The sequence below is a fragment of the Pseudomonas savastanoi genome, from assembly GCF_020917325.1.
GTDB lineage: Bacteria > Pseudomonadota > Gammaproteobacteria > Pseudomonadales > Pseudomonadaceae > Aquipseudomonas > Aquipseudomonas amygdali.
Genome location: NZ_CP076652.1, coordinates 863,837 through 921,200, shown reverse-complemented (window position 1 = coordinate 921,200; position 57,364 = coordinate 863,837). Strand labels below are relative to the sequence as shown.

Sequence of the window (57,364 nt, the reverse complement as noted above, 5' to 3'; positions counted from 1 at the left end):
GCGGCATCAGCGCCTTGATGCTGCAGGCTTTGCACCCGCTGGCACTGGCGGGTATCTGGGACCACTCCAACTTTCGTCAGGACATGCTCGGCCGCCTGCGGCGTACCGGGCAGTTTCTGTCCGGCACCACCTACGGCTCCACGCGAGATGCCAACTGGCTGATCGACAAGGTGCGCAACATCCACCTCAATATCGTCGGCACCGCGCCCGATGGCCGGCCGTATGCCGCCAGCGATCCGGACTTGCTGACCTGGGTGCATGTGGCCGAAGTCAGCAGCTTTCTCGCAGCCCATCTGCGCTACCTCAACCCGGATATGTCGCTCGCCGATCAGGACGCCTACTACGCTGAAACAGCGCTGGTTGCCGAACGGCTCGGGGCAGGTAATGTTCCGCGCTCACGTCAGGCCATCGCTGATTATCTGGCAGACATTCGCGGGCAACTGGTTTGTGACGAGCGTAGTCACGAAGTGCTGCGCCTGCTGCTTGATGCCCCTGCGCCCAACTGGCTGGCCAAGCCTTTCGGTGTATTGATGATGCGTGCCGGTATCGACTTGCTGCCGGACTGGGCGAGCGAAATGCTCGACATTACCCAAGGCCCCGTGCAGCGCCGGATAATCCGCCTGGGCGTCAACAACACCGCGCCCATTTTGCGCTGGGCCGTGCAGGACGGATCAGCGCAACGTGCCAGACGCCGCATGGACGTTACCTAAAGGTTTTCGGCAAAACGTGACCGAGCGGTTCACGGTTGGAACCTGCCTGCCTATCTGTGCCACCATGAACCCTCAATAACAATGAGGATCAGCACCATGCAGGACGTCGTTATCGTCGCCGCCACCCGTACCGCCGTCGGCAGTTTCCAGGGTTCTCTAGCTGCCGTTGCTGCTGTAGATCTTGGCGCTGCAGTCATTCGCCAACTGCTGGCGCAAACCGGCGTGGACGGCGCGCAAGTCGATGAAGTCATCATGGGCCAGGTGCTGACCGCCGGCGCAGGCCAGAACCCGGCGCGACAGGCCGCCATCAAGGCGGGCCTGCCCTTCTCCGTGCCGGCCATGACCCTGAACAAGGTCTGCGGCTCGGGCCTCAAGGCACTGCACCTGGCGACCCAGGCGATTCGCTGCGGTGATGCCGAGGTCATCATTGCTGGCGGCCAGGAAAACATGAGCCTGTCCAACTACGTACTGCCGGGCGCACGCACCGGTTTGCGCATGGGCCACACCAGCATGATCGACACCATGATCACTGATGGTCTGTGGGATGCATTCAATGACTACCACATGGGCATCACCGCCGAGAACCTCGCGCAGCAGTACGACATCAGCCGTGAAGCCCAGGATCAGTTCGCTGCCCTGTCTCAGCAAAAAGCGATTGCGGCCATTGAAGGCGGACGCTTTGTCGATGAGATCACTCCGATCCTGATCCCTCAGCGCAAGGGCGAGCCGTTGTCCTTCGCCACTGACGAACAGCCCCGCGCTGGCACCACGGCTGAAACACTCGGCAAACTCAAACCTGCGTTCAAGAAGGACGGCACCGTCACCGCCGGTAATGCGTCTTCGCTCAACGATGGTGCCGCCGCCGTGATGCTGATGAGCGCGGCCAAAGCCGAGCAGTTGGGCCTGCCAGTGCTGGCGCGCGTCGCCGCGTACGCCAACGCAGGTGTCGACCCGGCCATCATGGGCATCGGCCCGGTCAGTGCAACCCGGCGCTGCCTGGACAAGGCTGGCTGGTCGCTGGACGAACTGGATCTGATCGAAGCCAACGAAGCCTTTGCCGCACAGTCGTTGTCGGTCGGCAAGGAACTGGGGCTGGACCCGCAAAAGCTCAACGTCAATGGTGGCGCCATCGCCCTTGGCCACCCGATTGGCGCGTCAGGCTGCCGCGTGCTGGTGACGCTGCTGCACGAGATGATCAGGCGCGATGCGAAGAAGGGCCTGGCCACGCTGTGCATCGGCGGTGGCCAGGGGGTTGCCCTCGCGCTGGCACGCTGAGGGCGCTTACGATCGTAATCAGGCGCCTGCGGGCGCCACTTCCATGTCCACCGGCTCCGGACGCTTGATCAGCGCGTAGATCACGCCGGTCAGCACGCTACCGGCGATAATCGCCAGCAGATACAACAGCGCATGGTTGATGGCGTTGGGGATCAGCATCACAAACAGGCCGCCGTGTGGCGCCATCAGTTTGCAGCCGAAGTACATCGACAATGCACCGGTCAGCGCGCCACCCACGACACTGGCCGGAATCACCCGCAACGGGTCCTTGGCGGCAAACGGAATGGCACCTTCGGAAATAAAGCACAGCCCCAGCACGAACGCCGCCTTGCCTGCCTCTCGCTCGCTCTGGGCGAACTTGCGGTGGGCCAGGATCGTGGCGATGCCCATACCGATGGGCGGCACCATACCGGCTGCCATGGCAGTGGCCATCGGCGCGTAGCTCTGGGACGCCAGCAGACCGACGGAGAACGCATAGGACGCCTTGTTGATAGGCCCACCAAGGTCGACGCACATCATTGCACCGAGCACCACGCCCAGCAGGATGGCGTTGGTGGTGCCCATGCTGTCGAGGAAGTGAGTCAAGGCTTCCAGCATGCCCGCAACCGGCTTGCCGACCACGTAGATCATCACCAGACCGGTGAACAGGCTCGACAGCAACGGGATGATCAGAATCGGCTTGAGCGCTTCGACGCTGGCTGGCAGGCGTGCATAGCGGTTGATCGCCGCAGCACTGTAACCGGCCAGAAAACCGGCAATGATACCGCCAATGAAGCCGGCACCCAGCGTACTCGCCAGCAGGCCGCCGATCATGCCAGGCGCAAGGCCCGGGCGATCAGCAATCGAATACGCGATGTAACCGGCCAGCAATGGAACCATGAGTTTGAACGCAGCTTCCCCGCCGATCTGCATCAAGGCCGCCGCCAGCGTGCCTTGCTCTTTGAACGCGGTAATGCCGAACACAAACGACAGGGCGATCAACAGACCACCTGCCACCACCATCGGCAGCATGAACGAAACACCGGTCAGCAGGTGCTTGTACACACCTGCCTTTTCTTGCCTGGCAGGTGATTTGGCAGCAGCCTCGTCGGACTCGACCTGGCCTTCTGCCAAGGCTTTTTTCAACGTTGCTTCGGACTGCTTGAGCGCGATCCCGGTGCCACAACGGTAGATTTTCTTGCCGGCAAAACGATCAGTATTGACCTCGATATCCGCGGCCAGCAACACCACGTCGGCCTCGGCAATAGCCTTGGCGCTGAGCGGATTGCGCGCGCCGACCGAGCCCTGGGTTTCGACTTGCAGGTCGTAATTCAGACGCTTGGCCGCTTGCTGGATCGCTTCGGCAGCCATGAACGTGTGCGCAACCCCGGTCGGGCAGGCTGTGATCGCAACAATGCGCGGCTGCGCACCGGCACCCTCGGTTGCTTGAGGCGTGACCGCCTCAGACGCCGCATGCACCTGCGCTTCTCGCTCGGCGCGTTGCAGAAAACCGTCGACGTCCTGCAACGCATGCGCAGGCGAATCCTGAAACAGACGTTTGCCGACAAAGCGGCTCAAATCCACCGGACCGGTATTGACCACCAGAACAAGGTCGGCGGCTTCGATGTCCTGGGCGGACAACTGCTGGTCCGACTTGTTGGGATCGATGATTTCGACGCTGGTTTCCCAGCCCTGGCGCAATGCCGCCGCTTCGAGCAATCGTGCGCTGAGTACGCTGCTGACCTTGCCGTTCGGGCAGGCCGTAACTATGGCTAACTTCATGACGATCCTCTCTTATTGTTCTGAAAGGCTGCGTACAGTGACGCCGCCTTCAAGCCGTTTGAGTTGCGCGGCATCGGTGATACCGAAACCGATCTGGGTCACTGCCATGGCGGCAATCGCCGTAGCGGTGCGCAAGGTCTTCTGTGGCTCGTGAGCGCTGATCAGCCCGTGCACCATGCCGGCCAGAAGCGAATCACCAGCACCTACCGTGCTGGCCACCGTGACCTTGGGCGGCAGCGAGTGCAGCGCCACACTCGGACTGAACCAGTGCACGCCTTCAGAGCCTTGAGAGATCACCACATGCTCGATGCCCTGCGTGTGCAGGCGAGCAGCCACTTCGGCTTGCGCGGCGATGGAAATGATCGGTGCGTCGAGCGCATCGGCCAGTTCTTCGGTGTTGGGCTTGATCAGCCACGGCCCGGCGGTAAGACCGGCGCGCAGGGCCAGGCCGCTGCTGTCCAGCGCTACTTTCAGACCGAGGTCCTTGAGCATCACCAATAGTTTGTGCAGCCACTCCGGCGTGACACCACGCGGCAGGCTGCCAGCAACGACCACAACGTCGAAACCTGATGCAATCTGTTGCACACGGGCGAACAGCGCTTGCTGTGCCTCTTCACTGACCTGCGGGCCAGGGCCGTTCAGGTCGGTGATGCGGCCACTGCCTTCGGCCAGCTTGATATTGCTGCGGGTTTCTCCCGGCACGCGGACGAACTCGTCAACAAAGTTGCGACGTTCGAACAACGCCTCGAACGCTTGCTGGTTGTCGACACCGAGAAAACCGGCAACGGTCAGGTCGTGGCCCAGGTCTGCCAGCACCTGCGCCACATTCAGGCCTTTGCCCGCTGCGTGAGTGAGCATTGCATTGCTGCGGTTGACCTGGCCCAGCTCCAACTGGCCCAACTGCACAGTCAGGTCCAGCGCCGGGTTCATGGTCAGGGTAAGAATCTTAGCCATTACACAGCCTCCACAAGCGCGCGGACTTCGGCAGCGCTGCCCGCCGTCAGCGCATTTTGCGCCAGTTGGCGCGCGCTGCTCAGGGTCAGTTCACGGACGCAGGCCTTGACCTCGCCAATGCTGCGCGCCGATACACTCAATTCATCCACGCCCAGCCCGACCAGAATCGGCACCGCCAGCGGATCGGCGGCCAGTTCGCCGCACACGCCCACCCATTTGCCGTTGGCATGCGCAGCACGCACGGTCATGTCGATCAGTTGCAGCACCGACGGGTGCAGGCCGTCAGCCTGGGCCGACAGCGTCGGGTGACCACGGTCGATGGCCATGGTGTATTGCGTCAGGTCATTGGTGCCGATGCTGAAGAAGTCCACTTCCTTGGCCAGCACCGGGGCAATCAGCGCCGCCGATGGCACTTCGATCATGATCCCCAGTTGCAGGTCGCTGACCGGAATTTCCTCGCGCAACCGCTCGGTCATTTCCCGCGCCTGACGCCACTCTTCAAGCGTGCCGATCATCGGGAACATGATGCGCAACGGGCCGCTGTCTGCCGCGCGTAACAGGGCGCGCAGCTGGCTTTCCATCACATCCGGGCGTTGCAGGGTCAGGCGGATACCGCGTACGCCAAGGAACGGGTTTTCCTCTTTGGCGATCGGCCAGTAAGGCAAAGGTTTGTCGCCACCCACGTCCAGCGTACGCACCACCAGCGGACGGCCGCCCAGATCAGTCAGCACGCGACGGTATTCAGCTTCCTGCGTCGCTTCATCGGGGGCCTGAGAATGCGCCATGAACAGCAACTCGGTGCGCAGCAGGCCAACGCCTTCCGCGCCCTGCTCCACAGCCGCTGGCGTCCCGGTGCTATCGCCGATATTGGCGAACACTTCGACGGCATGCCCGTCACGCGTCACAGCAGGCTCCATACGCGCTGCCGCTGCGGCCTTGAGACGCTCTTCGCGAGCATCGCGGTCCTGAGCGGCGCGCTGCAGGGTTGCTTCATCAGGTGCGACGGTCAGCCGCCCGCGCTGGCTGTCGAGCAGTAGCACGGTGCCGGGCTTGAGCAGCAGCACTTCGTCACCGGCACCGACCAGTGCGGGAATGCCCAGCGCACGCGCCACGATGGCACTGTGCGCAGTCGCGCCGCCACGGGCGGTGAGGATACCAGCGACCTGCGCCGGGTCCAGACGGGCTACGTCGGATGGGCCGACTTCGTCCATCACCAGAATGTAAGGTTCGTCCGGGGCTGCAACGGTTTCGACGCCACAGATCTGCGCCAGCACGCGACGCCCCACATCACGCAGGTCGGCGGCACGCTCGGCCAGCAGCGCGTCCTGCAGTTGTTCCTGCTGAACGGCAGCGGTCTCGATGACCGTGGCCCAGGCCGCAGCCGCGCTTTCGTCGTTGTTGAGGCGCGCCTCGACCTCGTTGGTCAGTTCCGGGTCTTCGAGCATTTCCTGGTGGGTGATGAAGATTTCCCGGATGGCCTTGGACTTGCTGCGCTGAATGAGGTTTTCGATGTCGCTGCGGACTTCACCGATCGCCTTGTGCAGACGCTCGCGTTCGGCAGCCACAGACTCACCCTGCTGCGGATAATCAAAGCTTTGCAGCACCTGAACGTGGGCCGGGCCGATAGCAATGCCCGGCGAAGCAGGCACGGCCTGCAACACGCTACCGGCAGCCGGGGCGTTGAGCGGCTTGGCTACAGCAGCAGGCGCTGGTGCAGCCTGAGCCTCTGAAGCAACGGGCAAAGGTTCGACTTCTTCACCCAGGCCCTGCTCCACTGCGGCGATCAGGGCAGGCAACGCGTCGTTGGCAATCGTCGGTTCGGCAATGAACTCCAGCGTCTGACCACGGCGGGCGCCGAGGCTGAGCAGCTTGCTCAGGCTCTTGGCCGACACCGCAGATTCGCCGCTTTCCAGCACGCGCATGCGGATCTCGCCGTCAAACTCCTTGGCCAGTTGCGCCAGTATCTTCGCCGGACGGGCATGCAAGCCGTGGGCGTTGGCCAGCTGAACGCGCTGGGTCGGCCACTCGGCAGGCACTTCGCCGCCCAGAGCTTCCAGCACAACGCGACTGTTGGTGGCGTGGCCCAACTCATGGCCACGGCCTTCGATCAGCAACAGGCACAGACGCTCCAGCAGCGCCTGATGCGCCTCACCCAGACTGGCGAGACAGAACAAACCGGTCAGCGGCTGGCCCAGATAACGGATAGGTTTGTCCGGCGTGACGAACGCGAGACCCGGGCGTTTGACCGTTTGCTCGCTGTGCAGCCACCACAGGCCATCACCCAGCGACAACGCTTCAACCTGCTGCAGCACGGCAGCGAAACCGTTGCTCACACAGTCGGCTTTGCGCAGCAGGCGTGCGCCGCGCCAGACCAGTTCTTCAAAATCGTCGGCCGATACGCCGAGGCTGATCATCTGTGCGTCGAGCGCCAGTTCCTGAGGTGCGCCCTGTAGCAGTTTGAGCAGGTCTTCCGGCGTCTTGGCTTCACGCAGCGCCTGGCCCAGATCCTCTTCACCCAACGCGCGGGTCAGCAGTTGTAGCAGGCGCAAGTGCTCATCGGACTTGGCCGCAATACCAATCGCCAGATAGACCATTTGCCCGTCGCCCCAGTCCACCCCTTCGGGGAACTGCATCAGACGCACACCGGTGGTAACCACCAGATCGCGGGTTTCGGGGGTACCGTGCGGGATGGCGATGCCCTGACCGAGAAAGGTCGAGCCCTGCTGCTCACGGCTCATCAGCCCGGTGAGGTAGCCCTCGGCAACCAGGCCATCAGCGACCAGGTGGTCGGCAATCAGCTTAAGTGCGGCAGTTTTATCCACAGCCGACCGGGCCATGGATATTTGCTCCAGAGTGAGTTCGAGCATTGCCTTGACTCCTGTGCAGCGCCAAGGCGCCACCTGATTCTTGTTTTAATGACGATCACGTGATCGACAGCTTGGGGGGATGCAAGTGATGCTTGTCCGGACATCGTATCGGACATCACTTTCATCTAGATTGCAGCAGACAACAGGCGTGCTGAATCGTTTAATCTACAATTGCCCGGCACGTTACTCGATTCTGAGGATTCATTGAAGCCCAGTCGGTCTGATCACTGTGGGACACTTCCCAAAATACTTGAAGCACATGGGAATTTCCTACGGTCTGGTGTAAAGATCATCGTCATAGCAAAAATAATTCGACTGTCCAGAGCCACTTACCTGACTAAAGGAAATTTCGGGGTGAAACTGAGCGATATTGCACGTCTGGCAGGTGTTTCTGTCACTACGGCCAGTTACGTGATCAATGGCAAGGCCGAACAACAACGCATCAGCCCGGCAACGGTCGAGCGCGTCAAGGCAGTGGTCGAGCAACATGACTTCCGACCCAACCCGCAAGCGGCGGGCCTGCGCAGCCGTCACAGCAAAACGCTGGGCTTCATCCTGCCGGACCTGGAAAACCCCAGTTATGCGCGCATCGCCAAATTGCTTGAACAGGGCGCACGCAGTCTCGGCTATCAACTGCTGATTGCCAGCTCCGATGACGACCCTGTCAGCGAACTGCAGCTCTTGCAGCTTTTCCGTGCACGCCGTTGCGATGCGCTACTGGTCGCCAGTTGCTTGCCACCTGATGACGACAGCTACCGCGACTTGCAGCTCAAGGGCATGCCGATCATCGCCATCGACCGGGAAATGAATCCCGAATTTTTCTGCTCGGTGGTCAGCGACGACCATGACGCGAGCCTGCAACTGACCCGCAGCCTGCTGCAAACCCGACCGCGACACATCGCCCTGATCGGAGCACGCCCAGAGCTGAGCATCAGTCGCGCGCGTGCCGCAGGCTTCGAACACGCACTCGACGGTTTTACCGGAGCCACCATCATCGAGCACGGCGAAGCGTTCAGCCGTCAGTGTGGCCAGCGTTTGATGACGGAGATGCTACAGCGTCAGGGGCATTTTCCCGATGCGCTGATCACCACCTCCTATGTGCTGCTGCAAGGCGTCTTCGATGTGCTGCAAAGTCAGGCACTGCAATCGACTCAATTGCACCTGGGCACCTTCGGCGATACACAACTGCTGGACTTCCTGCCGTTGCCCGTCAATGCCATGGCCCAGCAGCACCAGTTGATCGCCGACACGGCGCTGCGACTAGCCCTGGCCGCTATCGAGAAGGATACTTATCAGCCTGGTGTGCATGCCATTGCACGCGCCTTCAAGCAACGTATTCACGAGGTGTGAATGTGACGCTGATCGATACCCACACCCACCTGGACTTTGCGGATTTCGATGCCGACCGCGCCCAGGTCCTGGATAGCTGCCTGTCACTCGGCGTGCAGCGCATCGTGGTGCTTGGGGTGTATCAGCGCAACTGGCAGCGGCTGTGGGAGCTGACCGAAGCAAACCCTGCCCTGCATGCAGCTTTCGGGCTGCATCCGGTGTACATCGATGAGCACCGGGCCGAACACCTGAACGAGCTGGCGGGCTGGCTGACGCGTCTGCAAGGCCATCCGCAGTTGTGTGCAGTGGGCGAGATCGGTCTGGATTATTACGTCGAGCATCCGGACAAGCCACGTCAGCAGGAGCTCTTTGAAGCACAACTGCAATTGGCATCAGACTTCAACCTGCCCGCCCTGCTGCATGTGCGCCGCAGTCACGCTGACGTAATTGCCGCCCTCAAACGCCACAAACTCAAACGCAGCGGCATCGTTCACGCCTTTGCAGGCAGTCGTGAAGAGGCGCGTGAATACATAAAGCTGGGCTTCAAACTGGGCCTTGGCGGCGCAGCGACATGGCCGCAGGCGCTGCGCATGCATCGTGTCATCGCCGAGCTGCCGCTGGACAGCGTCGTGCTGGAAACCGACTCACCGGACATGGCACCTGCCATGCACCCCTACATACGCAACAGCCCGCAGCACTTGCCTGAGATTTGCCGAGCGCTCGCCGACCTGATGAAGATCCCCTCGGAGCGCCTGGCCCAGGCGAGCACCGAGAATGCCTGCGAGCTGTTCGGCTGGCCTCGTACAGCCAGCGCCTAAGTCAAAATCGTTGGGTCAACACTGCTGAGCCGAATCAGCGCAACAGGGTCCACAACGCAAATCCTGCGTACCAGACAATCGCTGCACGAACCAGCAACTCCCAGAGCATGTCGAGACCGGTAACGCCTTGCGGACCGATCACCGGCGGCGGCACCTCGCTGGCGGCGCAACCCACGCGCGTAATCAGCTGTGCGGCGCTGATGTTCCAGTTGAGCAGTTCGTGCAACATCACGCGACTCACGGCTACAAAGTTGCCGACCAGCGCAAAGCTTGCGGCGAGCAGCCTGACCGGCACCCACTCAAAGGCGTGGCGCAGTTGCCCTGCCCGCTCTACCAGTGCAGGTGTCGTACCCTGTTCAGCGGCAAGCGCCAACAGCCTGTAGGCCAATGCCGCTACCGGGCCGAGCACGAAATACCAGAAAATAACGGCGAAGAAACTCTGAAACGCCTGCCAGAGCATGTAGCCCTGCACGCCGTGCAGCAATTGCTCGCCGTTGTCTGCCTGCACACCCATGTCGCGCCCGGCCACGTGCACCGCAGCCTGCGTATCCCCACGTCTGCAGGCATCACGAAACGGCCCGAGTACCGCGATCAGATCAACCCGGCCCAGGCTGTAGATCAGCACCAGCAAGTGGATAGGCAGGACCAGCCAGCCATAAGCCACCGAGCCAATGATGGTCAGCGCCAGTTGCAGCAGCAGGACAGGCACTAGAACCAGCAGCGCCAGCATGACCCAGGGACGTGTCGCCGTCCGCGGGCTGGCTTCGAGCCTGGCCAGTTCCTTCAGCCAGGGCCCGTCACGCTGAACGCGCTGACGCAGCGCCGAAAACTTCTCGACAAGAACGGCCAGCAGTAGCACCAGAAAACTCATTGTTCGTCCCTCACATCAATCCAGCAAAGCCGCTTGAAACCTGGCCCAGTCAAAAAATGGGCCAGGGTCAGTCTTGCGTCCCGGCGCTATGTCACTGTGACCGCAGATGCGCTCGGGGGTGATTGCCACGAAAGCCCGACGCAATTGACGCGTCAGCTCGATCAGAGCGTCGTACTGCGCCTCGGTGAACGGCTGCTCGTCAGTTCCTTCCAGCTCAATGCCGACAGAGAAGTCATTACAGCCCTCACGCCCTTGAAAACTGGAAACCCCTGCGTGCCACGCGCGATCAAGACAGGAGACGAACTGAATGACCTCGCCATCACGTTCAATCAGAAAATGCGCTGAAACGCGCAGATCGGCAATCCCCACAAAGTAGGGATGCTCGGTGCTGTCAAGCTGGTTCTGAAAGAAAGCCTGCACTTTGCCGGTCTTGAATTGCGCAGGCGGCAGACTGATGTTGTGGATGACCAGCAGCGAGATTTCGCCTTCGGGCCGCGCATTGAAGTTGGGTGAAGGGCAATGCTGTACGCCATCGCACCAGCCGCTTGCGGAGTCCAGTTGCATGAGCGCTCCTTGAACGGGCGGATAAGTGGCGCTGATTATGCCCGCGACAGGAATGGATGTGGAGGTTTAGCCGTAGACCCGCGGTGTAGGAAACACACGCTACACAGCTGAGATAGGTGGCGCGGGCTTCACGAACTGCATGCCGACGCAGAACGTCGGCAATACAATCAATCAGATAAGATCAGGCACCCTTGAGCTTGCGCAGGTTGCTGATGACCGATTCCAGTGCCCGGTCAAACAGCAGCGCATCATCGAGAATCCGCACGGCACCGCGACGAAACTCGATGGCAAGACCGGTACGGGTCTTTTCCAGGACCTTCATGCCGGTTCGGTTGACGAACACATAGCGCCCGGTCGGCTCGACAATCGCGGTCAGTTTGCAGCGCAGCTTGTGCTCTTCATCTTCCTGAATCTCGACCCAGCAACCGACGCGCAATTTGTCGACCATCTGCAGACCGGCATCGTCGGCAGGCAGCTGCACAGTCGGCTCATTGAGCATCCGCTCTTCGGGTGTGACCAGAACGATTTCTTCAACAACGGCCATCATCGGCGGGCTTTCAACGAGCTGTGCGCCTGTCAACGACGTATCACCACCTTGGGCATCACCGCCTTCCTGCAAGCGCGAGAAGTGCTGGAACGCCTGAACATGCAGCGATTCCAGTTGGCTGAAGAATTCGCTGGTGGCAAACGGGTCGAACGCAGCGCTGGTCAGGCCATCGCGCAGGGACTTGAGCAGCCCGGGCACCAGATCGAGCAAGCGCTGCAGCGCCTGGGGGTCGTCATGCTGTTCGACGCTCCAGATCAGCTCATCCATGGTCGCCAGCCCGGCCTGCCACTCGCTGGACTCTTCGCCATGCTTGAGGCAGGTCAGCAGAAGCACCTTGCTCCAGGCCTCCTGCAGCAGACGCACAACCACTTCCGGCAAGGTGCGGCCCAGCAGGCGCTGATTCAACTCATGCTGTACCTGCTGGCGTGCCAGTTCGGCACGAGCGCGGCCCTCTTCGGCATCGCGGGTGCGCTGTTCAAGCAGCTCGCTGCGACGACGTTCATCACTGGTGAACGCCAGAAAATCCGCCAGCAATTCAGAGAAGATTGCCGGATCATCGACAAAGTCATTGAGCAGGCGCTGCACGATCTGCTCGACGCGCTGATAAAGCGAGTCGCGCTGATAGTCATCACGACTGCCCCAACCCAGCGCGGCAGTGGCAATTTCGTTGAGCAGGCGGCGGGCCGGATGGCTGCCGCGACTGAAAAAGCTTTTATCGAGCACCGCCACTTTGAGCATCGGGATCTGCAAGCGCCCGATCAGCGCACGCAATGAAGGCGTCAGGTTGCGATCATCGAGGATGAACTCGAAGAGCATGGCAATCAGGTTGATCACATCCTCATCGCCGCCGCCGACAATCCTGGATTTGCCGGTTTTGACGTTGACTCGGGTCAGCAACTGTTCCAGCTGATTGCGCAGGTCAAAATCGTCTGCGGTGTCTTGAGACGGGACGTACTGCTGCAGGTGAGAAAGCAGGCGCAGCAGGTCACGGCTGGAAATCGGCCGAACCTCGGCATTGGGCTCATGACGCGGAGCGAGGTTGCCGCGAACCTGCAGCAACAATTCCTGCAGGGCAGAGAAAACTTCCTGCACCCCCTTGTCGAGCTTGTCGGCGGCCTCATTCAGCGCAGGATCGGACATTTCGGAGACACGATTCCTGGGAGCCGCCCGATCAGACGATCGACGGGCCGGCAGTGCTTTCATGTCCGGCAACACACCCGTGGCAATCAACAGTTGATTGGCTTCACTGTAAAGGTGGTCAGTATTGGCCAGGACGTATTTCTCGAACAGCTTGAGAATGATCAGCTTGACCTTGATCTCGACGCCAAGGCTACGTCCTGCATCCAGGAAAAACCGGCACAGCATTGCCGGACCCAACGGGTTGGAATCCTCGGCGATAGCTTGCGGAATCAGAACATTCAGGCGTGCAGTGAGCTGGCCCAGCGCGAGGCTGTCACGGCTCATGACCTTACTGACCATCGCATCCACAGCCACGGTCTTCTCGAGGTCATCGTTATTCACCAGCGCCAGTTTGTCGAACGACACGGCAGTGGGCAGCACGGGCTCATGAATCTGGTACTGGCCCAAAGCCAGAAAAGACTCATAAAACTTGTCGAGGAAGCCACGCTCGATACTTTTGCGCTTCAGGCGCAGGTCGCGCATGGCTTCAAAGAAGATGTTCTGATCAGTGTTGCTGCGGGCGCGGTCAGCCATTTCGAACAGCGTATCGTCGGCGTTGTCGAACAGCGCCTGCAACGCATCCTTGAGCTGCTGGGCCGCCTTGTCGCGGACCTGCAACAACACAACAGGTAATCGGGCCAAAGGAGTACCGGCCCCCTGCGCTGGGAGCAGTTTGCTCAACGGCACTACTTTTTCGTCGTTCGGCATTACACCCCCTGACAGGAAACAACCTGAACCCCATCACAAACGTGGCTTGCTACCCCCGCACTGTGAAGCGACCCGCTTGGCCTTGCAAAACGTCAAAGTCATGACGTCAATTACAAGTCGGATTATCTTTCAAAACTTGTCATCTACGCCAGTGACACTTCTATGGTTGTCGTTGGAACTGTGACAAGGCACTCATATGCTGCGATAGACCGCGATATTCGCTTTCCATCGCAAACGAATTTGCCAAACCGACCAACTGCATGTTCTCAAGGCTGCACCGGGGCATCGCCGCAGGTGGGTTAGCGGTGTGCGGTGCCTTATACTCGGACGACTTTGCTACTGGAGCCCGCTATGCCGAATTTACGAATTGCCGACCTGAGCGCCGAGATCGAAGCCAATGTGCGCCGCGCATTGCTTGAGGATGTCGGCAGCGGCGATATCACCGCCCAATTGATTCCGGCGGAACGGCTGGCCAAGGCCACCATCATTTCCCGCGATGCAGCGGTAATCGCCGGCACCGCATGGGTCGATACGGTCTTCCGGCAACTGGACCCTCGCGTGGCGGTGCACTGGCAGGTGACCGATGGCGACCGGGTCAGCCCTAATCAGGCGCTGTTTCACCTGGAAGGTCCGGCTCGCTCGCTGCTAACCGGCGAACGCAGCGCGCTCAACTTTCTCCAGATGCTCTCGGGTGTGGCCACGCGTGCGCAGTACTTCGCCGACATGGTCTCGGGCACCCAGGTCAAATTGCTGGACACCCGCAAGACGCTGCCGGGCCTGCGCCTGGCGCAAAAATACGCCGTCACCTGCGGTGGCTGTCATAACCATCGCATCGGTCTGTACGACGCTTTTCTGATCAAGGAAAACCATATCGCAGCCTGTGGCGGCATTGCCCAGGCGGTAGAGGCAGCCCACCGGATTGCACCGGGCAAGCCTGTGGAAGTCGAGGTGGAAAGCCTGAGTGAACTCAAGCAGGCGCTGGACGCAGGTGCCGATATCATCATGCTCGATGAGCTCAGCCTCGATGACATGCGCGAAGCCGTGCGGCTGACCGCTGGCCGCGCCCGCCTGGAAGCCAGCGGCGGCATCAATGACGACACCCTGCGGGTAATTGCCGAGACCGGTGTGGATTACATTTCCATTGGTGCGATGACCAAGGATGTGAAGGCCGTGGACCTGTCCATGCGCCTGAGCCTCTGATATCGCGCACAAACGCGCGCACAAACGACTGTCACGATTCGCTCGGGAGTAGACGCTTTGGAACTATGGTTTGTGATGAATGCGGGCCGACAGCTTGGCCCGATGGATGCGGACGCTGCACGGCTGATTGCCCGCGAGTCGCCCGGCGCATGGTGCTGGAAACAGGGCATGCCGGACTGGCAGCCGATCTATCAGGTGGCACAGGTGCGCGCCATGAAGAAGGACGGCGTGACGCCCTTCCCGGACCCGACGCCGGACATGATCCAGCCGAAACCGTCCGGGCTGCCCGCACAGGCTGCACCTGCACCTGCTGCACCTGCACCTCCTGCCAAGCGTCCTTCATTCACGCCAGACCCGAACGCCTCGGGCGGCTATGGCCTGGCGCAAACCACTGATGGCGTGGACTTCAAGCTGTACGGTGCGGAAACGCAATTCGTCGAGCTGGAGCTTGATCCCGGCGAAAGCGCCGTCGCCGAAGCCGGGGCGATGATGTACAAGACCTGCGACGTGCAGATGGAAACCATCTTCGGCGACGGCAGCAACCAGTCTTCAGGGCTGCTGGGCTCGCTGTTCGGTGCAGGCAAACGCATGCTGACCGGCGAAAGCCTGTTCACCACGGTGTTTTCGCAACAGGGTTCGGGCAAGGGGCGCGTAGCGTTTGCAGCGCCCTACCCCGGCACCATCCTGCCACTGAACCTGCGGGATTTCGGCGGCAAACTGATCTGCCAGAAGGACAGCTTTCTGGCCGGTGCCAAAGGTGTATCCATTGGTATCCAGTTTCAGAAAAAAATCCTCACTGGCCTGTTTGGTGGCGAAGGTTTCATTCTGCAAAAGCTGGAAGGCGACGGCTGGGTATTCGTGCACATGGGCGGCACAGTGCGCAAGATCGAGCTGGCGGCAGGCGAATCGCTGGATGTCGATACCGGATGTCTGGCGGCCATGACGCAGACAGTCGATTACGATATCCGCATGGTTGGTGGCGGCATCAAGTCGATGCTGTTCGGCGGCGAAGGCGTATTTTTCGCCAGACTGACCGGGCCTGGCACTGTGTGGCTGCAAAGCCTGCCTTTCTCACGACTGGCCGGCCGCATGCTGGCAGCAGGGCCTGCCGGAGTGGGCAGAAGCGAACGTTAACGTCAGCACTTCGTCATTCGACCGAGGGCCATGCTGCGCCCTCACTGCCAAGGAAGAGACATGCAGATTACTCAAGGTCAACGCGTTCCCCTGTCCGGCCTGATTCAGGGCTCTGATCTCACCCTGTCGATTGCCATCAAGTCCGCACAGGTCATTGATTACGTCTGCTTCGGCGTCGATGCCAACGGCAAGCTGTCGGACGACCGCTACATGGTTTTCTTCAATCAGCCGAGCAGCCCCTGCAACAGCGTCAAACAGGTCAATGGCGGGAATTTTCAGCTATCGCTCGCGGGCTTGCCTGCCTCGATAGAGCGATTGGTATTTACTGCGTCCATCGATGGCGCGGGCACCATGAGCGAGATTCAGGCGAGCCATTTCAGCATCCAGAGTCAGGGCCGCGAAGTGGCTCGCGGCGAGTTCTCCGGTGCAACCTTCACCGCCGAAAAAGCCATCATGGTCGCCGATATCTATCGCAAGAACGGCGAGTGGCGCATCGCCTCCAATCTGCAGGGCTATAACGCTGGGCTGGACGCGCTGGTGGTGCATTTCGGCGGCGAAGTGGCTGATGTGCCGGCACCCGCGCCAGCAGCACCCGCGCGTATTTCGCTGGAAAAGAAAATCGCTGACGCCGCACCGCAATTGATAAGCCTGGCCAAAAAGGCTCAGGTCAGCCTGGAAAAAGCCAGACTGACCGATACCAAGGCCAGGGTTGGTCTGGTACTGGATGCGTCCGGTTCGATGAACCCGCAGTACACCCGCGGTCATGTTCAGGAAGTGGTAGATCGCCTGATTCCGCTTGCCGTGCATTTCGACGACGACGGCGCACTGGACTGCTGGGCCTTCGGGGCAAAGCCCCAGCAGTTAAATGCGGTGACGCTGAGCAACTTCCAGAACTTCATCAAAACTGATCATGGCGGCTGGAAAGACTGGGAACTGGGCGCACGCATCAACGATGAGCCCAAGGCGATGCGCATGGTCATCGACTACTACAAGAAGTCCGGTGACAAGACTCCGGTCTACATCCTGTTCATCAGCGACGGCGGCGTGCATCAGGACCGCGAAATTACCAGGTTGATGACCGAAGCGGCGAAACTGCCGATCTTCTGGCAGTTCGTCGGCCTCGGCGGACGCGGTTACGGCATTCTGGAAAAACTTGATGACATGGGCGGTCGCGTTGTCGACAACTGCAACTTCTTCGCCCTCGACCGACTGGACGAGATCCCGGAAGAAAAGCTCTATGACCTGCTGATGGAAGAGTTTCCCGACTGGCTGAAAGCGGCAAAGGGTGCAGGGATTTTGTAACGCATCGAGCTCTCAACTATCGTACAACGCAGAGCGTCGAGCACTGCGTTCCCAGCCGGAGCCTGCGGAACGACAATCTCAACTATCTCAACTATCTCAACTATCGTGCGACGCTCCGCGTCGCATGCCGTTCCGGACGCTCTGCGTCCTCTTTGCGACGCAGAGCGTCGAGAACTGCATTCCCACGCTGGAGCGTGCGGAACGATCATCAACTATCGCCCTTCTGCGTCCTCTTTGCGATGCAGAGCGTCGCAAGATGCGTCCTACGCTGGAGCGTGCGCAACGATAGCCTCGTAATCAGCCCCAATAAAAAACCCCCGCCATTGCTGGCAGGGGTTTTTATCGTGCGCTGCTCGGGGTTTAGCCGATTGCCACGCCGTGCGCTTCTGCCAACGGCTTCAGACCGCCTGCAAAGCCTTGGCCAATGGCCTTGAACTTGAACTCGTCGCCATTGCGGTACAGCTCGCCGAAAATCATCGCGGTTTCAGTCGACGCGTCTTCCGACAGGTCGTAACGAGCGATTTCCTTGCCGTCAGCCTTGTTCACAACGCGAATGTAAGCGTTGGACACCTGACCAAAGCTCTGCTTGCGCTCTTCAGCCGAATGGATAGTGACCGCAAAAACCAGCTTCTTGACCGCAGCAGCCAGACCGGTGAGTTTGACGTTTACCGACTCGTCATCACCATCGCCAGCGCCGGAACGATTATCGCCCAAGTGCTCGACCGAGCCATCAGCCGATTTCTTGTTGTTGTAGAAAATGAAGCTGTTGTCATCCAACACCTTGCCACTTTCACCAACGATGAAGACCGACGCGTCCAGATCGAACTCGGTGCCATCGGTAACGCGTGGATCCCAGCCCAGGCCCACGGTGATTTCTGTCAGGCCCGGAGCCTCTTTCGACAGAGAAACGTTGCCGCCTTTACTCAGACTTACTGCCATGTTCGTAATCCTTTCTGGAAAAATGGTTAGGCGCGAATCAGAAATTCATGCCGAAAGAGTTGGCCACAGCTTTCAGGCCACCGGCGAAGCCGCTACCCACTGCGCGGAACTTCCACTCGCCATTGTTGCGGTACAGCTCGGCGAAGATCATCGCGGTTTCAGTCGAAGCGTCTTCCGCCAGGTCGTAGCGAACGATTTCCGAGCTGGATTTTTCATTCAGCACACGGATGAACGAGCCGCCCACCTGACCGAAGTTCTGCTTGCGGCTGTCAGCGTCGTGAATGGTCACAACGAAAACAACTTTCTCCACGTCGGCAGGGACACGGGCCAGATCGACCTTGAGCACTTCGTCATCGCCATCACCAGCACCGGTACGGTTGTCACCGGTGTGTTCGACGGAACCATCGGCGCTCTTGAGCTGGTTGTAGAAAATGAAGTCAGCTTCACTGCGGACCTTGCCATTGGCACCCAGCAGAAATGCGCTGGCGTCCAGGTCAAATTCCTGGCCGTCAGTGGCACGCGGATCCCAGCCCAGACCAATCAGTACATTGGTCAGGGTAGGGTCGGTTTTCGACAGCGAAAGGTTGCCACCTTTTTGCAGAGTCAAAGCCATGATTCGGTTATCTCCTTTATCCAGTGTTTACGCTTTTTCTTCGGCGGGTTCTTCTTTACCCGGGAAGAGCAGGCTTGCAACGATACCGATGATCAACACGACGACCACAACCAGCAGGCTGGTATTGGCGCTGATCTCGTAACCGTGGTGGAACAGGTGGTTGGTTGCGTTCAGTCCCAGTTTGATGGCGATGAAGAACAGCAAGGCAATAACCGCTTTCTCCAGATGCACCAGATAGCGCTTGAGGGCTTCAAGAACGAAGTACAGGGTACGCAGACCAAGAATCGCGAACAGCATGGCCGAGAACACGATCAGCGGCTCGCGGCTCACGGCGATGATTGCCGGCACGGAGTCGAACGCGAACAGCACGTCGGAGATTTCAGCCACAACCAGACACAGGAACAACGGGGTCGCGAACAGAGCGCCCTTGGCGGCCAGGGTGATACCGGCGTTTTCCGGTTTTTTGACTTCTTCTTCCAGAACCGAGCGACGGACGAAGAAGTTGCTGCCGTGCAGCTTCGGCCATACCGGGAACAGCTTCTTGGCGAAGCGATACGCCATGTGCTGCGAGTAGTCGACTTCTTCGTCGTCGTCATCACCCGCTCTGAGCATCATGATGGCTGTCCAAGCAACGATGACCGCAAACACCACTTCGACCCACGGCCCCAAAGCCAGCAGGCCTGTACCAATGGCGACGAAGATGCCGCGGAAGACGATGGCGCCGATGATGCCCCAATACAGAACGCGGTGGCGCAGGCCATCCGGGATCTTGAACCAGGAGAACAACGCCATGAACACGAACAGGTTGTCGACGCTCAGCACTTTTTCCAGCGCGTAACCGGTAACGAACAGCGTGGCGACTTCGGAGCCGTGCTGCACATACAGGAAACCGGCAAAAGCCAGCGAAATGGCGACCCAGAAAATCGACCACGCCGAGGCTTGCGCGAGGGTGATCGGCTTGTTTCCCCGGTGGGAGAACATGTCGATAGCCATGGCCGTAATGGCCAGGCCGACGAAAACCGCCATCGTGAGTGGAGGGAAGCCTAGAGAGGTGCTTTCCATTTAACTGCGTTCCTTAGGGTAAAAAATTACAGGTCGAAATCGGACGGGTTCAGGCCAAGCTCTCGGCAGATCGTGCGGCAGACTTCCCGCTCTTTCTCGTCGAAGCTGCCATCAGCGCCACCGATAGCACAGCAGACGCGCACCAGCAAACGGGCGGCATCTTCTTTCTTTTTGATCTTGCCGATGGTTTTCAACGCTTCGGCACGGCCAATTTCAAAATCGAACTCGAACTTTGAGCACGCTTCCTGAAAACCCTGGATGACTTCCTTCATGTCAAAAACTTTCAGTTCCTGAGAGTTCTGGATGAAGCCAGCCATTTTCTGCTTTTCACTGGAGCTGATATCGCCGTCAGCCGCCGATACCAGCGCACAGCCGGAAACCACAGCTTCCATGAATTCGCGGTTCTTGAACTTCGAAACTTCCGAAGCCAGCTTGTCGCGAGCAGCCGTTGCGTTTGTTTTCAACCAGTCCAGCATGTCTATCTCCCATGAGGCGGCACAGCCAGCCCAGAAATACCACGGTATTGTTTACTTGGAACCGGCAGCCCAGCGCATGCCCCAGCCATAGGCCTTGTCCATGTTGCTGTGGCCATTATGGAAATCCACCCGGCGGGTCACCTTGACTGCGCCGTTGTCATTTTCCAGCAAGGCAATTGCACACATGCCCTGACGACCACCCTCTTCGTTGAGGCGAACCTCGATGGGTGGCTGGCCCGGCGCATGAATGGTGACAACCCCGTCGGTTTCTTTCCAGTTCGGCGCGCCTTCATAGATGAACGCATAAACCAGAATGCGACGGATCTTGCTCCAGTGCGCGCCATTGATATGCAGCCACTCACCATCGCTTACCGAGCCGGTACGGTCATCACCCATCAACTTGATGAAAGGCTCGGTGTTGAGCGAACCGAACGAATTGCCCAGCGCCTGGACCGCGCCTTTCAGGCCATCCTGCAGTTCGAAGAGGCAGCCTACATCAAGGTCGATGGCATTGCTCTTCTTCATCGAGAAGAAGCCGCCGCCCTTGCTGTCGCTGCGACGGTTCCAGTTCAGGTTGACCCGAATCTCACCGAAACCGGCGCTGGATTTCTCCAGGCTGATCGAAGCACGGGTCTTGTCGAGCGTGATCTTGCTCAGACTGACGGTCGACTTGGGCGCAGGAGCGGGAACAGGTGCAGATGCAGATGCAGATGCAGATGCAGATGCAGATGCAGATGCAGATGCAGATGCAGGTTGATCCTGGGGCGCTGCGACCTCTACGCCAAAGTTTTTTGCCAGCGGTTCAAGCCCGCCGGCAAAACCCTGGGCGACGCAGCGGAATTTCCATGCGCCCTGACGCAGATAGAACTCGCCCAGAATCAATGCGGTTTCTTTCATGCCGCTGGTAGGAATATCGGCTTCGATACCGCCAGTGATGCTCAGCGCCAACCGTGACACGCTGCCAAAACTGGCCTTGTTCTCGTAGATGGTTGCCGTCAGGGCAACCTTCTCGATGACAGAATCCAGGCGGCTCGGGTCAAGGCTGAACACAGCGCGCCCGGCCGACGCTTCCGTCTGCTGGACCGCACCGCCGTTGACGCTTTTCTGGCCGTAGAAACACATGTCCTGATCGCCACGCACCTTGCCGGAGCCGGTCAGCAGGAATGCAGACACGTCGATATCCGCATCCGCCAGCGGGGAGTAGCTGACCTCGACCGTCAACGGACCGGCAGCGACTGGCGCGTTGGCGCCTGGGACAAGTTGGGTCATGCGCGTACAGCTCCGATGGCCAGTTCGACCAGATCATCTGCAGTACGGCCGTTGGTAACCTGACCAACTGCGGTGAAATCCCAGCCTGCGGGGGTGCGCGCCAGATAGGACATCACAACGCCGGTGTGCTGGCCTTTCTCGGACAGATCAAAGCGGCCCAGTTCGTTGCGGCTGCCCAGATCGACAATACGGCAGTAGGCGTTGGCGACTTTTTCGAAATTCTGACCGGTGAACGAGTTGACGGTGAACACCAGGTATTTGACCGTGGCTGGCAGTTTTTCCAGATCGACGCTGATGGTTTCATCGTCGCCCGCGCCTTCGCCGGTGCGGTTGTCACCCGAGTGCTGAATGGCACCATCGCGCGACTGCAACTGGCGGAACCAGACCAGGTCGAGGGGCTTCTTGTCGGCGTCGAGCATGATGCAGGAGGCATCCAGGTCGATATCGCCGCCGCCACCGCCGAGCAACTTGCCGAAGAAACCGCTGGCTTTTTCAGGGTCCCATCCAAGGCCCATACTGACTTTCTTGAGGCCGGTACCAGCGGTTTTCTCCAGTGAGATCGTCTGGTTCTTTGCCAAAGTGAGTGCCATTTTTCGCTCCATGTGAACGTCGGAATTCGGATAAAAGTGTTACAGCCTTACCGTGTTGGCCCATCTTTGCCATCAGGATTGTGTAACTTGGCGTTAACGGGGCCTTTATAACGGCCTCGACGCCACGTCGGATGGAACAAACGCCAGTGCGCATCCTGAGCAGCGGCGAGTAATTCGTGGTCACCCCGCGTGTCGCCCCAGGCTCGAACCCGGAACTGCGTGAGCGGCCCATAAACACTTTCAAGGCGTGCGACTTTCGAATCGCAACGGCAGTTGCTGCCTTCGATCAATCCAGTCAGTTTGCCGTCGATGACTTCCAGATTGGTGCCGATCAGCTCTACTTTCAAGCGATTAGCGAAGGGTTGCAGAACCATAGCAGGCGATGCTGAACATAGCGTGACAATGGCGCCCTTCTCGATTTCGGCGGCGATGGACTCCAGCGCAGCCGGGCGCATCAGGCGGTTCCAGTGCGACTGGCAGAACGCCTCGGCCTTTTGCTGCAGCCATTGCACTTCAACGCCGCTGAGAAACGCCTTGATCAAGCGCCCCTTCAGTTCGTCGCGGGTCACACGCTTGGCGAGATAGCCGATGCTCGGCAGCACCAGGCGGGCCATGCGCACGGAAAAGGCACGTTGCCCAAAGGCGAACTTGAGAAAAGGCACAAAGCTGTCGTGCCGGGTGATGGTTCCGTCGAAATCGAAAACCGCCAGCAGGCGTTGTTCCACTTCGATTTCAAGATCAGGTCCTACAGGTTCAATATCAGGTTCTACGGTTTCAAGGTCAGGTTCTATCATCTAGCTAACTGCCTCAGCGAGTCGAATGCTGGCATCCATGATCGAAGCGGGTGCGGATAACACTCCATGCCATTTGGCGCGCTCCATGATGTGGGTTGCCCATTTGTAATGGGTAGCCGGTTCACACATCGCATCGTTGTACTTGAACACTGCGGGGGCCACAGAGTTCAAAATCATCCGGGCGGAGTTCATGTCCTCCAGACTGACGCGTAGTGCATTCTGAATGATATTGACCTGCGAGGGGTGAATTGCCGTTTTACCGACCAACCCATTGGTAATATCCAGTGCCAGTTCATGCTCCAGAATGTCAGGTGTGGCCAGTTGCTCGAACACTGGTGCGGTGAGTGCAAACCCCTGCGAACCCATCACTCCCGCCAGCATCGGGATCACATAGCCCATGGGCGTCGAATACAGGGTCATGGCCGGATTGCGGCGCAGCCCCAGACAGCCCATCAGGTCATTGCCACCGATACGTAACGCAATGATCCGCTCGTACAGACTGGCTTTCAGCGCTTGCCCAAGTTCGACCATTGCCGTCGGATCGAACACTTCCGGCGTTTCCAGTGTAGGCATCAACGCCAGCGCCGGGTTGGTAACAGACTGCTCCCAACTCGTCATACTTTTCAGCGAAAGCTTGGGGACAACGAACCCGTCAACGTGCGCCATCAGCGGCCAGTCATTGAGAATCCGCGCCATTGCGGCATCTCTCGGACGAACGAACAACAGCGGACCGTTGGCCGGGCGGCCGCCACGGTCCTGAATGCGGGTCAGCACCTGGCGAAGGTTGACCAGCGCTGTATCGACATCAATCAGCGCTACCGCATCTTCCAGGCACACGACCAGCGAACGCAGTTCGGGAATCTTTTCACCGAACACCACATCGACGATGTCATCGCGGGTGGCGGGCATGTATAGCGTTGCCCCCAGCGCGTAAGGCGAAAATAAGGCCATTAGCTCAGACTCCGAATGATGGTCACTGCCCGATAAGGCCCCAGCACATCGCCGACTTCTTCAACGGGAATCCCCGCTTTTTCGGTCAGGTGCAGCAGCAGTTGCACATCGCTGTCCGCCCGATTGCGTACCAGCACATGGTCTGGAACACGACGCATGACCGCCCGAGTGGCTTCGGCAATGCCCGGCTTGATGCGATTGAAGTTAGTGATATCAAAGCGCTCGGCAAGGCGGTCGACCACATGCGTTGCAGCGTCTTTGAGCCCGGCTCGCTGCGTCAGCGTCCAGGGAGTCAGCGTGAGCGTAGAACTGTTTTGACGACGCAGGCTGTCGATCTGTTCAATAAAAGACTGCGTGACGTCGTGGTCCTGCAACTGCTCGTAAACCACACAACCATGCAGCCCGCCGTCCGTCGGCCAGATAGAACGAGACACCAGCCCGGACACGGTCGCGCCAAGAATACCGGACGGAATTACCCAGTCTTCTGCCGACGCCGCCAGCCAGGCACAGCCGCAGGGATCGGCGAGCACCACCAGCCGTGGCTCTTCCGGGAAGCGCGTGTCGCCTGCCAGACTGCGACGTATTTCACCTGAAATTGCGCCCTTGCCGGTCCAGCCGTCGACAAACACGATGTTCTGCGCGCCGTGAGCCTGAATAATGGCCTCCAGAGCGACTTTATCGATGCCGCGATCACGCACGATGCTGATGCCGTAGTGATGCGCTTCGCGGTGCAGATCGATCAAGGTCCGACGCAACAACACGCCCAGCGGCAAACCGGCACGCACGAAAGACACCAGAACGATTTCAGCGCCGGTGCATTCGCGGTCAAGCGCCTGCGCCAGGGCTTGCACGTCGTCGGCCATACGCGCACCGTTCTGGCTGAGTGCACGCTCATACAACGCCTTGTGAGCGGCGCTGGGGGCGGACTCCTCGCTGATCATTTCCGAATAGTGCTTCTGGCGTGTCTGGATCAGGCGCTCCTTCTCCGCCACGCTGGTGGTCTGCATCGCAACGCTGCGCAGCAGAAAATGCACGTCGTCGTGCAGATAACTGCCACTGCCGACCGTATCGAGCCCGTGAACGGGATCACTCATGCGCTGCTCCGACAAACATTTTCGCCAACTGACTGCGGGCAGGCGTCGCCCACCAGTGGCACTCATCCATGAAACCCAGGTCGGTAATACTGTCGCCAAAACCGAGTACCGGGCGTTCGCCATTGATGGCTTTGTCGCGCCGCAGCCACTCCTGAACCGCGTAACGCTTGGCCAGTCCCTCGGGCAGAAAGGCCAGGTTGTTGCCATTGCCGTGGATGTGCATGCCGTCAAGCAGGCCGCGGGCCTGCACTTCGGCCAACACTTTGCTGAGGACGCTGTCATCGCTCTCGTTGTGCTTGGTCACCACGTAATGAAACAGTTGCGCCTCTTCCACCACCCAGCCGCGAAGTGAAAAGCCCAGCTCCTGACCAATCGCCAGTGTGGTGGCAGACAATTCATGCAACCGCGACTGATAGCTGGCCAGGGTCTGTTTCATCTGCTCGTTCCAGTCCTGGTCCAGTCGCCCCATGACATCGAGCATCACACCGCCGTGCGAACAGATTGCGCCTGCAGTGAACGGCAGTTTGACCCGGCTGTAGGCCTCGACACTGCGCGCCGTCACCGGCACCACATCGGAATGCGCCAGCAGCCAGTGCGCGAAGGACTTCTGCACGTTGGTCATGTAGCCATTGGCGTTACCGCTGATATCCAGCGTTGCGACATGTTTTTCAATGTTCGCGGGCGTTTTGCGGGCGGTCTGGAAGAGTGTGTCGTCCAGATCGACGAAGATCAGCGGGCGGTCGTTACTCATCGCAGATAACCTCGGCGTTCAGCGCTTCGATAAGCTCGGCGGGTACGGCCTGCCTTGGGGTTTCGGTGCAGATCAGCACCCGGTCAAACTGACCCGGCCGCACGTTGTAAAGGAAGTTGGGGATGCCCAGACCATAGTTGTCGGAGAACGACAGTGCGTGGTCGATGGCATGCCCCAGTGCAATCGGTGAACGGCTGGTAGAGCTGAAATGCACATCGGCACCGGCTTTTTCCAGACGCTCGGCCAGCAGAAACGGCCGCCAGACGAACTCGCTGGTGCCTACCACCAGAACGCGTTCACCCTTTTGTACGGTAAGCCCTGGCGCCAGGGTATCGGCAACCGACAACACCCCCATCCGGCCCCAGTCATTGGCGGTCACCAGCGGCCAGTCGCCCATTGCCACGGTGCCAACCTCAGGCATGTCCGGCAATGGTGCGCTCACGTCTTCATCGAAAGAGTACGAGCCCTGCAACAGCGAGACCTGCTCGGCCACTGCGCCCATCGACGTGCTGACTGCACCTGCCGACCAGTCGGTAAGCACGCAGGTCACCACCCGCTCGATGTTGCTCAGCCCGGCCTCGACCAGCGCCTGATGGAGGTTGATGAAGGTCTTGCCCGTCGAAGCCTCGTCATCGACCAGCACCAGGGAGCGTGCGCCAAGCATCATCTCGCGTAACGCCGGATCGACAGGCAGATGGATAAGGTGAGCGCTGGCGTGGCTGTGCTCTTCTTCAAAGCGGGCGAATAGCTCGCTGCCGGTAGGATGACGCGTGCTGACCAGGTACATGGCATCAGGGCGCGTTTCGCTGTAGGCACGGTGCACGCCGGCCCCGAGGCCGACTGCGGTTTCGGCCATGCCGATGACCAGCACCGGGCCGGGCAGGTCTGCCGGAATCTTGTGCGCCAGGTCCTGAAAGCTTTTCAGCATCAGGCCCGGACGCGCGGGAATATGACGCCCAAGCACCCGGGACACGAACAGAAATGCGCGCTTGGGGTTGCGTCGTTCAGCGAAGCCGAACAGAGAATCCGGGGCAATAGTGGACGAATCGACGCTGACGTCGAGACGACCACGAAGCAGGTCAGCACGAAGCTTTGTAGGGTTGGAAAAAGCTGCGCTGCTGTCCATCGATAAATTCCTGAGTAACGGGGCCGCAGCCCCTGACGCCTGCCACTTGAGCAGGCAACACCGACTTCATTGGCGAGAAGCTTCAACGAGCCATAACGATGACTGTGCGGCGCGTGAGATTTCTGTGGTGGTGTACGACCTTTCCGGGCGGGCATGCGGCGCATCGATGCGGCATGCCTGCAGAAAGGACAGCAGCAGTGCGGACTTCACTGCGAAGTTCATGTTTTGCCCGTCCGGCACGGTGGACGTCACCATGCCGATCACCGCGCCACCGTTGTCGAACAGCGGGCTGCCACTGGACCCTGGCTGAATCGGTGCCGTGAACTGGAACAGGCTGGCGTCATTGTGCAGACCGAACAGACCGGAGATCCCGCCCTGCGTCACCTGCAGCCCGCCACCGGAAATGGACGCCAACGGGTAACCCAGGACCGCTACGGTATCACCCGGCTCACAGCCCTGCCCGTCCCGGAATGTAACCGGAGACAACGGCGGCGCGCCCTGCACCCGCAGCAGCGCGATGTCGTTGCGACGGTCGATCACCACTGGCTCGGCCTTGTAACGGCCCTCTAGTGAAGTGATGTAGAACACGCCCATGTCTTCGATGACATGGGCACAGGTCATGACGTGCGCCGGGCCGACCACAAATGCCGTGCCGGTCGCCGACTCATGCCGAGGCCCGCGACCGGAGCCACCAGACGGGTGGCGCGGGTGACGGTCATCAACGTCCAGGCCGATCTTGCGCCCGAACGCCGACAGCCCATACGCCGAGCCTTCGCTCAGCGCGCGGAATTTCCACTGTTCATTGCGCTTGTAGAACTCGCCGATGATGATCGCCGCTTCGCCGTTATCGCGCAGATCCAGCCGATGCTCGATGTCGGCATCCACTTTGAGATGCAGGCTAGCAATATCACGGACCGGCCCCATGGCGGCGTAGACGTAGACCATCAGCAGCACGCGATCACTGCCAGCCGGGAGCCTGTCCAGCCGGAGCGTACAGCCGACATCCTGAGGCCCGCCGCTCCACTCCATCCAGCTCTGTTCATGATACAGCAGCGCCGGGTCGCCCATGGGCTGGCGCTTTTCGTTGACCGCCAGCAAGGCGACGGCAGCATACTCACCAAAAACCGAAGACTTACCGCTCTCCAGGTTCCAGGTGCAGTGGGCGTTAGCTAAAGCAGTGTTTGCACCTGGCGCAAGAAGCTTCATGCCCGATCCTCCCTGATAAGAGCGATTAGTGATAGCAAAAATCTATTATCCCGATCAAACCGTGGCCCGTACAGCGACCGTGATGGCCTTCACGCGGATATCCTCAAGCCAATGTGTTTCCGGTTCTTTCAAGCCGAGACGGCGTGTCGCAAAAATACCCGGCAGGTTGACGCCGGTTTCACGCGTATAACCGATCCCGCCGGAGTAACGCGGGTTGATTTCCAGCAAACGCGGCTTGCCGTCAGCGTCGTCACGGGTCTGCACATTGATCAGCCCGTCGCAGGCAAAATGCTCCGCTGCGCGCACCGCCAGTTGCACCGCTTCGCTGTCGCGCTCGAAGGTCTGATTCAACCCCACCTTGCGCCGCCCGACAAAAGCAACCGCCTTGCCGTGTTCACAGACCATGTCCACCGAGCATTCACTGCCGGGCATATACGGCATCAGCAGCATCGCCGGTACGTCTTCGGCCTGACGATAAGCATTAAGGTACGCCTGAAAAGTCGTTTCACGCGCATCCGGATTGGCGAAACAGCGAAAATCATCGACATCGGCCTTGAAGCGCCAGAAGCCCCGCCCGTAAATCCCGACCACCGGTTTGATACAGACCTCGCCAGACACCGACAACGAATCGTAAGCCGCCTGCAACTCCTCGGCGCTGCTCGCGGCGATTCCCGGAATGCACGCCAGACCCGCCGCCTCGGCCGCCGCCGTAAAGCGACTCTTGTCATCGACATCCATGAAGGTCTGCTGGGACGTTCCGCCCGTGACGAGGTCCAAACCTTCGGCAACAAAACGTGCACGCTGCGCTTCGTAAAAGCTGCCTATACGCCCGGCGACAATAGTCCGGACGCCCAGCGAACGAGCGGTCTCCAGCACCCAGTCGATACGCTCTTCATTATCGACAGGCTCTTGCAGTGCCAGATGGGCCTGCCCGGTAATTTCGGAGCGCTGCTGGCGATGCGAGGCAATAATCTGCACCGACGCAGGCAGCGCATCGCGCGCGCCCATAATCACTTCACGCTGGCTGGACTGCCCTTCAAGGAACCAAATCATGTAAATCTCCGGAAGACAACGCCATCTGCAACGGCCTTGTCGAATTTTGTAATAACTGTTTTGCTTCGAAATGTTCGGATTAGGGCAAAGTCACGCAATTTTAAACAGAGGACGCTGGTATGAAGTGGCTGAGAAGGTCGATTTGGCTTGTGGTATTCGTGGCACTCGGGATCGGCGCATTAAGCCTTTATTACGTCCTGCCGCGCCATGATGTCGTGATGATCACCGGCGTGGAAGTCAAAAGAATGGACGCCGACGGCGTCATCAACGCCGAAAACCCGGCAGACGGCCCGACCCGCGACGTGTACTTCATCAACACCGAAGACCCGGACACCAAGAAAGTCGTGGTCTACCGCAACGAAGACACCGGCTGGAGCTTCCCGTGGTACTTCAAATTCGACTCCGCCGACATCCAGGCCAAAGCCCAGGGCTACTCGCGTGATTCCCAGCAACTTGCGCTGATTCGTTATTACGGCTGGAGGATAACGATCCTGTCGATGTTTCCCAACGTGACCGAGGTTGAGGCGGTGACGAGCCGTGATCAGCCGTTTCCGGTGTTTAACACGATCTTTTTTGTGGTGGTGGGATTGTTGGTGGTGATGGTTGTGGTTGGGGTTAGGAAGAGGTTTAAGGGGCGGGCTCGGGTTGATGGGGTTGTGCGTTAGAGGCTAATCCCTAACCTGAGCAGTCAGTTACTGCCTGGCCACGTATCTTAAGCTGCGTGGCTACGCTCATAGGTAATGGCTGCTTTCACTGCGACAGGCGCAATCTCATATAGTAAAGCCACACGCTTCGCGTTCTGGCCTTCAGCTAGATAAGAATGATAGATCGTTGCTGTGTCGATTCCCGTTGTTGCCAACACCGGTTTGCCAAAATTCCTTGCCGGGTCCAAAACAACTGCCTTGCTTCGCTTTACCGGATACCAGCGCTTTGCCGACTCTTCACCTGCGTAATCAAAGCCCTCGTACAGAGAGGGCGTAATGACCTGCTTGAACGCGTATTGCCGCTTCACCAGATCCAGCAGAGCCTCATCACCCGTTTCATCCAGGACGGTCGCGAAAATGTCTCGTCCGTCAGTTTGAAAACGTCTGCACGTAAATGGGTAGAGCTGACCGAACATTTCTCTGGCTTGTAACGAGGCGCTGCGGATCGCTTGCAAGCTGACGCCGTGCTGGCGAAATGCATGAACAAAACGAATTTCCAGCAGGTCGTGGAAGCCAAGCAGCTTGTCGTTCAGAAATGCGACCTCTGGCGTCCAGAGGCCGGGGTGATCGACGCCTGCCGCTCTATAGCCAAACATCCATCTGCGAATGTCTTTGGAGGGAATGCCGGTGTATGAGGACGCTTCTGCTGGGGTGTATAGGTCCACACCGAGGAGGCGACTGGGTAATGTGGTGGTGTTAATAGCCCCTTTCTTCTCATGTGTGGAGTAATCAGGTGGGTAATTCTGGGCTTGATTCGGATATCTATCAACGGACGTTTTAGTAACCGAAGTGAATCAGGAAGTGACCTAATACAAAAGCTGAAATGTCCTACGATGCCATCGCGATAACACCCAGCAATCGAGTCAAAGCGCCCGCAACGAAGCGCATCCGCCGGGGGCGCTATCGTTTCAATAGGTGGGTCTAACCTGAGTCTTTAGCAGGCTCAAGCCTTCCGCTTTCAGTACAGCCTTGACGGATGGACGTGCTTCGACTCGGGCCATGAACGCTTGCAAAGCAGGTAGCGCTTCCAGCGAAATGCCAAAATTGACAGACCAGCGTGTTACCGCGAACAGGTAGGTATCGGCAACGCTAAAATCGTTACCCAGCAGGTAATCACGACCATCCGCCAGCAGGTCATTCAAGTAGGTTTGTCTGGCGATGACCGGACGCTGGGCGTCGGTGGCATCAGCTTAAGGAGATGGAAGAGAAAGGTGTGGTGATTAGGACGGTGCTGGCGACTTCGCCACCTTCTGCGGAGTACAGCCTTTCGGAGTTGGGGCTGGAGTTGCTGCCTGCGATTGCGGAGATTGCGGAGATTGCGGAGATTGGATATAGGCTTAGGCTGGAGCGGAGAGGTGAAATGGTTGAATTGGCAGGTGGTAAAACACAGCTGAAAAAGTGACTGGCGTTAGTGCGATATCAGCATCAAGACTAGTTGAAAACGCCAACAGCAAAACTGAGGCACTACAAAGAGCTATTTACAATATTTAATACCTCCTCAGAAAATCGTCATAACCAACCGAAATACAATAGCTATCACGGATAACCTTAGCAGGACGGAACGCTTAAAGCTCACTGCATACGGAACATAAAGAATAGCCCAGTCGACGACCGGGCTAACTCTATCACCCTTAGAAAAAGGATTTAACCATTAGGTTTTAGGAAGATAAGCGGTTGTAACCGTCCCACCAACACTCCATGTGCACTGAGCACTTGCAACACACACCATTGAATATACGACGGTTTTTGCGTCTACGTCAGCGCTACCGGTAGCTTGCATCAAAACTGTAACAGTCCCCTGCGTTGCTGATGTACCAACAGCAGTAACAGAAGCAACATACTTACTATTTATGTTAGCAGCAGCCGGCAAACCTAAAGATGCATTTGTTGTTGCAGCCGATAGACTACCGTCATTGAAAGCCAGCGCAAGTGCTTGCTGCGCCGGCGCAGAAATTGCGGAGGCCTCAGAAACCTTGGCCTTTAGTGTGTAAGTGTTATATGAAGGGATTGCGACGGCAGCTAGAATGCCGATGATCGCAACTACGATCATGAGTTCGATTAACGTAAAACCTTTTTGTGCTTTCATTGCTACTTCTCCGAGGCGTCAATTATGTGGTGCCTTGCGATCGAGAAAGCATAGGTCGTGCCAACAATACCGCAGCTCTGACTGCTGCAAGAATATGCGAAATACACGACTCTGAAAGGCTCAGAAATCAGCAGAAACTGACAATTTTCGTCACATGTCTCTCTGCCATTTGGCAGCACCGCCCGACTGCGCTATAACCCACCCATTGTCTGTGTCTGGTGGTTTTATGACTGATGCTGTTCTCACTGGCTTGGCCAAACAATTGGTCCTCGCCGAGCTACTTACTGAATCTGTTGCGCAACAAGCGTATCAACAGGCGCGCCGCGACAAGATTTCGTTGGTGAGCTATCTGGTTCAGAACAAACTGGTCAAAAGTCTGACACTGGCAGAGATGGCTTCCGACCAGTTTGGCGTGCCATTCATGGACCTCGCCAGTCTGGACAAAGAAAGCCAGCCTAAAGGCCTAGTGAGTGAAAAGCTGGTTCGACAGCATCATGCCTTGCCGCTGTGGCGACGTGGGAACAAGCTGTTCATTGGCATATCGGACCCGACCAATCATCAGGCAGTCACCGATATTCAGTTCAGCACTGGCCTGAATACCGAAGCGATTCTGGTAGAAGATGACAAGCTGACCACTGCAATAGATCGCTTTTTTGACAGTGATACCGGTCTAGGTAATCTGGAAGATGTCGATCTGGGCTTGGATATCGAACCGGCCGATGGCAAGGAAACCTCTCTAGCTACACAGAATGATGCTGACGATGCTCCAGTAGTGCGATTTGTCAACAAAATGCTTATGGATGCCATCCGATTAGGATCATCCGACTTGCACTTCGAGCCCTACGAAAAGATCTTCCGTGTACGTTTGCGTACCGATGGCATCCTGCACGAGGTCGCCAGACCGCCGATCCATCTGGCAAACCGTATTGCTGCGCGCCTGAAGGTCATGGCCAGCCTCGATATTTCGGAACGACGCAAACCTCAGGACGGAAGGGTCAAGTTGCGGGTGTCCAAAACAAAGGCTATCGATTTTCGTATGAATACCTTGCCCACACTGTGGGGCGAAAAGATTGTGATGCGGATCCTAGACCCGACCAGCGCGCAGATGGGTATTGATGCTCTGGGCTACGAGCCAGAACAAAAGGCACTATATCTGGAAGCGCTGAAACAGCCGCAGGGCATGATTCTCGTAACTGGTCCCACTGGGTCCGGCAAGACTGTTTCGCTGTATACAGGCCTGAATATCCTCAATACCGTAGACATCAACATTTCTACAGCCGAAGACCCGGTGGAGATCAACCTGGAAGGTATCAACCAAGTCAACGTCAATCCGCGTCAGGGGCTGGACTTTTCTCAGGCATTGCGCGCGTTCCTGCGTCAAGATCCCGACGTAATTATGGTCGGCGAGATTCGCGACTTGGAAACTGCCGAAATCGCCATCAAGGCGTCACAGACCGGCCACATGGTGCTATCAACCCTGCACACCAACAGTGCGGCAGAAACCCTGACTCGCCTGCATCATATGGGTGTCGCAGCATTCAACATTGCTACAGCAATCAACCTGATTATTGCGCAGCGCCTTGCGCGCAAGTTGTGCAGCCACTGCAAGAAAGAACTCGATATTCCTCGCGAGACACTGATTCGAGAAGGTTTTCCTGAAGATAAGATTGGCACTTTCAAGATTTATGGCCCAGTGGGCTGTGAGCATTGCAATAGTGGCTATAGAGGCAGGGTCGGTATTTACGAAGTCGTCAAGAAAACAGCGGAACTGGAGCGCATAATCATGGAAGAAGGCAACTCATTAGAGATTTCCAGGCAGATGCGTAAGGACGGCTTCAACGACTTGCGAACCTCGGGCCTTTCGAAAGCTATGCAGGGCATCACCAGCCTTGAAGAAGTCAATCGCGTGACCAAGGATTAAACATGGCCAGCAAGGCAGTCAAAGTCATCGTTTACACGTGGGAAGGTGTGGACAAGAAAGGCACTAAAACCAGTGGAGAACTGAGCGGCCATAACCTGGCACTCGTAAAAGCACAACTGCGCAAGCAAGGCATCAATCCGACCAAAGTGCGCAAGAAGTCCGCTTCGATCTTCGGTAAGGGCAAGAAAATAAAGCCACTGGATATAGCTTTTTTTTCTCGGCAGATGGCCACAATGATGAAAGCCGGCGTTCCATTGCTGCAGTCGTTTGACATCATCAGCGAGGGTGCTGAAAACCCGAACATGCGTACGCTCGTGGGTTCACTCAAGCAGGAGGTGTCGGCCGGCAACAGCTTTGCGACGGCATTGCGACAGAAACCGGAATATTTCGATGACTTGTTTTGCAACTTGGTAGATGCCGGTGAGCAAGCAGGGGCACTTGAGAGTCTGCTGGACCGAGTGGCAAGCTATAAGGAAAAGACGGAAAAGCTCAAGGCTAAAATAAAAAAAGCAATGACGTACCCAATCGCCGTGTTGATCGTAGCGATTATTGTATCAGGTATTTTGTTGATCAAAGTGGTACCGCAGTTTCAATCCGTGTTTGCTGGTTTTGGTGCGGACTTACCTGCGTTCACTCTAATGGTTATTGGTCTTTCAAAAATTGTTCAGGAGTGGTGGTTGTTAATCGTTGGCCTATTGTTTTCAGGATTTTTTTTATTTAAACGGGCTTACAAAAAATCTCAAAAATTTCGCGACGGACTTGATCGTCTTTTGCTAAAGGCACCACTCATTGGGCCTCTTATTTTCAAATCTTCGGTAGCTCGCTATGCGCGCACACTTGCTACGACTTTTGCCGCTGGTGTACCGCTTGTAGAGGCGTTGGACTCGGTTGCTGGAGCCACAGGCAATGTAGTGTTCAAAAATGCAGTCAATAAGGTCAAGCAAGACGTTTCCACAGGTATGCAATTGAATTTCTCGATGCGATCTACGGGAGTATTCCCAAGCCTTGCGATCCAGATGACAGCCATTGGCGAAGAGTCCGGCGCCCTGGACACCATGCTCGACAAGGTAGCTACTTATTACGAGGATGAAGTCGATAACATGGTCGACAACCTGACCAGCCTGATGGAACCTATGATCATGGCCTTTTTGGGAGTGATCGTCGGCGGCCTTGTTATTGCCATGTATCTCCCCATCTTCAAACTCGGAAGCGTCGTCTGACATGCCCCTCCTCGACCTCCTGGCCAGCTCCGCGCTGGCCTTCGTCATTACCTGCTGCCTACTCGGCCTCATCGTCGGAAGCTTCCTCAACGTAGTCGTCTACCGCCTCCCCAAAATGATGGAGCGAGACTGGAAAGCCCAATCCCGTGAAATGCTCGGCCTGCCTGCCGAACCCGATCAGCCTGCCTTCAACCTGAACCGCCCCCGCTCGAGTTGCCCGTACTGCGCGCACAAAATCCGCCCGTGGGAAAACCTGCCGGTCATCAGCTATCTGCTGCTGCGCGGTAAATGCTCACAATGCAAAGCCCCCATCAGCAAACGCTACCCATTGGTCGAGCTGACCTGCGCAGTGTTGTCGGCCTACATCGCCTGGCATTTCGGCTTCGGCTGGCAGGCGGCGGCGATGCTGGTGTTGAGCTGGGGCCTGCTGGCGATGAGTCTGATCGATGCCGATCACCAGTTACTCCCTGACTCTCTGGTGCTGCCACTGCTGTGGCTAGGCCTCATCGTCAACGCTTTCGGGCTGTTCACGTCGCTGAACGATGCGCTTTGGGGCGCGGTGGCCGGTTATCTGGCGCTGTGGTCGGTGTTCTGGCTGTTCAAGCTGGTGACCGGCAAGGAAGGCATGGGTTATGGCGACTTCAAGTTGCTGGCCATGCTTGGCGCATGGGGCGGCTGGCAGATTCTGCCGTTGACCATCCTGCTGTCATCACTGGTGGGCGCGGTGCTCGGGGTGATCATGATGCGTGTGCGCAGGGTTGAAAGCGGTACGCCGATCCCCTTTGGTCCTTATCTGGCCATTGCGGGCTGGATCGCTTTGCTCTGGGGTGGTCAAATAACCGACTCTTACATGCAGTTTGCCGGTTTCAGATGACTCACCCTGATCAAAAACCCTGGATTCTTGGCCTGACTGGCGGCATTGGTAGCGGTAAAAGTGCAGCGGCACAGTGCTTTACCAACCTTGGCATCGACACCGTGGATGCCGACCATGCCGCCCGCTGGGTGGTCGAGCCAGGGCGTCCAGCGCTGGAGCAGATAGCCGCGCACTTCGGTAAAGGCGTGTTGCAGGCCAGCGGCGAGCTGGATCGTGGCGCGCTGCGCAAGGTGATCTTTGAAAACCCGGAGCAGCGACGCTGGCTGGAAGCACTGCTGCATCCGATGATCAATCAGGAAATCGTCAGCCATCTGGCCAGGGCCAAATCGCCGTATGCCATTCTGGTTTCGCCGCTGCTGATCGAATCCGGACAATACCGCATGGTGCAGCGCCTGCTGGTCATCGATGTGCCACAGCAGGTGCAAATAGAACGCACCATGCTGCGCGACAGTTCCAGCCAGGAGCAGGTCGAAGCCATTCTAAAGGTGCAGATCCAGCGCGAAGACCGTTTGCGTCATGCCGACGATGTGCTGGTCAATGACCGCGATCACGCCTGGCTGAACAGCGAAGTCGAGCGGCTGCACCATTTTTACCTTACTTTGCGTGGAGGCCAATCATGAGCCAACCAATGACCGTCCAATGCCCAACCTGCGATGCCCCGGTGGAATGGAGCGCCGCCAGCCCGAGCCGCCCGTTTTGCTCAGAGCGCTGCAAACTGATCGACCTGGGAGCCTGGGCTTCTGAAGAGCATGCGATTCCGGTGAGCCCGGATGCCGAGGATGAGTTGTTCTCGGGTGATCTGGAGGTTCCGCACCGGGGGCATTGATAGTCCTCAATGCGCAGGCAACTCTGCTTCTGTCCAACGGGTGTCGAAGTCACCGGGGCGGCGATCCGCATTACTCACGAAGGCTGCCTCACAGTCGCCTGACTCCAAGCGGCTGTGGTCAACCTCTCAAGGGTATATTCACCTGACGCTCATTTTCCTGAGCCCATAAACCGCAATCAGAAAATCTCGTGCAGACCAAACCCAGCCTCCCAGCAAAAGACAGGGAACCAGTATGGAAAAGAATTGATGAAAGTCAGAAAATGGCCTCTTGGCAACCCCCACTCCAACAATCGCCAGAATAAAAAGACAGAAAAACAAATAACCGAGCGTTCTAAAAAACAAATAAACGACGTTTGAAAATCTCATACTGCCTACCCACACCACACCCTTTGGCGAGAAAAGTGCCATCCAACAAGCGTGGCATACTGTCGACCAACCAAAGCAAGTAAACTGATAGGTCGATATTCGAACTCCCGCGTCAAGATAAATCCAGGCATACGTGGCATCCATCACCTCAACGGCAGCTGTTAAATGACCGGTAAAATAATAGAGACCTATACCGCCCAACACATAAACCGCCAAACCCAAAATAAACACTGCCAGGTTCCTGCTTTAGGATAATTTCACCTTCACCACCCCCGCCCTTTTTCAGACCAGGATGACGCGCTTTCCAAATCGTCAATAAGCTGTGCAAAATTCTTATTTCAGATAGTTATCAACAGCAACGCTCTTGTTTCTACAAGTCTCGTGCGACAGTTTGTCTCCATCCACAGCCTTTCCGGAATCCATCTCCTGCGCAACCTTATCTATCGCATCTTTATAGACTTCGCTGTCAGGGTTTATGCTAGACGCGCACTTCATCAAGGCATAGCTAATCACTGGATTTCTCAAAACACCCAGACCTTTCTCATAAAGCAGGCTAAGGTTCGCGAAAGCGACGTCGTCATCCTGTCCTGCCGCTTTCCAGTACCAGTCCATAGCTTTCGAGTAATCCTGGGGAACACCATAGCCATATTTGTACATGTTGCCTAACTCGTTTTCCGCAAAGGCAATGCGCTCCGCAGAGAGCGCACGAAAATACAGCAGCGCTTCTGCATAGTTACGCTCAACACCACGCCCCTCTTTTAACATGAGCGCAAGTTGATACTGCGCACGAGGCATACTTTGAGCCGCAGCCAATCGATACCACTTTGCAGCTGTGGCGTTATCAACAGCACCGCCACGGCCTGATTCAAAAAGACTTGCCAGATCAGCCTGCGCAACGGCAAGCCCTTGAGTAGCTGAGAGCCTAAGCCAATAACGAGCCTCTTTGTAGTCCGTCGCTGTCCCTTTGCCAACGCTATAAAAATATCCAATCTTGTACTGCGCAGGGGCATAGCCAGTTGAAGCGCTGCGCCGGTACCAAGCAAGGGCGCTCTCATAGTTCTGATCTACACCTTTGCCATACTCATAGGCTTGGCCCAGCGCCAGTTGACCGATAGGGTCGTTTCCCTCAGCAGATTTCTCATACCATTTAAATGCCTCATGCTCATCTTTCTCGACACCCGTTCCTTCCGCGAGGCTTTTAGCAAGGTTTCGTTGCGCCAGGAGATCGCCTTTCTCGGCTGCCAATTTAAGAAAGCGAAAACCTCTGACCGCATCACGGCCGACACCACGACCTTCGATATACCCCACGCCCAGAATATTCAACGCCTCGGCATCACCACTGTCAGCGGCACGCTGTATGAAGCCAACCGCTGACGCTTCATCTTTTTCTACGCCTCTTCCTTCGCCAAGCATAAGTGCGTATCGGGACTGTGCAGCAGGTAAACCTTGCTCCGCAGCGACCTTATAAAGGTCAGCAGCCTTTGATAGATTTACAGCTGTGCCAATACCGTTTTCATAAAAAAAACCTAACCTGTACTGAGCCAGCACCAGCCGCTGTTGTGCGGCGGCAGAGATATTCTCAAAGGCCTTTAGCGTATCTTTGGATACACCTTTCCCCTCCTCATACTGCAACCCGATGTAGTACTCGGCCTCAGCATTGCCCTTGGCAGCCTCCTTCTGGAAGAGAGAAAATGCTTGCTCATACAGTCCTTGACTGTACGCATCCTGGCCTTTTTGCATTGATGCCAATGCGCCCTCTGAAAGACAAAAAAATAAAAGCCCGGCGAAGAGTGCATTAGCTTTCAATATCCAATTCCTGAATGCATATTCTGAGTACCATTTGACTGGCTTTTCATGCCTTCGGCGCCGTACAGAAAAGCTTTAGGCGGCTGACTGATCAGCTGCCCGTCGCGCAACTGTAACCACAGCCCTTTATCGTCATCGCCTGCGTACTGCGGCACAACGCGCACCTCTCGATGAAGGATGAGGCGATAGCGGTAATCGCGCATTTAGGGAATGGCGAACACCGTGTGGCGTGATCCCAGAAAGCCCTTTGGCTTATCCTGAAGAGCCTCGATAAAAGCAGCGCCTGCGGGCATTTTTTCGCAAGCGATCAAAAAATGAATTGCCAGTCTACACCCCTGCATTCACTCTTCCAGTCATGGCAACTTGAACGCTAAGCTTGGCCCTATGGATGACTCAGACTACCTACGCCTGTTGACGATCCAGGCCGAACAAGCCAACGCCTTTCTTTCCAATGCGCGGAAGTGGGAGCGTGAGCGTTGGGTTTGTCAGCGCCTGTTGCAGGGGCTGAACATTGCGCATCGCAATGAGGACTTCACGCCGGCCACTCAGGAGCCGCCGGATGTGCTGTTTCGTGACGGGCGTTTCGAGGTGTTTTTTGTGCTCGATGAGGGCCGTCGTCTCAATGACGAGTGGCGTGAGGAGCTGGCGCGACGACGTAGCGCTTTCTCGTTGAGCCAGCTGGTACGTCGGGAAGCGAAGCCCAAACGGATTCCCGCCTCTGAACTGCTGCACCGACTCGCCCCTACCCTGCGCAAGAAATCCACCAATTATCGCGAACGCGGCATTGACCTGGGCGGACTGGATATCATCGCCTTCGCCAGCCTCAAGCGCGAGGTGCTGGACCTCAACAGTCATTTTCCGCCACCGACCGAGTACCTGCGTCAGGGCTGGCGTTCGTTGTCGCTGGTGGGGCCGACCTTTGCTCGGGTATTGTTCGCGCATCCGGGCGCTCCGGACTTTTTGCGTACCAACCTGGGGCGCAGTGTCGTTTTCGATGTTGGAATCAGTTTATGAGCCCCTTGCAGGAACTGCTGGCCGATGTGCCTCAACAAGGCCGTGTGCGCTGGATTGGTGTGCGTCCGGAGTCGCGGGTCGAGATGATCGAACTGGACGCGGTGGAAGCGCGGCGCGAAGCGGGGCTGACCGGCGATCATTCGCGACCTGGCCCGCGCAATGCACGGCAGGTGACGTTGATCCAGTGGGAGCATCTGGCGGTGGTCGGTTCGTTGCTAAACCGCTTTGCGGATAACCCCATCGTGCCGCAGGATTTGCGGCGCAATCTGGTGATCAGCGGCATTAATCTGTTCAGCCTGAAAAACCGACGCTTTCGCATCGGCCAGGCGATTTTTGAAACCACTGGCTGGTGCCAGCCTTGTGCGCGTCTGGAGCAGCGCCTTGGTCGCGGAACCTTTCAGGCGGTGCGTGGGCATGGCGGAATCACTGCGCGAGTGTTACAAAGCGGCATCATCCGCCTGGACGATGTGTTGCAGGTAGAGCCGCTGGAAATCACTGATCCCTGGCCCCCTGCCCGTCAGCACGCTTGAGACAACGCATAAATTGAGCCGCCACCTGAACCCGGAACCGCAAAGGTGTGTCGAAGAGTACCTTCAGGCAAACCGGCATCCAGTCGAGCGCAGGCCGCTCCTGATCCCGGTGTTGCCGTGATAAACCCGTTTATTGAGCCTTCTGACGCTATGAGCTGCCTTGCGCTCGCGAAGATCAGGCTCCCCGCGAATTCCTTAAACCTTCCGAGTAATCCTTATGACGCATCGTATTGTTATCGTTGGCGGCGGCGCTGGCGGTCTGGAGCTGGCGACCAGCCTGGGTAAAACCCTGGGCAAGAAAGGCACGGCCAGTGTCACGCTGGTCGACGCCAACCTGACGCATATCTGGAAACCGCTGTTGCACGAGGTAGCGGCCGGTTCGCTCAACTCGTATGAGGACGAGCTGAACTACGTGGCCCAGGCCAAGTGGAACCACTTTCAGTTCCAGCTCGGGCGTATGACCGGGCTGGACCGCGCCAGTCGCCAGATTCACCTGGCCGAAACGCTGGATGAAAACGGTGCCGAACTGGTTCCGGCACGCAGTCTGGGCTATGACTCGCTGGTCATCGCCGTGGGCAGCACCACCAATGATTTCGGCACCACGGGCGCTGCGGAACATTGCCTGTTTCTCGACAGCCGCAAGCAGGCCGAGCGTTTCCATCAGCAACTGCTCAACCACTATCTGCGTGCTCACGCAGGTCAGGCTGACAGCGCGCAGGAAATTACTGTTGCCATCGTTGGCGCAGGTGCTACTGGTGTTGAACTGGCGGCAGAACTGCACAACGCGGCGCACGAGTTGGCCGCTTACGGACTGGGCCAGATCAAGCCGGAAAACCTGCGCATTACCGTGATCGAAGCCGGGCCTCGGGTGCTGCCTGCATTACCAGAGCGTATCGGCGCGCCGGTACACAAGACACTGGAAAAACTTGGCGTGACGGTGCTGACCAATGCCGCTGTGAGTGAAGTGACCGCCAATGGCTTGATCACGGCCAGCGGGCAGGTCATTCCGGCCAGCTTGAAAGTCTGGGCGGCGGGTATTCGGGCTCCGGCGTTTCTGCATGAACTGGATGGGCTGGAGAGCAACCGGATCAATCAGTTGCAAGTGCTACCGACGCTGCAAACCACCCGCGACGAAAATATTTTCGCCTTCGGTGACTGCGCCGCCTGCCCGCAAAAAGGCACCGACCGCAACGTCCCGCCACGCGCTCAGGCTGCTCATCAGCAGGCGTCGTTGCTGGCCAAATCGCTGCGCCTGCGGATCGAAGGCAAGACCTTGCCGGAGTACACCTACAAGGACTACGGCTCACTGATCTCGCTGTCGAGCTTTTCGGCAGTCGGCAATCTGATGGGTAACCTGATGGGCAGCGTGATGCTTGAAGGCTGGCTGGCGCGGATGTTCTATGTGTCGCTGTATCGCATGCACCAGATGGCGCTGTACGGCACCTTCCGCACCCTGATGCTGATGCTGGGCAGCAAGATCGGCAAAGGCACCGAACCACGGATGAAGCTGCACTAAGGCCCGCCAGTCGAGAGACATGCGGGAGAACACCATCGTGCCCATGCTCCGCGTGGGCATGCCCTTCTGGACACTCTGCGTCCTCCTTGAATTGACCTGTGCAGCGCAGACCGCAAGAACACTATCGTGCCCATGCTCCGCGTGGGCATGCCCTTCTGGACGCTCTGCGTCCTCCTTGAATTGACCTGTGCAGCGCAGGCCGCAAGAACACCATCGTACCCATGCTCCGCGTGGGCATGCCGCTCTAGACGATCTGCGTCCTCTCTTGAGTGAATCTCACTCTGCACTGACTTGCAGTGCCCTGAATACCCGCTATTTTTAATCTGACCGGGCTCTGCGCGATGCGATCGGACGGAAGGCGCTCGTACAGGTATCAAGTTCGTCTGCACCGCGCAGATAACCATTGAGTCGTGTACAACGCTGCACTGTTCAGGGATCGAACCTATGATGTCGAATCATTCCAGCAGTACTCCTGCGCAAAGTCGTCCGCATTTCATCTGGTTTTCTCTGATTCCCGTCATACCTGCCGTTGCCTGGATCCTCACGCAATCCGGTACGAGTACGACCAATCTGCTTGCTTGTGCGGCCCTGCTCGCTATCGGTCTCGGTGCCTGTGCATTGGCTGCCCGCACCCAGCAGAACGACGTGCGTCGCGCTGTTGCCCAAGCGCTGGACCATCACCAGGCACATAACGCTCAAACCAGCGCCATGGCCTCCCATGCACAGCTCAATGAAGTCTTTCTCGGTGCCATGCCGATCTGGGCCAAACAGGTCGAAAGTTCGCGCCAGCAGACCGAAACCGCCATTGTCGAGCTGAGCAGCCGCTTTATGGGAATTTCCGAACGCTTGCAGGAAACCGTGCAGGCCTCGCAGCACGCTGCCGGTGAGCTGGACGGTCAGAATGCCGATGGCGCTCTGAAAGTCCTGTCCCAGAGCGACAGCGAGCTGAGCCAGGTGATTGACTCCCTTAAAGCCACTCAGGCCAGCCGCGACCAAACGCTCTCCCAGGTTCGCAGCCTGACCGCCTACACAGGCGAGTTGCGCACCATGGCCGCGGACGTCGCAGCCATTGCCGCACAGACCAACCTGCTGGCCCTTAACGCCGCGATTGAAGCGGCCCGCGCAGGCGAAGCTGGCCGTGGTTTTGCCGTGGTAGCTGACGCGGTGCGCAGCCTGTCGAGCAAGTCCAGCGAAACCGGTCAGCAGATGTCGGCCAAGGTCGACATCATCAATAACGCCATCACGCAACTGGTGCAGGCCGCCTCCAGCGGTGCTGATCAGGACAGCCATTCGGTGGCCGCTTCCGAGCAAAGCATCCAGAACGTCCTGGAGCGTTTCCAGAGCATTACCGGTCGCCTGGCCGAATCCGCCGACCTACTCAAGCAGGAGAGCTTCGGTATTCGCGACGAAATGACCGAAGTCCTTGTAAACCTGCAGTTTCAGGACCGGGTCAGCCAGATTCTCGCTCACGTACGCGACAACATCGACTCTTTGCACGCGCATCTGTTGCAGGCCAGCCAGTCTCCCGATGAGGCCGTTGCCATCGACGCCCGGCAATGGCTGGCGCGCATGGAGTCCACCTACGCGACCGACGAACAACGCCACACTCACCGCGGCGAATCGGCAGCACAGCAGGATTCGCAGGAAATCACGTTTTTCTAGGAGTAGATCATGGCTAAGAGTGTATTGGTGGTCGACGATTCAAGCAGTGTCCGGCAGGTTGTCGGCATCGCGCTGAAAAGTGCCGGATACGACGTTATCGAGGCCTGCGATGGCAAAGATGCACTGGGCAAGCTGACCGGGCAGAAAGTGCACCTGATCATCAGCGACGTGAACATGCCGAACATGGATGGCATCACGTTCGTCAAGGAAGTGAAGAAGCTGGCCAGTTACAAGTTCACGCCGATCATCATGCTGACCACCGAGTCTCAGGAATCGAAAAAGGCAGAAGGTCAGGCGGCAGGTGCCAAGGCGTGGGTCGTCAAACCGTTCCAGCCAGCGCAAATGCTCGCAGCGGTTTCCAAGCTGATCCTGCCCTGAGATCAAGGGCCATGGAGGCCAGCATGCCAACCCCAGACGACAATCAGGCTGACGCCACCCGCGTGCAGATCGACGGCGAGCTGACGATCTACACCGTGACCGAACTCGCCGCCCGTTTGCTGCCACAGATCACTGGTGCGGCGCGAGTGGAAGTCGACTTGTCGCAAGTTACCGAGATGGACGGTGCCGGCCTGCAATTGCTGGCAGTCATCCAGCGCGAAGCCGGCAAGACTGGGACCTCGCTGCGCATGACTGGGCAAAGCAAGGCAGTCACCGAAACCTTCGAGTTATGTAATCCCGGTGTCGTGCTGTAGCGCGTCCATTTGCATTATTGCCGAGTGATCGATCAAGGAAGTCATCGTGAGTATTAATCTCGATCAGGCACAGCAGACGTTCATCGTTGAAGCGCGTGAGCTTTTGCAGGCCATGGAGGAATCCCTCCTGCAACTCGAAAGCGAACCGGGCGATCAGGACGCGATTGGCGCAGTGTTCCGCGCAGCGCACACCATCAAGGGTTCGGCCGGGCTATTCGGGCTGACGCCTATCGTCAGCTTCACCCACATCGTTGAAGACGTGCTCGACCGCCTGCGTGAAGGCAGCGTGTCGGTGGACGCCGGGCTGATCGCAGTGCTGCTCAAGTCCGGCGATCACATGCTTGAGTTGATCGACGTAGTGGCCAGCCGTGGCGAGCCATTGCAGCCGCCCGCTCTGGAACGCGAAGCGGCGCTGCGTCAGGCGTTACAGGTCTATCAGGCACCGGGCAATGCCCAGCCTGCTGACGAGGCGCGAGCGCCGAGTGTGATCGATGAACAGCCTGCCGAAGTGCTATGGCATATCTCGCTGCGTTTTGGCGTGGATGTGTTTCGCAACGGCATGGACCCGCTGTCGTTCCTGCGTTACCTCAATACTCTGGGGCAAATGGTTCAGGTCACCACCGTCACCGACAGCATCCCGGCGCTGGAAGCGTGGGACCCGGAATCCTGCCACCTGGGCTTCGAGATCGATTTTCGCTCGTCTGCCGGGCATGCCGCGATCAACGAAGTGTTCGACTTCGTGCGGGAAGACTGCGCTGTTGAAATCACCCCGGTGAACGAGACGCCAGACCACGTCGAGCCTACCGGCACCGAACTGGTCTCGCAAACCGAACACAGCCCAGCGGTTGCCAGCGGCGAACTGCTGGGCGACCAGCGTGCCGTGCCGCGTGCTCCTGCTGCGGCAACAGCTGTAGAACGCCCTTCTTCGTCCAGCGAGCAGAAAAACAAGGACGGCCGTTATGTGCGCGTCAATGCCGACAAGCTTGATGAGCTGATCAACCTGGTCGGCGAACTGGTCATTGCCAGCGCCGGAGCCAGCCTGCTGGCACGTTCGTGCGACAACGACCCGCTTCAGGAAGCCAGCTCGACCGTGTCAGGGCTGGTCGAGCAAATTCTGGATGGCGCGCTGCACCTGCGCATGATTCCCATCGGCGACACTTTCAATCGTTTCCGCCGCGTAGTACGCGATGTCAGCCAAGAGCTGGGCAAGGACATCGACCTGATTATCAACGGTGCGGAAACCGAACTGGACAAGACCGTTGTCGAGAAGATCGGCGACCCGCTTATGCACCTGCTGCGCAATTCCATGGACCACGGCATCGAAAGCGCCGAAGCACGGCGCGCGGCAGGCAAACCGGCAAAAGGTCATTTGAGCCTTAATGCGTACCACGACTCCGGCAGCATCGTCATTGAAATTGCCGACGACGGTGCGGGGCTCAACCGCGAGCGGATCCTCGACAAGGCTCAGCAGCGCGGGCTGGTGGCAGCGGGTGCGAGCCTCACCGATCAGGAGATCTACAACCTGATCTTCGAGCCCGGCTTTTCTACCGCCGAGGCCGTCACCAACCTGTCAGGGCGTGGCGTCGGCATGGATGTGGTGAAACGCAATATCACCTTGCTGCGCGGCACTGTGGACCTGGACAGCCACCCCGGTCAGGGCACCATCGTGCGCATTCGCCTTCCGCTGACGCTGGCGATCATCAATGGTTTTCTGGTCGGTATCGATCAGTCGACTTACGTCATCCCGCTGGACATGGTTCAGGAATGCATCGAGCTGGACGAACAGAATCGTCACCTGACCCGCGACAGCGGCTACCTCGACCTGCGTGGCGAAGTGTTGCCGCTGGTCTACCTGCGTGATCACTTCAATCATGAAGGCCCGGCTGCTCGACGCCAGAACGTGGTGGTGGTGCGCTACGCCGAACACAAGGCCGGGTTGGTGGTAGATGACCTGCTCGGCGAGTTCCAGACCGTTATCAAACCGCTGGGCAAGCTGTTCGGCGCACTGCGCGGCATCAGCGGCTCGACGATTCTGGGCAGCGGTGCGGTGGCGTTGATTCTCGACATACCGGCCTTGCTCAACCAGATCGTCCAAATGGAAGCCCGCTCGACCCAGGCGCCTCAAGCTCTATTGCCCACTTCTCGCTGATGGATTTGCAATTCCCAAGGAGTTACTTCAATGAAATGGTTTTACGATCTGAAGATTTCCACCAAGCTGATTACCTCGTTCCTGGTGGTTCTGGCGTTGACCGCGGCCATGGGAGTCTTTGCCATTATCCAGCTGGGCCAGGTCAACCAGGCCGCCCAGGACATCAAGGAAAACTGGATGCCGTCCGTGCGCGCGGCGTCGGGCATGCGCTTTTATGCCGCCAACTTCCGGCTGAAGGAAAACCGCCACATTGCCGCCGACTCTGCCCAGGAAAAGGCGCAGATGGAGCTTGAGGCAGCAGAATCGCGCAAACAGTTTGAAACGCGGCTGGCCACTTACGACAAGCTGATCGTCAGCGATCAGGACCGTCAGATGTTCAGTGCCGTGAGTGCCTCCTGGTCCAACTACCTGAAAGTCAGCGACAATCTGTTCGCTCTCTCCCGGCAGGGCCAGGAGACCGAAGCGCGTGCCTTGCTGCGCGGTGAGTCCAAACTGCACTTCGACGAAGTGACCAACCAGTTGCAAAAGATGGTCGAGCTCAACGACGCCGGCGCGACTGCCGCTGGCGACAAAGGCACGAGCCTGTACGAAAGCGCGCGCATCTCGATCATTGCCGTTCTGGTTGCAGCCTTGCTAGTCGGCCTGGGTCTGGCGCTGTTCATTGCACGGATCATTTCCCGGCCACTGAAAGAGGCAGCGACTGCCGCCGAGCAACTGGCCGAGGGCAACCTGAACGCCCATATCGGGCACGGTTCCAAGGATGAAACCGGCATGGTGCTGAACGCCATGCGCAACATGGTCGGCAAGCTGTCACACATTATCGGCGAAGTGCGTAACGCCGCCGACAACCTGGCCAGCGCTTCGGAAGAAGTCAGCGCCACCGCGCAATCCATGAGCCAGGCCACCAGCGAACAGGCGGCCAGCGTCGAAGAGACCAGCGCGTCGGTCGAGCAGATGAGCGCCAGCATCAACCAGAACACCGAGAACGCCAAAGTCACCGATGGCATGGCCAGCAAGGCTGCCAAGGAAGCGACTGACGGCGGCGAATCGGTGCAGCAGACCGTCGTGGCGATGAAGAAAATCGCCCAACGCATCAGCATCATCGACGACATCGCTTACCAGACCAATCTGCTTGCCCTCAACGCGGCCATCGAAGCAGCCCGTGCGGGCGAACATGGCAAGGGCTTCGCGGTAGTGGCCGCCGAGGTGCGCAAGCTGGCTGAACGCAGCCAGGTCGCGGCTCAGGAGATTGGCGAGCTGTCGTCAAGCAGTGTGGAAATGGCCGAAAAGGCTGGCAAGCTGCTGGACGAAATGGTGCCGTCGATCAACAAGACGTCAGACCTTGTGCAGGAAATCAGCGCGGCTTCAGAGGAACAGGCTGCCGGTGTTGCGCAGATCAACACCGCCATGACCCAGCTCAATCAGGTCACTCAGCAAAACGCATCAAGCAGCGAAGAACTGGCCGCCACCGCTGAAGAGATGAGCAGTCAGGCCGAACAGCTGCAACAGGCCATGAGCTTCTTCACCCTCGATGCATCGCCAAGGGCCGTCGCACAAGGCAGCCCTGTCGACGGTCGCAGCAGCCCGAACCGCCAGCCCCCGCGCCCACCGCAACAGGCTCCGCGCAAGGCGTTTGCGCAAAGCATGGCGGGCGCCCCGGACGAATCGGAATTCACTCGTTTCTGATGACTGGCTGCTGATTGCCGGCCTCGATAGCGATTCACAGGGAGAACGACATGGGCTCATTGGTCACGACTCGACAGACCGCCACAGCGGTCGAGGAAGAGGCGCAGTACCTGACTTTCATGCTCGGTGGCGAGATGTTTGCCATCGGCATTCTGGGCATCAAGGAAATCATCGAATACGGCAGCCTGACGGTGGTGCCGATGATGCCCGCCTTCGTGCGCGGGGTGATCAACCTGCGCGGCGCTGTAGTGCCCGTGGTTGATCTGTCGGCGCGCTTCGGGCGACAGAACTCGGACATCACCCGGCGCTCGTGCGTCATCATCATCGAGGCCAGCAGCGAGGACGGCCAGCCGCAGGACATCGGCCTGCTGGTCGATAACGTCTCGGCGGTGCTGGAAATACCGGCCTCGCAGATCGAACCGCCACCGAACTTCGGTGCGCGCATTCGTGCCGACTTTATCAGCGGCATGGCCAAGGTCGACGGCAAGTTCGTCATTGTCCTTGAGGTCGATCGGGTGTTGTCTATCGATGAAATGTCCAGCCTCGCCGAAGCAAGTCAGTCGCTGCCTTCCGACGCCGACGCGACGTGAGGCCTGCACATGCCTGATACAGCGTCGCTCACCGATCGCGAATTCGGCCAGTTCCAGGCCTGGTTGTACAGCGCTGCGGGCATCAAACTGACGCTGGCCAAGAAAGCGCTGGTCGCCGGCCGTCTGTTCAAGCGTCTCAAGCATTACGAGCTGGACAACTATGGCGAGTATTTCAAGCTGATCATGAACGATCAGCGCAACGGCGAGCTGCAAGTGGCGCTGGACCTGCTGACCACCAACGAAACGTACTTCTTTCGCGAACCCAAGCATTTTGATTTTCTGCGCCAGCAGGTGCTGCCCAAGGTCACGCACGGCAAAATGTTCCGCATCTGGAGCGCTGCCAGTTCGTCTGGCGAAGAGCCCTACAGCCTGGCCATGACCCTGGCCGAACAACTGGGCACCACGCCCTGGGAAGTGATCGGCTCGGACATCAGCACCCGCGTGCTGAGCAAGGCGCGCAGCGGTCACTACCCCATGGAACGCACCGAGACGTTACCGCAACCTTTGCTGTTCAAATACTGTCTGAAAGGCATAGGTCGCCAGGAAGGAACCTTCCTGATCGACAAGTCGTTGCGCAGCCGGGTCAGTTTCGTGCAGGTCAATCTCAATGACACCCTGCCGGATCTGGGCGAGTTCGACGTAATCTTCCTGCGCAATGTGATGATTTATTTCGATCAGGAAACCAAAAGCAAAGTGGTGGCGCGGTTGATCCCGCGTCTCAAGCCAGGAGGCTATTTCATCATCAGCCACTCAGAAAGCCTGAACGGTGTAAATGACATGTTGAAAATGGTCTCCCCTTCGATTTACCGCAAACCATGAACACGCCTGTCGGTGTAGCCGAAATAGTGCTGGGGCCTGGCGAAGTGGTCTTTCAGACCCGGCCGACTCGCCTGCGCACGTTGCTGGGTTCATGCGTGGCGATTACCTTCTGGCACCCGTGGCGGCGTATTGGCGGCATGTGCCACTTCATGTTGCCCGGGCGCATACGCAGGCATCAGCCACTGGACGGCAGGTACGCTGACGAAGCGATGGAAATACTCATTCGCCATGCGCTGGCCAATGGCACCCTGCCGGAGGAATATCAGGTCAAACTGTTTGGCGGCGGCGAAATGTTTCCAGCTCATCGCCATGACCCGCACATGCAGAACGTCGCTGACAGCAACGTTCATGCGGCGCTTGCGCTGGCCGAACAGCACCGCTTGAAGCTGATGGCTCAGGATCTGGGCAGCACCGGCCATCGCAGCATCATCTTCGACCTGTGGGACGGAAACGTATGGGTCAGGCACCAACCAATGGAAGCAATGGAAGCAATGGAAAAAGATGCCAAACAAAAAAATCAGCGTACTGCTGGTCGATGATTCGGCCGTCGTTCGCCAGGTACTCGTGGCCATTCTCAACGACACCCCCGATATTCACGTCATGGGCGCGGCGTCGGACCCGATATTCGCCATGGCCAAGCTGGCTCAGGAATGGCCGGACGTCATCGTGCTGGACGTGGAAATGCCCCGCATGGACGGCATCACCTTTCTCAAGAAGATCATGAGCGAACGGCCAACGCCAGTGGTGATCTGCTCGTCGCTGACCCAGAAAGGCGCAGAAACTTCGTTGCAGGCGCTGTCTGCCGGGGCGGTGGAAATCATCACCAAACCTACCACCGGCCTGAAGAACTTCCTCATTGATTCAGCCGCCGAGCTGGTCGCGGCAGTCCGCGCAGCGGCGAACTCCAACGTCAAAAACCTCGGTAAGCGCACGGCTCCGCCCGTTCTGGCCCCGGCAAGCAAACTCACCGCAGACGCCATTTTGCCCGCAGCCAGCGGTCACGCCATGGCGCAGACCACCGAGCGCATTGTGGCCATCGGCACCTCGACCGGCGGCACTCAGGCACTGGAAGCGGTGCTGACTGCCCTGCCCAGAGTCTGTCCGGGCATGGTCATCGTTCAGCACATGCCGGAAAAATTCACTGCCTCGTTCGCCGAACGTCTCAACGGCTTGTCGCAGATCGAGGTACGCGAAGCCAGAAACAACGACCGCATCCTGCCCGGCCTGGCCCTGATTGCGCCCGGCGGCAAACACATGATGGTCACTCGCAGCGGTGCCTATTACCACGTTCAGGTCATCGACGGCCCACTGGTCAACCGCCACCGCCCTTCAGTGGACGTGCTGTTTCGTTCGGTGGCCAAATTCGCCGGCAAGAATGCTACGGGCATCATCATGACCGGCATGGGCGACGACGGCGCACGCGGTTTAAAGGAGATGCTTGATGCCGGAAGCTCGACCGTGGCTCAGGATGAAGCCAGTTGCGTCGTATTCGGCATGCCCAAAGAAGCCATCAAACTGAATGCTGCGCAGAGGATCATGCCGCTGCAGGAAATTCATCAGGCGATATTGCACCGATGAGATTGGAGGAGCGCCCTGGCTTGGGAACATACCAAGGTCAGGTTCGCCCGCATCATCGTGAAGACAGGCCCGGGAGAGCCGAGCATGGCCCACAAGGTGGATGAGTATTGTGAGGTCAGCAAACTTCAACAGTGCGTCGAGCTGTATGACGGTTTGATCGAAGACTGGGCAAACATTCAATCCACCGCTGCAGCACAACACACTAACGCATCACAATAATAGCCTTTTAATATTAAGCCACTGTCTTAGCACACCTGTACTATTTCTTTAGCCTGCGCACTGGTTAAGTATTGTAACGGCCACTAACACTTATCAGGCAATGACTGAAATGCTTGTAATGCGCTAATGGCTTACTGACCAGAAACTTTGAAATAACACGACAAACAGGTGATTTCAAATGAATAAGGAATTAATGATGCGCGAACTCGACAATGAAGAACTGGCACAGATCGGTGGCGGTATGACGGTAGGAGAAGGCGTGACAGCCATAGGCGTAGTAGCCGCTGCTGCGGCGCTGGCTCCGGTGACTGCCGTCGGTGCGGGTGTCATATTGGTCGGCGTGGCAGGGGCCAGCGCGATTGACGCCTTTCAGACCTACCAGATGGCGCAGTAACACGCCTTGCCATTCCGGGTGGGCAGCACAGTGCAGGCACCTGCCGGGAAAACAGGAGAACATTATGATGACCGATCGTCATAAGCTCTTTGGGAAAACCGTCAATTCGTCGGGACTGTTCTGGCTGGCATCGCTTGCGTTTCTTATTGCCGCCAGTCTTGATTTTCAATGGCATTACATTGGCCTTGCCGGCATGTTTACAGCGGTGGCCGCCATCGCTCGGCGTCGGCAGGAAACCTGATCAGCCCAGACTCATGATGAATGACTTGATCATCTAACGTCTTGCAAAGGTTGGTCCGGCTGCAAAACTCACAGACCGCCAGCCTCTGGATACAACTTATTGCACATGAGGATCAAGTCACCCGACCGCCAACTCGGCTTACCGTATTTTTCAATAACGACCACGAGGTTTGACATGATTATCCGCAATCAGAAAACCACTGGAACCACCGTCGACAATTATTCGGTTCATGCTCATGTACTGACCGATGCCGAGATGTACAGCGTCTCCGGTGGTGCCGATTTCACCATCATGCCGGTGCCTGGCATTGGCGTGATCAAACCGGACCCGATCTGCGTCTATCCATTCCCTGACGTGCCCCCGCCGTCGGATATTCGCGGACCATTCATTACTGCCTGATGCACCTGAATTCCCTGGCCCGTGTGCACGCAGGTCAGGGAATACTCATCCGCCGCTCGCGAATCGAGAGCAGGTTCAGGCGCAGTTCCGAAGGCCGCAACGGCTTGGACAACACTGAAACTTCCGCGCCCTGCATTGACTCAAGCACGACTTCCACTTCCCTCCCGGTAACAATCAGCGCAGGCACATCCCAGCCACGGGCAGCTCGTATACTCTCGATGCAGTCCAGACCATTGGCCACTGTGCCCAGATCGTAATCGGCGACGATAATGTCGCAATGAGTGGTGAGCCCCTCCGCCGATCGGGCGGTCTGCACTTCGCATCCCCACCTTTCAAGCAGCGCTGCGGTGGCCATCAGAACGTTCTGGTCGTCCTCCACCAGACACACCCTGACCCCTTTGAGCAGGCTCTCGCCCAATGCCTTCTTGGGTACCACCCGAACAGGCGCGCTCACCTCTTCAAGCCCATGAATGGTGACCGTAGTCCCGCGGTCTATTCGCGAGACAATCGCGATTTGCACATTGAGAATCTGGCTGAGCCTTTTGACGATGGACAACCCCAACCCGACGCCCTCCACGTCTTTGTCGCGCACATGGCGGATGCGGTAGAACTCGTCACAGACCCTGGGCAGATGTTCGGCAGCGATACCCCGGCCCTGGTCATACACACTGATCGACAGACGCCCCGCATGGCTGCGCACACCGATCAGCACCGGGTGGTCAGGGGCATATTTGAGCGCATTGGAAATGATGTTCTGCACCATCGTGGCGAGCAACGTGGCATCGACCCTGACCCAGCGTCGACAAGGTCGCACCCGAAGCTCTACACCGGCCCAGCGGGCAGCCGCAGTGTTCTGATGAGCGACTTCATTGAGCATGTCACCCAGATTGACCACATCCGACTTGGCTGAAACCTTGCCGCTGTCCAGCGTGTAAATGTCCAGAATCGAGCGAAACAGCTGCGACACGTTGTGCAGGGAGCGATCGATATTATCGACCAGTTGACGCTCATAATCGCCCAGCGGGCTGGACCGCAGGCAAGCGGTAAACATGCCGATGGAGTGGATGGGCTGGCGCAGGTCATGGCTGGCCTGAGCCAGAAACCGCTCTTTCTCGCGATTGGCCACGGTCGCCTGCTCTGACGCCTCGCGAGCCCTCACCAACAGAATGTGCGCATAGCCAGGCACCAGAATAGTGACGGCGACGAGCATCAAAACCATAAATGGCTGCGCCTGCCAGTACGGCGTCAACTGATAGATGACCAGTATCGCCAACAAGGCCAGGGACGCCGCAATTGCAAGATATCGCGAACCAAAGCGCATGCCGTTGCCTAGAGTGACCCAGACCATCACGCTGAAAACCGGCAGTGTTGCCTCCCCGCCAACGATCAGTCCGACGGAAATGGCAGTGTAGTCATGCACCATCCCGAATACACGGCGCAACGCAAACACACCTGGATAGCTGATGATGTGCTGGCGCAAGACCAGAGAAACCACCAGAAAGCCCGCATAGTAGAAAATGATGGGCTGATAGGTGGCAATCTTGAGCCCCGGCAGAAGACCAATCAACGATACATAGCTGATCGCAAACGTCGCCACGATCAACCGCAAGGTAGCCTGATCCAGTTCAGCGTTTTTCTTTCGGTCTTTCATGGACGCACCTCGTTGTGCAGCGAGCGCAGTACATTCTTGCGTCCATGCAGTCGATCACGCGGGGCCTGGAACGGCATCAGTCGCCGATGTTCAGGCTGCCAAGGTCAGATGCCAATTGCAGCTTGGCGTTATGCCAGTTGACCAGAGACTCCACGCGTTTCTGGGTCGCAGCGCTCAGATCGTTTTGCGAGCGCAGAAGCTCAAGAATACTGCCAACGCCTGCTTTGTAACGACCCTGGGCAATTTCGTAAGACTTGCTGGCACTCTCGACAAAAAGACGACTGATTGCCAGCGCCCTTGTTCTGGACTCCAGGGTCTGTCGACTCTTCCAGACACTGAGCGCAATACTGTTTTCAACCTCGTGCAGGGCCTGTTCGCGGGCGGCGCTTTCGTAACTGGCGGCCCGCGCTCTGCGCCGATTGAGAAAGCCATCGAAAATCGGCACGGTGATTTGCACACCGATAGTCCAGGTGTTCACCTCCTGACGGGTTGAAACCTGCTCGATAGGCGTGTCCTGGCGGCTGTAATTGCTGAACAGCGACACCGTCGGCAGCCCCTGGGCTTTTGCCGCATCGGCCTTGGCCTGGCTGGCCGCCCAGTCGGCGCGGGCCTTTTCGATAGCCGGATGGGACGCTCTGGCCTGCTCCATCAAACTATTGACGTTGCCCAGAAACACTCCTTCATCGGCCCCTGGCTCATCCAGTTCAACCAGCTTGAGCGGTGCTGATGGCGACAGCCCCAGTTGGCTGGCCAACTCGCCTTGTACCGCCGCCAGATCGCCCTCCGCCATGACCCTGTTCAATTGTGCTTCGGCATAACTGGATTGAGCCTGGAGACGATCCGTCTGCTCGCCGGCACCCGCGCGATACTTTGCGTCAGCGGCTTTCAGACTGTTGGCCGCCAGACGCTCGGCGCTTATTCTGGCGTTTAACAACGCCATGTTCGCCTGTACTTGATAGAAAACCCGGGCGGTGGCAAGCATCGACTTCTGCACCTCTTCGATCCGACTGCTACTGGCGACATTCAATAACTGCCGGGCGCTTTCTACTTTGGCGGCGCGCAGGCCAAAGTCGAACAATACCCAGCTCAGGTTGAGGCCGTAGACGCTGGTGTTGGAGTTCAACCTGGAGTCGGCTTCGGGAAAACCCGGGTAGCGCGTGGTCTTGCCAGCCCGCCCCTTTTGAAACTGCCCCTGCACGGTCGGATAGTAAGCCGAATGCTCGGCATCCAGGTCAGCCTGCCGTGCCAGCTCGGTCAGCCACACCTCACGCAATTTCGGGTCGGCACACAGCGCGACAGACACGGCCGTTGCCAGACTCAATGCGTCTGGCAGACGACTGGAGCCGGGGCATGCGTCCACACGGGCACCGGCCATGCACAACGACGTCATTAACAGGCCGAACGCGCTCAATAGACACTGCCAGCCAGCGCAACGAATCATGCCCCACCGCCTCACGCTGAAGGAGCCTCATTGAGCACCGGGCCATCGTAGGCAACCCGGCCTTGCGCAAGCGCCACGACCCGATCCGCCGTGCGGATGGTTTCCGGGCGGTGGGCAACGATGATGCGGGTGATGTTCAGCGTCTGCAGCGCCTGATTGACTGCGGCTTCCCTGTTGATGTCCAGGTGGCTGGTCGCTTCATCGAGAAACAGGAGTTGCGGGCGCTTGTAGAGGGCGCGGGCCAGTAGCACCCTTTGCTTCTGCCCACCGGACAGTACCGTGCCCATGTCGCCCACCAGCGTGTTATAGCCCATCGGCATCTGCGCAATATCATCGTGGACTGCAGCGAGATGCGCGCATTGCTCGATCCATTTCTGATCAGCACCGGTCTCGAAAAAGCTGATGTTGTCGCCGATGGAACCGGCGAACAGCACATCGTCCTGAAGCACCGTACCGGTGATACGGCGCAGCCTGCCGATGTTTTCCGGCCCGACCGGCAAGCCATCCAGCAGAACACTGCCTGCGCAGGGCGCCAGAATGCCCAGCATGACATTGAGCAAGGTACTTTTACCGCCCCCCGAGGGACCGACGATGGCTACCGATTCGCCTGCGCGGACATGAATTGACACGTCGTCCAGCACATACGGCTCGTGCTCGGAATAGCGAAAGCGCAATTGACGCACTTCAAGGCTGGGCACCCTGTCGTTGCACGCGTCATCAAACGCATCCGGACCGGCAATCGGCTCGGCATCGTGCAGCACGATGTCGGCGAGCCGCTCACCGTGCAGGCGCAACATGATCACGTCGACAATCTTGTCGATCAGACCGGCCACCCGACCGTTGAACTGCTCCTTGTACGAGTTGAACGCAATCAGCATACCGGCGCTGAATTGCCCTTCCAGAACCAGTCTGGCCCCCATCCAGATAACAATGATCGTGACCAGCCCGAACAGCACGCCGTTGAAGGCGCGATAGGCCAGTTGCAGTTTCTGCGGGTGCAGACCGGCATTGATTTCCTCGACCAGTAAAGCGCTCCAGGCACTGCAACGCTGCTCATGCCGATTGAACAGCTTGATGGTGCGCACGCCGCGCGCGCTTTCCAGAAAGTGCGATTGCTGGCGAGCAGCATGGACCAGCTGGTTTTCGCTGGCACGCCGCAACGGCCCGAACCAGATCCAGCGCGCCAGGCCGTAGATAATCATCGCCACCACAGCAACGAGCGCCAGCTTCGGGCTATAGGCAATCATCAGCCCCAGCGTGACGACCGTCATCAGCCCGTCCAGCAGGGCCTCAATGAACGATGTGGTCACGGTCTGCTGGATGGCCTTCAGAGAACCGAAGCGCGAGACGATATCGCCCAGATGGCGACGCTCGAAAAATGCCACCGGCAGGCGCAGCAGATGGGTAAAGACATTGATCTGCCACTGTGACCCGAGCATCGTGCCGAGGTACATCAGCGCCCATGCTCGGGCCAGCGCAACGGTGTGCTGAATGATCAGCAATAGGCCAAAGCCGATCGCCAGCACCGTCAGCAGGTCCAGGTCTGCACTGACCAGCACCTTGTCGATAACGGTCTGCATGAAAAACGGACTGAGGATGGTGCACAGCTCCAGCGCCAGGGCCAGAAGCAGCACCTGTGTCAGCACCCGGCCAAAGCCCTGTACTCGCCCCAGCAGTTTGCGCAGCGGGATCGGCGGCTGTGCAGCGGCGGGCTGAAAATCACTTTCCGGCCACAACTCCAGTGCCACGCCGGTAAATGCTGCCGACACCTCGTCAAGCGTCAGCTTGCACACGCCACGCCCCGGATCATGCACCACCACACCGCGTGCGTTGACCT

At 58.3% G+C, this 57,364-nt stretch carries 55 protein-coding genes and 4 pseudogenes (2 of these 59 cut by a window edge); 31 read left to right on the top strand and 28 right to left on the bottom strand.

Annotation, left to right across the window (positions count from 1 at the left end; translation table 11 throughout):
- Positions 1-710 carry the 3' portion of an oxygenase MpaB family protein gene (locus KP808_RS04045; protein ID WP_230017493.1) on the top strand. The gene continues 160 nt to the left of window position 1, outside the view, so the window shows 710 of its 870 coding nt (coding positions 161-870); its start codon lies off the left edge, out of view; the stop codon is at positions 708-710.
- 96 nt (positions 711-806) lie between these two features.
- Positions 807-1,985 (top strand): acetyl-CoA C-acetyltransferase, encoded by a 1,179-nt coding sequence (locus KP808_RS04040; RefSeq protein ID WP_230017492.1) that lies wholly within the window; start codon positions 807-809, stop codon positions 1,983-1,985.
- 18 nt (positions 1,986-2,003) lie between these two features.
- On the opposite strand, the gene KP808_RS04035 is transcribed toward KP808_RS04040, so the two are convergent.
- The 3 genes from KP808_RS04035 to ptsP are packed head-to-tail and all read right to left on the bottom strand — an operon-like array spanning position 2,004 to position 7,567.
- Complete coding sequence (locus KP808_RS04035; protein ID WP_058409000.1) at positions 2,004-3,746, bottom strand: PTS fructose-like transporter subunit IIB; 1,743 nt, start codon at positions 3,744-3,746, stop codon at positions 2,004-2,006.
- Between the two features lie 12 nt (positions 3,747-3,758).
- On the bottom strand, positions 3,759-4,700 hold the full coding sequence (gene pfkB, locus KP808_RS04030) for a 1-phosphofructokinase (RefSeq protein ID WP_002552049.1): 942 nt from the start codon (positions 4,698-4,700) through the stop codon (positions 3,759-3,761).
- The gene (gene ptsP, locus KP808_RS04025; protein WP_230017491.1) at positions 4,700-7,567 is read right to left on the bottom strand and encodes a phosphoenolpyruvate--protein phosphotransferase; all 2,868 of its coding nucleotides are present in this window, start codon (positions 7,565-7,567) and stop codon (positions 4,700-4,702) included. The genes pfkB and ptsP overlap by 1 nt, the downstream gene beginning before the upstream one ends.
- A 354-nt stretch (positions 7,568-7,921) precedes the next feature.
- Here ptsP and cra point away from each other — a divergent pair, with 354 nt between their 5' ends.
- Together cra and KP808_RS04015 are read left to right on the top strand one after the other, a co-directional pair.
- Positions 7,922-8,917, top strand: a complete 996-nt coding sequence (gene cra, locus KP808_RS04020) for a catabolite repressor/activator (RefSeq protein WP_230017490.1) — start codon at positions 7,922-7,924, stop codon at positions 8,915-8,917.
- On the top strand, positions 8,914-9,714 hold the full coding sequence (locus tag KP808_RS04015; protein ID WP_193601370.1) for a TatD family hydrolase: 801 nt from the start codon (positions 8,914-8,916) through the stop codon (positions 9,712-9,714). The genes cra and KP808_RS04015 overlap by 4 nt, the downstream gene beginning before the upstream one ends.
- A gap of 34 nt (positions 9,715-9,748) precedes the next feature.
- On the opposite strand, the gene ampE is transcribed toward KP808_RS04015, so the two are convergent.
- The 3 genes from ampE to KP808_RS04000 form a co-directional block, all read right to left on the bottom strand.
- Entirely contained in the window at positions 9,749-10,585 is an 837-nt protein-coding gene (ampE, locus tag KP808_RS04010; RefSeq protein ID WP_010196296.1) for a regulatory signaling modulator protein AmpE, read from the bottom strand.
- 15 nt (positions 10,586-10,600) lie between these two features.
- Complete coding sequence (gene ampD / locus KP808_RS04005) at positions 10,601-11,149, bottom strand: 1,6-anhydro-N-acetylmuramyl-L-alanine amidase AmpD (RefSeq protein WP_004658638.1); 549 nt, start codon at positions 11,147-11,149, stop codon at positions 10,601-10,603.
- Between the two features lie 181 nt (positions 11,150-11,330).
- Positions 11,331-13,583, bottom strand: a complete 2,253-nt coding sequence (locus tag KP808_RS04000; RefSeq protein WP_230017489.1) for a DUF1631 domain-containing protein — start codon at positions 13,581-13,583, stop codon at positions 11,331-11,333.
- 351 nt (positions 13,584-13,934) lie between these two features.
- On the opposite strand from KP808_RS04000, the gene nadC reads away from it, so the two are divergent.
- From nadC to KP808_RS03985, 3 genes are read left to right on the top strand one after another with little or no spacing between them, the layout of a single operon-like run.
- On the top strand, positions 13,935-14,783 hold the full coding sequence (gene nadC / locus KP808_RS03995; RefSeq protein ID WP_058400357.1) for a carboxylating nicotinate-nucleotide diphosphorylase: 849 nt from the start codon (positions 13,935-13,937) through the stop codon (positions 14,781-14,783).
- Positions 14,784-14,840: 57 nt separating this feature from the next.
- Positions 14,841-15,917: a TIGR00266 family protein gene (locus KP808_RS03990; protein WP_058400356.1), complete on the top strand. Its 1,077-nt coding sequence runs from the start codon at positions 14,841-14,843 to the stop codon at positions 15,915-15,917.
- A 60-nt stretch (positions 15,918-15,977) separates the two neighbouring features.
- Positions 15,978-17,219: a VWA domain-containing protein gene (locus KP808_RS03985; RefSeq protein WP_230017488.1), complete on the top strand. Its 1,242-nt coding sequence runs from the start codon at positions 15,978-15,980 to the stop codon at positions 17,217-17,219.
- A gap of 360 nt (positions 17,220-17,579) precedes the next feature.
- Here KP808_RS03985 and KP808_RS03980 read toward each other — a convergent pair whose 3' ends face one another.
- The 13 genes from KP808_RS03980 to KP808_RS03920 form a co-directional block, all read right to left on the bottom strand.
- On the bottom strand, positions 17,580-18,158 hold the full coding sequence (locus KP808_RS03980) for a TerD family protein (RefSeq protein WP_002552039.1): 579 nt from the start codon (positions 18,156-18,158) through the stop codon (positions 17,580-17,582).
- 37 nt (positions 18,159-18,195) lie between these two features.
- Positions 18,196-18,771 carry a TerD family protein gene (locus KP808_RS03975; protein WP_058400353.1) on the bottom strand — a complete coding sequence of 192 codons (576 nt, stop codon included), beginning with the start codon at positions 18,769-18,771 and terminating at the stop codon, positions 18,196-18,198.
- A 27-nt stretch (positions 18,772-18,798) separates the two neighbouring features.
- Positions 18,799-19,833 carry a TerC/Alx family metal homeostasis membrane protein gene (locus KP808_RS03970; protein ID WP_004663703.1) on the bottom strand — a complete coding sequence of 345 codons (1,035 nt, stop codon included), beginning with the start codon at positions 19,831-19,833 and terminating at the stop codon, positions 18,799-18,801.
- 26 nt (positions 19,834-19,859) lie between these two features.
- On the bottom strand, positions 19,860-20,309 hold the full coding sequence (locus tag KP808_RS03965; RefSeq protein ID WP_002552036.1) for a tellurite resistance TerB family protein: 450 nt from the start codon (positions 20,307-20,309) through the stop codon (positions 19,860-19,862).
- A gap of 51 nt (positions 20,310-20,360) precedes the next feature.
- Positions 20,361-21,578, bottom strand: a complete 1,218-nt coding sequence (locus tag KP808_RS03960) for a TerD family protein (RefSeq protein ID WP_230017487.1) — start codon at positions 21,576-21,578, stop codon at positions 20,361-20,363.
- Positions 21,575-22,168, bottom strand: coding sequence for a TerD family protein (locus KP808_RS03955; RefSeq protein ID WP_002552034.1), 594 nt, complete (start codon positions 22,166-22,168; stop codon positions 21,575-21,577). The genes KP808_RS03960 and KP808_RS03955 overlap by 4 nt, the downstream gene beginning before the upstream one ends.
- 47 nt (positions 22,169-22,215) lie before the next feature.
- A complete protein-coding gene (locus KP808_RS03950; protein ID WP_058400351.1) occupies positions 22,216-22,962 on the bottom strand; it encodes an HAD-IB family hydrolase in 747 nt (248 codons plus the stop codon).
- Positions 22,963-23,913: an HpcH/HpaI aldolase/citrate lyase family protein gene (locus KP808_RS03945; protein WP_058400350.1), complete on the bottom strand. Its 951-nt coding sequence runs from the start codon at positions 23,911-23,913 to the stop codon at positions 22,963-22,965.
- Positions 23,913-25,007 carry a cysteine protease StiP family protein gene (locus KP808_RS03940; RefSeq protein WP_122281786.1) on the bottom strand — a complete coding sequence of 365 codons (1,095 nt, stop codon included), beginning with the start codon at positions 25,005-25,007 and terminating at the stop codon, positions 23,913-23,915. Before KP808_RS03940 ends, KP808_RS03945 begins: the two co-directional genes overlap by 1 nt.
- Positions 25,000-25,758 carry an HAD family hydrolase gene (locus tag KP808_RS03935; protein ID WP_122259827.1) on the bottom strand — a complete coding sequence of 253 codons (759 nt, stop codon included), beginning with the start codon at positions 25,756-25,758 and terminating at the stop codon, positions 25,000-25,002. Before KP808_RS03935 ends, KP808_RS03940 begins: the two co-directional genes overlap by 8 nt.
- Positions 25,751-26,884 (bottom strand): phosphoribosyltransferase domain-containing protein, encoded by a 1,134-nt coding sequence (locus KP808_RS03930; protein ID WP_230017486.1) that lies wholly within the window; start codon positions 26,882-26,884, stop codon positions 25,751-25,753. The genes KP808_RS03935 and KP808_RS03930 overlap by 8 nt, the downstream gene beginning before the upstream one ends.
- Before the next feature lie 66 nt (positions 26,885-26,950).
- Positions 26,951-28,090, bottom strand: a complete 1,140-nt coding sequence (locus tag KP808_RS03925) for a trypsin-like peptidase domain-containing protein (protein WP_230017485.1) — start codon at positions 28,088-28,090, stop codon at positions 26,951-26,953.
- Between the two features lie 54 nt (positions 28,091-28,144).
- Positions 28,145-29,143: an ATP-grasp domain-containing protein gene (locus KP808_RS03920; RefSeq protein ID WP_005732338.1), complete on the bottom strand. Its 999-nt coding sequence runs from the start codon at positions 29,141-29,143 to the stop codon at positions 28,145-28,147.
- Positions 29,144-29,262: 119 nt separating this feature from the next.
- Here KP808_RS03920 and KP808_RS03915 point away from each other — a divergent pair, with 119 nt between their 5' ends.
- Positions 29,263-29,808: a DUF1523 family protein gene (locus KP808_RS03915; protein WP_011167731.1), complete on the top strand. Its 546-nt coding sequence runs from the start codon at positions 29,263-29,265 to the stop codon at positions 29,806-29,808.
- 47 nt (positions 29,809-29,855) lie between these two features.
- Here KP808_RS03915 and KP808_RS03910 read toward each other — a convergent pair whose 3' ends face one another.
- Both KP808_RS03910 and KP808_RS03905 read right to left on the bottom strand, forming a co-directional pair.
- Entirely contained in the window at positions 29,856-30,548 is a 693-nt protein-coding gene (locus KP808_RS03910; protein ID WP_326839562.1) for a DUF433 domain-containing protein, read from the bottom strand.
- 207 nt (positions 30,549-30,755) lie between these two features.
- Positions 30,756-31,037 (bottom strand): annotated as a pseudogene (locus KP808_RS03905) (glutathione S-transferase family protein); the annotation flags it as partial.
- Here KP808_RS03905 and KP808_RS03900 point away from each other — a divergent pair.
- Positions 31,034-31,249, top strand: a pseudogene (locus KP808_RS03900) (winged helix-turn-helix transcriptional regulator); the annotation flags it as partial. The pseudogenes KP808_RS03905 and KP808_RS03900 sit on opposite strands and share 4 nt — an antisense overlap.
- A gap of 249 nt (positions 31,250-31,498) precedes the next feature.
- On the opposite strand, the gene KP808_RS03895 reads toward KP808_RS03900, so the two are convergent.
- Positions 31,499-31,933, bottom strand: coding sequence for a pilin (locus tag KP808_RS03895; protein WP_122281779.1), 435 nt, complete (start codon positions 31,931-31,933; stop codon positions 31,499-31,501).
- 226 nt (positions 31,934-32,159) lie between these two features.
- Here KP808_RS03895 and pilB point away from each other — a divergent pair, with 226 nt between their 5' ends.
- Genes pilB through yacG form a run of 5 tightly spaced genes read left to right on the top strand, consistent with a single transcriptional unit; the run spans position 32,160 to position 36,774 of the window.
- Positions 32,160-33,854, top strand: a complete 1,695-nt coding sequence (gene pilB / locus KP808_RS03890; protein ID WP_122281778.1) for a type IV-A pilus assembly ATPase PilB — start codon at positions 32,160-32,162, stop codon at positions 33,852-33,854.
- 2 nt (positions 33,855-33,856) lie between these two features.
- A complete protein-coding gene (locus tag KP808_RS03885; protein ID WP_003371261.1) occupies positions 33,857-35,074 on the top strand; it encodes a type II secretion system F family protein in 1,218 nt (405 codons plus the stop codon).
- 1 nt (position 35,075) lies between these two features.
- Positions 35,076-35,948: a prepilin peptidase gene (locus tag KP808_RS03880; RefSeq protein ID WP_230017481.1), complete on the top strand. Its 873-nt coding sequence runs from the start codon at positions 35,076-35,078 to the stop codon at positions 35,946-35,948.
- Entirely contained in the window at positions 35,945-36,568 is a 624-nt protein-coding gene (gene coaE / locus KP808_RS03875; protein WP_230017480.1) for a dephospho-CoA kinase, read from the top strand. The genes KP808_RS03880 and coaE overlap by 4 nt, the downstream gene beginning before the upstream one ends.
- Complete coding sequence (gene yacG, locus KP808_RS03870; protein WP_230017479.1) at positions 36,565-36,774, top strand: DNA gyrase inhibitor YacG; 210 nt, start codon at positions 36,565-36,567, stop codon at positions 36,772-36,774. The genes coaE and yacG overlap by 4 nt, the downstream gene beginning before the upstream one ends.
- 138 nt (positions 36,775-36,912) lie before the next feature.
- Here yacG and KP808_RS03865 read toward each other — a convergent pair whose 3' ends face one another.
- The 3 genes and pseudogenes from KP808_RS03865 to KP808_RS03855 all read right to left on the bottom strand — a co-directional run.
- Positions 36,913-37,371, bottom strand: a complete 459-nt coding sequence (locus tag KP808_RS03865) for a hypothetical protein (RefSeq protein WP_230017478.1) — start codon at positions 37,369-37,371, stop codon at positions 36,913-36,915.
- 102 nt (positions 37,372-37,473) lie between these two features.
- On the bottom strand, positions 37,474-38,946 hold the full coding sequence (locus tag KP808_RS03860; RefSeq protein ID WP_230017477.1) for a tetratricopeptide repeat protein: 1,473 nt from the start codon (positions 38,944-38,946) through the stop codon (positions 37,474-37,476).
- Positions 38,943-39,257, bottom strand: a pseudogene (locus KP808_RS03855) (hypothetical protein); the annotation flags it as partial. The gene KP808_RS03860 and the pseudogene KP808_RS03855, both read right to left, overlap by 4 nt.
- A 73-nt stretch (positions 39,258-39,330) precedes the next feature.
- On the opposite strand from KP808_RS03855, the gene KP808_RS03850 reads away from it, so the two are divergent.
- The 17 genes and pseudogenes from KP808_RS03850 to KP808_RS03770 all read left to right on the top strand — a co-directional run bounded on the left by KP808_RS03850 (position 39,331) and on the right by KP808_RS03770 (position 52,435).
- On the top strand, positions 39,331-39,960 hold the full coding sequence (locus tag KP808_RS03850) for a DUF1780 domain-containing protein (RefSeq protein WP_003430735.1): 630 nt from the start codon (positions 39,331-39,333) through the stop codon (positions 39,958-39,960).
- Entirely contained in the window at positions 39,957-40,490 is a 534-nt protein-coding gene (locus tag KP808_RS03845; protein ID WP_230017476.1) for an MOSC domain-containing protein, read from the top strand. The genes KP808_RS03850 and KP808_RS03845 overlap by 4 nt, the downstream gene beginning before the upstream one ends.
- Before the next feature lie 13 nt (positions 40,491-40,503).
- The gene (locus tag KP808_RS03840; protein WP_080164415.1) at positions 40,504-40,611 is read left to right on the top strand and encodes a DUF3094 family protein; all 108 of its coding nucleotides are present in this window, start codon (positions 40,504-40,506) and stop codon (positions 40,609-40,611) included.
- 96 nt (positions 40,612-40,707) lie between these two features.
- Complete coding sequence (locus tag KP808_RS03835) at positions 40,708-42,006, top strand: NAD(P)/FAD-dependent oxidoreductase (protein ID WP_044321605.1); 1,299 nt, start codon at positions 40,708-40,710, stop codon at positions 42,004-42,006.
- A gap of 444 nt (positions 42,007-42,450) precedes the next feature.
- Positions 42,451-43,668: a methyl-accepting chemotaxis protein gene (locus KP808_RS03830; RefSeq protein ID WP_407692667.1), complete on the top strand. Its 1,218-nt coding sequence runs from the start codon at positions 42,451-42,453 to the stop codon at positions 43,666-43,668.
- Between the two features lie 9 nt (positions 43,669-43,677).
- Positions 43,678-44,046 carry a response regulator gene (locus KP808_RS03825; RefSeq protein ID WP_002553206.1) on the top strand — a complete coding sequence of 123 codons (369 nt, stop codon included), beginning with the start codon at positions 43,678-43,680 and terminating at the stop codon, positions 44,044-44,046.
- Between the two features lie 23 nt (positions 44,047-44,069).
- Positions 44,070-44,360, top strand: a complete 291-nt coding sequence (locus tag KP808_RS03820; protein WP_005732323.1) for an STAS domain-containing protein — start codon at positions 44,070-44,072, stop codon at positions 44,358-44,360.
- 46 nt (positions 44,361-44,406) lie between these two features.
- Entirely contained in the window at positions 44,407-46,509 is a 2,103-nt protein-coding gene (locus tag KP808_RS03815) for a chemotaxis protein CheA (RefSeq protein ID WP_230017475.1), read from the top strand.
- A gap of 30 nt (positions 46,510-46,539) precedes the next feature.
- Positions 46,540-48,195 carry a methyl-accepting chemotaxis protein gene (locus tag KP808_RS03810; RefSeq protein WP_230017474.1) on the top strand — a complete coding sequence of 552 codons (1,656 nt, stop codon included), beginning with the start codon at positions 46,540-46,542 and terminating at the stop codon, positions 48,193-48,195.
- 50 nt (positions 48,196-48,245) lie between these two features.
- A complete protein-coding gene (locus KP808_RS03805; protein ID WP_002553202.1) occupies positions 48,246-48,785 on the top strand; it encodes a chemotaxis protein CheW in 540 nt (179 codons plus the stop codon).
- 9 nt (positions 48,786-48,794) lie between these two features.
- Entirely contained in the window at positions 48,795-49,604 is an 810-nt protein-coding gene (locus tag KP808_RS03800) for a CheR family methyltransferase (RefSeq protein ID WP_058400336.1), read from the top strand.
- Positions 49,601-50,143: a chemoreceptor glutamine deamidase CheD gene (gene cheD, locus KP808_RS03795; protein ID WP_230017473.1), complete on the top strand. Its 543-nt coding sequence runs from the start codon at positions 49,601-49,603 to the stop codon at positions 50,141-50,143. The genes KP808_RS03800 and cheD overlap by 4 nt, the downstream gene beginning before the upstream one ends.
- On the top strand, positions 50,106-51,182 hold the full coding sequence (locus KP808_RS03790) for a protein-glutamate methylesterase/protein-glutamine glutaminase (RefSeq protein ID WP_004663674.1): 1,077 nt from the start codon (positions 50,106-50,108) through the stop codon (positions 51,180-51,182). The genes cheD and KP808_RS03790 overlap by 38 nt, the downstream gene beginning before the upstream one ends.
- 66 nt (positions 51,183-51,248) lie before the next feature.
- Positions 51,249-51,401 (top strand): annotated as a pseudogene (locus KP808_RS03785) (M20 family metallopeptidase); the annotation flags it as partial.
- Between the two features lie 196 nt (positions 51,402-51,597).
- Positions 51,598-51,795, top strand: coding sequence for a hypothetical protein (locus KP808_RS03780; protein WP_316903565.1), 198 nt, complete (start codon positions 51,598-51,600; stop codon positions 51,793-51,795).
- Between the two features lie 64 nt (positions 51,796-51,859).
- The gene (locus KP808_RS03775) at positions 51,860-52,036 is read left to right on the top strand and encodes a hypothetical protein (RefSeq protein ID WP_230017471.1); all 177 of its coding nucleotides are present in this window, start codon (positions 51,860-51,862) and stop codon (positions 52,034-52,036) included.
- A gap of 174 nt (positions 52,037-52,210) precedes the next feature.
- Entirely contained in the window at positions 52,211-52,435 is a 225-nt protein-coding gene (locus KP808_RS03770) for a hypothetical protein (protein WP_002553187.1), read from the top strand.
- A gap of 34 nt (positions 52,436-52,469) precedes the next feature.
- On the opposite strand, the gene KP808_RS03765 is transcribed toward KP808_RS03770, so the two are convergent.
- From KP808_RS03765 to KP808_RS03755, 3 genes are all read right to left on the bottom strand, one after another.
- On the bottom strand, positions 52,470-54,086 hold the full coding sequence (locus KP808_RS03765; protein ID WP_230017470.1) for an ATP-binding response regulator: 1,617 nt from the start codon (positions 54,084-54,086) through the stop codon (positions 52,470-52,472).
- Between the two features lie 76 nt (positions 54,087-54,162).
- Positions 54,163-55,527 (bottom strand): TolC family protein, encoded by a 1,365-nt coding sequence (locus KP808_RS03760; RefSeq protein ID WP_230017469.1) that lies wholly within the window; start codon positions 55,525-55,527, stop codon positions 54,163-54,165.
- A gap of 11 nt (positions 55,528-55,538) precedes the next feature.
- On the bottom strand, positions 55,539-57,364 hold the 3' portion of the coding sequence (locus KP808_RS03755; RefSeq protein WP_058400330.1) for a peptidase domain-containing ABC transporter. It continues 313 nt past the right edge of the window; only the last 1,826 of its 2,139 coding nucleotides appear in the window; its start codon lies beyond the right edge, outside the window — the gene reads right to left on this strand; its stop codon occupies positions 55,539-55,541.

Bases quoted from the DNA above. Each gene is read 5' to 3' on its own strand.
- pfkB (WP_002552049.1), bottom strand. From the start codon at position 4,700: ATGGCTAAGATTCTTACCCTGACCATGAACCCGGCGCTGGACCTGACT.
- KP808_RS04040 (WP_230017492.1), top strand. From the start codon at position 807: ATGCAGGACGTCGTTATCGTCGCCGCCACCCGTACCGCCGTCGGCAGT.
- KP808_RS04000 (WP_230017489.1), bottom strand. From the start codon at position 13,583: ATGCCGAACGACGAAAAAGTAGTGCCGTTGAGCAAACTGCTCCCAGCG.
- nadC (WP_058400357.1), top strand. From the start codon at position 13,935: ATGCCGAATTTACGAATTGCCGACCTGAGCGCCGAGATCGAAGCCAAT.
- ampD (WP_004658638.1), bottom strand. From the start codon at position 11,149: ATGCAACTGGACTCCGCAAGCGGCTGGTGCGATGGCGTACAGCATTGC.
- KP808_RS03965 (WP_002552036.1), bottom strand. From the start codon at position 20,309: ATGCTGGACTGGTTGAAAACAAACGCAACGGCTGCTCGCGACAAGCTG.
- KP808_RS03945 (WP_058400350.1), bottom strand. From the start codon at position 23,913: ATGGCCTTATTTTCGCCTTACGCGCTGGGGGCAACGCTATACATGCCC.
- KP808_RS03935 (WP_122259827.1), bottom strand. From the start codon at position 25,758: ATGAGTAACGACCGCCCGCTGATCTTCGTCGATCTGGACGACACACTC.
- KP808_RS03760 (WP_230017469.1), bottom strand. From the start codon at position 55,527: ATGATTCGTTGCGCTGGCTGGCAGTGTCTATTGAGCGCGTTCGGCCTG.
- KP808_RS03915 (WP_011167731.1), top strand. From the start codon at position 29,263: ATGAAGTGGCTGAGAAGGTCGATTTGGCTTGTGGTATTCGTGGCACTC.
- KP808_RS03940 (WP_122281786.1), bottom strand. From the start codon at position 25,007: ATGAGTGATCCCGTTCACGGGCTCGATACGGTCGGCAGTGGCAGTTAT.
- KP808_RS03955 (WP_002552034.1), bottom strand. From the start codon at position 22,168: ATGGCACTCACTTTGGCAAAGAACCAGACGATCTCACTGGAGAAAACC.
- KP808_RS03895 (WP_122281779.1), bottom strand. From the start codon at position 31,933: ATGAAAGCACAAAAAGGTTTTACGTTAATCGAACTCATGATCGTAGTT.
- KP808_RS03845 (WP_230017476.1), top strand. From the start codon at position 39,957: ATGAGCCCCTTGCAGGAACTGCTGGCCGATGTGCCTCAACAAGGCCGT.
- ptsP (WP_230017491.1), bottom strand. From the start codon at position 7,567: ATGCTCGAACTCACTCTGGAGCAAATATCCATGGCCCGGTCGGCTGTG.
- KP808_RS03790 (WP_004663674.1), top strand. From the start codon at position 50,106: ATGCCAAACAAAAAAATCAGCGTACTGCTGGTCGATGATTCGGCCGTC.
- KP808_RS03925 (WP_230017485.1), bottom strand. From the start codon at position 28,090: ATGAAGCTTCTTGCGCCAGGTGCAAACACTGCTTTAGCTAACGCCCAC.
- KP808_RS03960 (WP_230017487.1), bottom strand. From the start codon at position 21,578: ATGACCCAACTTGTCCCAGGCGCCAACGCGCCAGTCGCTGCCGGTCCG.
- KP808_RS03820 (WP_005732323.1), top strand. From the start codon at position 44,070: ATGCCAACCCCAGACGACAATCAGGCTGACGCCACCCGCGTGCAGATC.
- KP808_RS03950 (WP_058400351.1), bottom strand. From the start codon at position 22,962: ATGATAGAACCTGACCTTGAAACCGTAGAACCTGATATTGAACCTGTA.
- KP808_RS03930 (WP_230017486.1), bottom strand. From the start codon at position 26,884: ATGGACAGCAGCGCAGCTTTTTCCAACCCTACAAAGCTTCGTGCTGAC.
- KP808_RS03985 (WP_230017488.1), top strand. From the start codon at position 15,978: ATGCAGATTACTCAAGGTCAACGCGTTCCCCTGTCCGGCCTGATTCAG.
- KP808_RS03780 (WP_316903565.1), top strand. From the start codon at position 51,598: ATGCGCGAACTCGACAATGAAGAACTGGCACAGATCGGTGGCGGTATG.
- KP808_RS03800 (WP_058400336.1), top strand. From the start codon at position 48,795: ATGCCTGATACAGCGTCGCTCACCGATCGCGAATTCGGCCAGTTCCAG.
- KP808_RS03830 (WP_407692667.1), top strand. From the start codon at position 42,451: ATGATGTCGAATCATTCCAGCAGTACTCCTGCGCAAAGTCGTCCGCAT.
- KP808_RS03850 (WP_003430735.1), top strand. From the start codon at position 39,331: ATGGATGACTCAGACTACCTACGCCTGTTGACGATCCAGGCCGAACAA.
- KP808_RS03775 (WP_230017471.1), top strand. From the start codon at position 51,860: ATGATGACCGATCGTCATAAGCTCTTTGGGAAAACCGTCAATTCGTCG.
- yacG (WP_230017479.1), top strand. From the start codon at position 36,565: ATGAGCCAACCAATGACCGTCCAATGCCCAACCTGCGATGCCCCGGTG.
- KP808_RS03770 (WP_002553187.1), top strand. From the start codon at position 52,211: ATGATTATCCGCAATCAGAAAACCACTGGAACCACCGTCGACAATTAT.
- KP808_RS03765 (WP_230017470.1), bottom strand. From the start codon at position 54,086: ATGAAAGACCGAAAGAAAAACGCTGAACTGGATCAGGCTACCTTGCGG.
- KP808_RS03970 (WP_004663703.1), bottom strand. From the start codon at position 19,833: ATGGAAAGCACCTCTCTAGGCTTCCCTCCACTCACGATGGCGGTTTTC.
- KP808_RS04035 (WP_058409000.1), bottom strand. From the start codon at position 3,746: ATGAAGTTAGCCATAGTTACGGCCTGCCCGAACGGCAAGGTCAGCAGC.
- KP808_RS03885 (WP_003371261.1), top strand. From the start codon at position 33,857: ATGGCCAGCAAGGCAGTCAAAGTCATCGTTTACACGTGGGAAGGTGTG.
- KP808_RS03810 (WP_230017474.1), top strand. From the start codon at position 46,540: ATGAAATGGTTTTACGATCTGAAGATTTCCACCAAGCTGATTACCTCG.
- KP808_RS03980 (WP_002552039.1), bottom strand. From the start codon at position 18,158: ATGGCAGTAAGTCTGAGTAAAGGCGGCAACGTTTCTCTGTCGAAAGAG.
- KP808_RS03975 (WP_058400353.1), bottom strand. From the start codon at position 18,771: ATGGCTTTGACTCTGCAAAAAGGTGGCAACCTTTCGCTGTCGAAAACC.
- KP808_RS03920 (WP_005732338.1), bottom strand. From the start codon at position 29,143: ATGATTTGGTTCCTTGAAGGGCAGTCCAGCCAGCGTGAAGTGATTATG.
- KP808_RS03880 (WP_230017481.1), top strand. From the start codon at position 35,076: ATGCCCCTCCTCGACCTCCTGGCCAGCTCCGCGCTGGCCTTCGTCATT.
- KP808_RS03805 (WP_002553202.1), top strand. From the start codon at position 48,246: ATGGGCTCATTGGTCACGACTCGACAGACCGCCACAGCGGTCGAGGAA.
- KP808_RS03825 (WP_002553206.1), top strand. From the start codon at position 43,678: ATGGCTAAGAGTGTATTGGTGGTCGACGATTCAAGCAGTGTCCGGCAG.
- pilB (WP_122281778.1), top strand. From the start codon at position 32,160: ATGACTGATGCTGTTCTCACTGGCTTGGCCAAACAATTGGTCCTCGCC.
- cheD (WP_230017473.1), top strand. From the start codon at position 49,601: ATGAACACGCCTGTCGGTGTAGCCGAAATAGTGCTGGGGCCTGGCGAA.
- KP808_RS03835 (WP_044321605.1), top strand. From the start codon at position 40,708: ATGACGCATCGTATTGTTATCGTTGGCGGCGGCGCTGGCGGTCTGGAG.
- ampE (WP_010196296.1), bottom strand. From the start codon at position 10,585: ATGAGTTTTCTGGTGCTACTGCTGGCCGTTCTTGTCGAGAAGTTTTCG.
- coaE (WP_230017480.1), top strand. From the start codon at position 35,945: ATGACTCACCCTGATCAAAAACCCTGGATTCTTGGCCTGACTGGCGGC.